Annotated in this window: 48 protein-coding genes (2 of these 48 cut by a window edge); 17 read left to right on the forward strand and 31 right to left on the reverse strand. The window is 64.3% G+C overall.

The features are described 5' to 3' along the window. The 13 genes from DBR47_RS20265 to DBR47_RS20325 form a co-directional block, all read right to left on the reverse strand. Window positions 1–545 carry the 5' portion of a hydroxymethylglutaryl-CoA lyase gene (locus DBR47_RS20265; protein WP_197047188.1) on the reverse strand. The gene continues 364 nt to the left of window position 1, outside the view, so the window shows 545 of its 909 coding nt (coding positions 1–545); the start codon lies at window positions 543–545; the stop codon falls past the left edge of the window. Between the two features lie 20 nt (window positions 546–565). Then, window positions 566–2,572: an acetyl/propionyl/methylcrotonyl-CoA carboxylase subunit alpha gene (locus DBR47_RS20270; protein WP_124453477.1), complete on the reverse strand. Its 2,007-nt coding sequence runs from the start codon at window positions 2,570–2,572 to the stop codon at window positions 566–568. A 121-nt stretch (window positions 2,573–2,693) separates the two neighbouring features. After that, entirely contained in the window at window positions 2,694–4,517 is a 1,824-nt protein-coding gene (locus tag DBR47_RS20275) for a hypothetical protein (protein WP_124453479.1), read from the reverse strand. Then, window positions 4,514–4,810, reverse strand: coding sequence for a YciI family protein (locus DBR47_RS20280; RefSeq protein ID WP_124453481.1), 297 nt, complete (start codon window positions 4,808–4,810; stop codon window positions 4,514–4,516). The genes DBR47_RS20275 and DBR47_RS20280 overlap by 4 nt, the downstream gene beginning before the upstream one ends. Before the next feature lie 49 nt (window positions 4,811–4,859). After that, the gene (locus DBR47_RS20285) at window positions 4,860–5,303 is read right to left on the reverse strand and encodes a GNAT family N-acetyltransferase (RefSeq protein WP_124453483.1); all 444 of its coding nucleotides are present in this window, start codon (window positions 5,301–5,303) and stop codon (window positions 4,860–4,862) included. A 13-nt stretch (window positions 5,304–5,316) separates the two neighbouring features. Further along, window positions 5,317–6,414 carry a biotin synthase BioB gene (gene bioB, locus DBR47_RS20290; RefSeq protein ID WP_124453486.1) on the reverse strand — a complete coding sequence of 366 codons (1,098 nt, stop codon included), beginning with the start codon at window positions 6,412–6,414 and terminating at the stop codon, window positions 5,317–5,319. Next, complete coding sequence (gene bioD / locus DBR47_RS20295; protein WP_124453488.1) at window positions 6,411–7,103, reverse strand: dethiobiotin synthase; 693 nt, start codon at window positions 7,101–7,103, stop codon at window positions 6,411–6,413. The genes bioB and bioD overlap by 4 nt, the downstream gene beginning before the upstream one ends. Further along, window positions 7,100–8,329 (reverse strand): 8-amino-7-oxononanoate synthase, encoded by a 1,230-nt coding sequence (locus DBR47_RS20300; protein WP_124453490.1) that lies wholly within the window; start codon window positions 8,327–8,329, stop codon window positions 7,100–7,102. The genes bioD and DBR47_RS20300 overlap by 4 nt, the downstream gene beginning before the upstream one ends. Continuing rightward, window positions 8,319–9,689, reverse strand: a complete 1,371-nt coding sequence (gene bioA / locus DBR47_RS20305; RefSeq protein ID WP_124453492.1) for an adenosylmethionine--8-amino-7-oxononanoate transaminase — start codon at window positions 9,687–9,689, stop codon at window positions 8,319–8,321. The genes DBR47_RS20300 and bioA overlap by 11 nt, the downstream gene beginning before the upstream one ends. Beyond that, window positions 9,686–10,351: a DUF4126 domain-containing protein gene (locus DBR47_RS20310; RefSeq protein WP_124453494.1), complete on the reverse strand. Its 666-nt coding sequence runs from the start codon at window positions 10,349–10,351 to the stop codon at window positions 9,686–9,688. Before DBR47_RS20310 ends, bioA begins: the two co-directional genes overlap by 4 nt. 26 nt (window positions 10,352–10,377) lie before the next feature. Continuing rightward, window positions 10,378–11,190, reverse strand: a complete 813-nt coding sequence (locus tag DBR47_RS20315) for an enoyl-CoA hydratase/isomerase family protein (RefSeq protein WP_124453495.1) — start codon at window positions 11,188–11,190, stop codon at window positions 10,378–10,380. 5 nt (window positions 11,191–11,195) lie between these two features. After that, window positions 11,196–12,506, reverse strand: a complete 1,311-nt coding sequence (locus DBR47_RS20320) for a S9 family peptidase (RefSeq protein ID WP_124453497.1) — start codon at window positions 12,504–12,506, stop codon at window positions 11,196–11,198. 30 nt (window positions 12,507–12,536) lie between these two features. Continuing rightward, entirely contained in the window at window positions 12,537–14,150 is a 1,614-nt protein-coding gene (locus tag DBR47_RS20325; protein WP_124453499.1) for a carboxyl transferase domain-containing protein, read from the reverse strand. Window positions 14,151–14,392: 242 nt separating this feature from the next. Here DBR47_RS20325 and DBR47_RS20330 point away from each other — a divergent pair, with 242 nt between their 5' ends. Next, window positions 14,393–15,109 carry a TetR/AcrR family transcriptional regulator gene (locus DBR47_RS20330; protein ID WP_124453600.1) on the forward strand — a complete coding sequence of 239 codons (717 nt, stop codon included), beginning with the start codon at window positions 14,393–14,395 and terminating at the stop codon, window positions 15,107–15,109. A gap of 61 nt (window positions 15,110–15,170) precedes the next feature. Here DBR47_RS20330 and DBR47_RS20335 read toward each other — a convergent pair whose 3' ends face one another. Together DBR47_RS20335 and DBR47_RS20340 are read right to left on the reverse strand one after the other, a co-directional pair. Beyond that, window positions 15,171–15,635 carry a ribonuclease E inhibitor RraB gene (locus tag DBR47_RS20335; protein ID WP_124453501.1) on the reverse strand — a complete coding sequence of 155 codons (465 nt, stop codon included), beginning with the start codon at window positions 15,633–15,635 and terminating at the stop codon, window positions 15,171–15,173. 83 nt (window positions 15,636–15,718) lie between these two features. Then, on the reverse strand, window positions 15,719–16,180 hold the full coding sequence (locus DBR47_RS20340; protein WP_124453503.1) for an Lrp/AsnC family transcriptional regulator: 462 nt from the start codon (window positions 16,178–16,180) through the stop codon (window positions 15,719–15,721). Between the two features lie 182 nt (window positions 16,181–16,362). Between DBR47_RS20340 and DBR47_RS20345 the strand changes: the two genes are divergently transcribed. After that, entirely contained in the window at window positions 16,363–17,322 is a 960-nt protein-coding gene (locus tag DBR47_RS20345) for a DMT family transporter (RefSeq protein WP_124453505.1), read from the forward strand. On the opposite strand, the gene DBR47_RS20350 is transcribed toward DBR47_RS20345, so the two are convergent. After that, complete coding sequence (locus DBR47_RS20350) at window positions 17,304–18,041, reverse strand: TetR/AcrR family transcriptional regulator (protein WP_197047189.1); 738 nt, start codon at window positions 18,039–18,041, stop codon at window positions 17,304–17,306. The genes DBR47_RS20345 and DBR47_RS20350 overlap by 19 nt on opposite strands. Further along, window positions 18,022–19,026 (reverse strand): LysR family transcriptional regulator, encoded by a 1,005-nt coding sequence (locus DBR47_RS20355; protein ID WP_231512417.1) that lies wholly within the window; start codon window positions 19,024–19,026, stop codon window positions 18,022–18,024. Before DBR47_RS20355 ends, DBR47_RS20350 begins: the two co-directional genes overlap by 20 nt. Before the next feature lie 94 nt (window positions 19,027–19,120). Between DBR47_RS20355 and DBR47_RS20360 the strand changes: the two genes are divergently transcribed. The 4 genes from DBR47_RS20360 (at window position 19,121) to DBR47_RS20375 (ending at window position 22,225) form a co-directional block, all read left to right on the forward strand. After that, window positions 19,121–19,780 carry a class I SAM-dependent methyltransferase gene (locus DBR47_RS20360; protein WP_124453509.1) on the forward strand — a complete coding sequence of 220 codons (660 nt, stop codon included), beginning with the start codon at window positions 19,121–19,123 and terminating at the stop codon, window positions 19,778–19,780. A gap of 125 nt (window positions 19,781–19,905) precedes the next feature. Next, window positions 19,906–20,715 (forward strand): alpha/beta fold hydrolase, encoded by an 810-nt coding sequence (locus tag DBR47_RS20365; protein ID WP_197047190.1) that lies wholly within the window; start codon window positions 19,906–19,908, stop codon window positions 20,713–20,715. Window positions 20,716–20,771: 56 nt separating this feature from the next. After that, window positions 20,772–21,527 (forward strand): hypothetical protein, encoded by a 756-nt coding sequence (locus DBR47_RS20370; RefSeq protein ID WP_124453511.1) that lies wholly within the window; start codon window positions 20,772–20,774, stop codon window positions 21,525–21,527. Next, entirely contained in the window at window positions 21,524–22,225 is a 702-nt protein-coding gene (locus DBR47_RS20375) for a DUF2306 domain-containing protein (protein ID WP_124453513.1), read from the forward strand. Before DBR47_RS20370 ends, DBR47_RS20375 begins: the two co-directional genes overlap by 4 nt. Here the strand turns inward: DBR47_RS20375 and DBR47_RS20380 are convergent. The 4 genes from DBR47_RS20380 to DBR47_RS20395 form a co-directional block, all read right to left on the reverse strand. Next, window positions 22,195–22,869: a bifunctional 2-polyprenyl-6-hydroxyphenol methylase/3-demethylubiquinol 3-O-methyltransferase UbiG gene (locus DBR47_RS20380; protein ID WP_124453516.1), complete on the reverse strand. Its 675-nt coding sequence runs from the start codon at window positions 22,867–22,869 to the stop codon at window positions 22,195–22,197. The genes DBR47_RS20375 and DBR47_RS20380 overlap by 31 nt on opposite strands. A gap of 28 nt (window positions 22,870–22,897) precedes the next feature. Next, a complete protein-coding gene (locus DBR47_RS20385; protein ID WP_124453518.1) occupies window positions 22,898–23,884 on the reverse strand; it encodes a glycosyltransferase family 2 protein in 987 nt (328 codons plus the stop codon). A gap of 122 nt (window positions 23,885–24,006) precedes the next feature. Next, a complete protein-coding gene (locus DBR47_RS20390) occupies window positions 24,007–26,409 on the reverse strand; it encodes a hypothetical protein (protein WP_124453520.1) in 2,403 nt (800 codons plus the stop codon). Further along, entirely contained in the window at window positions 26,396–27,673 is a 1,278-nt protein-coding gene (locus tag DBR47_RS20395; RefSeq protein WP_124453522.1) for a DUF3142 domain-containing protein, read from the reverse strand. The genes DBR47_RS20390 and DBR47_RS20395 overlap by 14 nt, the downstream gene beginning before the upstream one ends. 311 nt (window positions 27,674–27,984) lie before the next feature. On the opposite strand from DBR47_RS20395, the gene DBR47_RS20400 reads away from it, so the two are divergent. The 3 genes from DBR47_RS20400 to DBR47_RS20410 are packed head-to-tail and all read left to right on the forward strand — an operon-like array spanning window position 27,985 to window position 32,271. Next, complete coding sequence (locus DBR47_RS20400) at window positions 27,985–28,473, forward strand: (2Fe-2S)-binding protein (protein WP_124453524.1); 489 nt, start codon at window positions 27,985–27,987, stop codon at window positions 28,471–28,473. Between the two features lies 1 nt (window position 28,474). Continuing rightward, entirely contained in the window at window positions 28,475–30,700 is a 2,226-nt protein-coding gene (locus DBR47_RS20405; RefSeq protein ID WP_124453526.1) for a xanthine dehydrogenase family protein molybdopterin-binding subunit, read from the forward strand. A 5-nt stretch (window positions 30,701–30,705) separates the two neighbouring features. After that, complete coding sequence (locus DBR47_RS20410; RefSeq protein ID WP_124453528.1) at window positions 30,706–32,271, forward strand: glycoside hydrolase family 13 protein; 1,566 nt, start codon at window positions 30,706–30,708, stop codon at window positions 32,269–32,271. Between the two features lie 19 nt (window positions 32,272–32,290). Here the strand turns inward: DBR47_RS20410 and DBR47_RS20415 are convergent, their stop codons facing one another. Beyond that, a complete protein-coding gene (locus DBR47_RS20415) occupies window positions 32,291–32,503 on the reverse strand; it encodes a heavy-metal-associated domain-containing protein (RefSeq protein WP_124453530.1) in 213 nt (70 codons plus the stop codon). 307 nt (window positions 32,504–32,810) lie between these two features. After that, a complete protein-coding gene (locus tag DBR47_RS20420) occupies window positions 32,811–33,278 on the reverse strand; it encodes a hypothetical protein (protein ID WP_124453532.1) in 468 nt (155 codons plus the stop codon). Between the two features lie 428 nt (window positions 33,279–33,706). Here DBR47_RS20420 and DBR47_RS20425 point away from each other — a divergent pair, with 428 nt between their 5' ends. Both DBR47_RS20425 and cueR read left to right on the forward strand, forming a co-directional pair. Continuing rightward, the gene (locus tag DBR47_RS20425; protein ID WP_197047191.1) at window positions 33,707–36,142 is read left to right on the forward strand and encodes a heavy metal translocating P-type ATPase; all 2,436 of its coding nucleotides are present in this window, start codon (window positions 33,707–33,709) and stop codon (window positions 36,140–36,142) included. After that, window positions 36,139–36,546, forward strand: a complete 408-nt coding sequence (cueR, locus tag DBR47_RS20430) for a Cu(I)-responsive transcriptional regulator (RefSeq protein ID WP_197047192.1) — start codon at window positions 36,139–36,141, stop codon at window positions 36,544–36,546. Before DBR47_RS20425 ends, cueR begins: the two co-directional genes overlap by 4 nt. On the opposite strand, the gene DBR47_RS20435 is transcribed toward cueR, so the two are convergent. The 3 genes from DBR47_RS20435 to DBR47_RS20445 form a co-directional block, all read right to left on the reverse strand. Continuing rightward, window positions 36,543–37,007 carry a VOC family protein gene (locus DBR47_RS20435; protein WP_124453537.1) on the reverse strand — a complete coding sequence of 155 codons (465 nt, stop codon included), beginning with the start codon at window positions 37,005–37,007 and terminating at the stop codon, window positions 36,543–36,545. The genes cueR and DBR47_RS20435 overlap by 4 nt on opposite strands. A gap of 124 nt (window positions 37,008–37,131) precedes the next feature. Next, window positions 37,132–38,109 carry an SGNH/GDSL hydrolase family protein gene (locus DBR47_RS20440; RefSeq protein ID WP_197047193.1) on the reverse strand — a complete coding sequence of 326 codons (978 nt, stop codon included), beginning with the start codon at window positions 38,107–38,109 and terminating at the stop codon, window positions 37,132–37,134. Window positions 38,110–38,363: 254 nt separating this feature from the next. Beyond that, window positions 38,364–38,723: a metalloregulator ArsR/SmtB family transcription factor gene (locus DBR47_RS20445; RefSeq protein WP_124453538.1), complete on the reverse strand. Its 360-nt coding sequence runs from the start codon at window positions 38,721–38,723 to the stop codon at window positions 38,364–38,366. Between the two features lie 154 nt (window positions 38,724–38,877). Here DBR47_RS20445 and DBR47_RS20450 point away from each other — a divergent pair, with 154 nt between their 5' ends. From DBR47_RS20450 to DBR47_RS20460, 3 genes are all read left to right on the forward strand, one after another. Then, complete coding sequence (locus DBR47_RS20450; protein ID WP_124453540.1) at window positions 38,878–39,993, forward strand: efflux RND transporter periplasmic adaptor subunit; 1,116 nt, start codon at window positions 38,878–38,880, stop codon at window positions 39,991–39,993. After that, window positions 39,990–43,247, forward strand: a complete 3,258-nt coding sequence (locus DBR47_RS20455) for an efflux RND transporter permease subunit (protein WP_124453542.1) — start codon at window positions 39,990–39,992, stop codon at window positions 43,245–43,247. Before DBR47_RS20450 ends, DBR47_RS20455 begins: the two co-directional genes overlap by 4 nt. Before the next feature lie 169 nt (window positions 43,248–43,416). Beyond that, on the forward strand, window positions 43,417–43,626 hold the full coding sequence (locus DBR47_RS20460) for a DUF2892 domain-containing protein (protein ID WP_124453544.1): 210 nt from the start codon (window positions 43,417–43,419) through the stop codon (window positions 43,624–43,626). Here the strand turns inward: DBR47_RS20460 and DBR47_RS20465 are convergent, their stop codons facing one another. Then, on the reverse strand, window positions 43,627–44,502 hold the full coding sequence (locus tag DBR47_RS20465) for a pirin family protein (RefSeq protein WP_370454937.1): 876 nt from the start codon (window positions 44,500–44,502) through the stop codon (window positions 43,627–43,629). A 114-nt stretch (window positions 44,503–44,616) separates the two neighbouring features. Here DBR47_RS20465 and DBR47_RS20470 point away from each other — a divergent pair, with 114 nt between their 5' ends. The 3 genes from DBR47_RS20470 to DBR47_RS20480 all read left to right on the forward strand — a co-directional run bounded on the left by DBR47_RS20470 (window position 44,617) and on the right by DBR47_RS20480 (window position 49,987). Continuing rightward, window positions 44,617–45,543, forward strand: coding sequence for a LysR family transcriptional regulator (locus tag DBR47_RS20470; RefSeq protein ID WP_124453548.1), 927 nt, complete (start codon window positions 44,617–44,619; stop codon window positions 45,541–45,543). 155 nt (window positions 45,544–45,698) lie between these two features. After that, a complete protein-coding gene (locus DBR47_RS20475; protein WP_124453550.1) occupies window positions 45,699–47,528 on the forward strand; it encodes a PAS domain S-box protein in 1,830 nt (609 codons plus the stop codon). Next, complete coding sequence (locus DBR47_RS20480; protein WP_124453552.1) at window positions 47,525–49,987, forward strand: EAL domain-containing protein; 2,463 nt, start codon at window positions 47,525–47,527, stop codon at window positions 49,985–49,987. Before DBR47_RS20475 ends, DBR47_RS20480 begins: the two co-directional genes overlap by 4 nt. A 188-nt stretch (window positions 49,988–50,175) precedes the next feature. Here DBR47_RS20480 and DBR47_RS20490 read toward each other — a convergent pair whose 3' ends face one another. The 4 genes from DBR47_RS20490 to DBR47_RS20505 all read right to left on the reverse strand — a co-directional run. Further along, window positions 50,176–52,119 (reverse strand): sigma-54-dependent Fis family transcriptional regulator, encoded by a 1,944-nt coding sequence (locus tag DBR47_RS20490; protein WP_231512418.1) that lies wholly within the window; start codon window positions 52,117–52,119, stop codon window positions 50,176–50,178. Between the two features lie 230 nt (window positions 52,120–52,349). Then, entirely contained in the window at window positions 52,350–52,856 is a 507-nt protein-coding gene (locus DBR47_RS20495; protein WP_124453556.1) for an acetone carboxylase subunit gamma, read from the reverse strand. A 29-nt stretch (window positions 52,857–52,885) separates the two neighbouring features. Next, the gene (locus tag DBR47_RS20500; RefSeq protein ID WP_124453558.1) at window positions 52,886–55,210 is read right to left on the reverse strand and encodes a hydantoinase B/oxoprolinase family protein; all 2,325 of its coding nucleotides are present in this window, start codon (window positions 55,208–55,210) and stop codon (window positions 52,886–52,888) included. An 18-nt stretch (window positions 55,211–55,228) separates the two neighbouring features. Next, on the reverse strand, window positions 55,229–57,007 hold the 3' portion of the coding sequence (locus DBR47_RS20505; protein ID WP_124453560.1) for a hydantoinase/oxoprolinase family protein. It continues 375 nt past the right edge of the window; 1,779 of the gene's 2,154 nt are visible here — the last part of the coding sequence; its start codon lies beyond the right edge, outside the window; its stop codon occupies window positions 55,229–55,231.

A 57,007-nucleotide genomic window follows, 5' to 3' on the forward strand; every position in this document is an offset into this window, starting at 1 on the left:
ACGCCAATCGTGTCGGCCACGCCCAGATGATCGACGCCGATGGCGCGCATCAGGCCCGCCACGCGTTCTACCTGGTCGGGGCTGATCTCGCCCTCGTAAGGGCAGCCCACGGCGCAAGACAAGGCCCCACGCACCTTGATGCCCGCCGCATGCGCCGCCTCCACCACGGGCGCAAAACGGTCAATGCTCTCGGCAATGCTGCAGTTGATGTTCTTCTGGCTGAAGGCCTCGGAGGCGGCGGCGAAGACGACGATCTCGTCGGGCTTGGTCGGGAGGGCTGCCTCCAATCCCTTGGCATTGGGCGTTAGCACCGAGTACCTGACATCGGCACGCCGCTCAATCGCGGCCATCACCGCCACGTTGTCCGCCATCTGCGGCACCCATTTGGGCGAGACAAAGCTGGTGACCTCAATCTCCTTCAGGCCCGCCGCTTGCAGCATGGCAACCAACTGGGCTTTGTGCGCCGTGGAGACGGGTTCTTTTTCGTTCTGCAGGCCGTCGCGCGGGCCGACGTCGACGAGCGTGACTTTGCTGGGCAGCTTCATGGTCAATGTTTCCTTCTCAATCAGGCCTGCATCTTGAGCAACTCGGCGCCGTCGCCAACCTGGTCGCCCACGGCGAATAGCAGCTCAGCCACCACACCGTCCTTGGGCGCAAGAATCGTGTGCTCCATCTTCATCGCCTCCATCACCGCCAGGGCTTGACCCTTGCTGACCTTGTCCCCCACCTGAGCCAGGAAGGACACCAGCTTGCCGGGCATGGGCGCCGTCAAACGGCCGGTCTCAGCGGCACCGTCGCCCGCATGAGCAATCGGGTCGATCTCGGTCACCAGGGCCGAGCCCTGAGGCGCGAAGACGGCAATCGTCTCGCCCTGGGCATAGCTGTTCACCACCACGCGGCGCTGGGCCAAACCCTCACCAAGCAAAAGCTCGTGCGACTCCAGGCTGCGGGAGTTGACGGCGAAAGGCAAGACCTGACCCTCCACTTCAAGTTGCATACCGCCTTGATGATGGCGAGACAAGCTCACCTGCAACTTGCTTTCGCCCACGCGCAGATCAAAGCGGCGCACCGAGGCGCCATACATGCGCCAGCCATCGCGGCGGCTCCAAGGGTCGCTGTCCTGCGCTTGAGCTTCCAAGGCCAGCTTGTGGGCCACCACGGCCGCAGCCGTGATGTCCAGGGCCAAGCCGGCCTGGCCGAACAAGGCCTCTTTCTCGCGTTCGATCAAGGCCGTGTCCAGATCGGCCTGGGCGAATGAAGCCGTCGCGGCGCAGCGGCGCAAAAAGGCCACATTGGTTTGCAGGCCCACGATATGGGTGTCGCGCAGGGCGGCGTCCAGGCGCGCCAGGGCTTGCGCACGGTCTTCGCCCCAAACGATGAGCTTGGCCACCATGGAGTCGTAGAAGGGGCTGATCTCGTCGCCCTCGCCCACGCCGGCGTCGATGCGCACATCGCCACGCTCGAACTTCACATGCTCGGGCCAGCGCGCCACCGTCAGGGCGCCGGTGGCGGGCAAGAAACCGGCCTCGGGATTCTCTGCACAGACGCGAGCCTCGATGGCGTGGCCATGCATCTTCAATTCATGCTGCTTGAGCGGCAGGGGCTCGCCCGAGGCCACGCGCAGCTGCCACTCCACCAGGTCTTGGCCGGTGATGGCTTCCGTCACCGGATGCTCGACCTGCAGCCGCGTGTTCATCTCCATGAAATAGAAGCGACCGCTTTCAACGAAATCGTGCTCGCAGATGAACTCCACCGTGCCTGCGCCGCTATAGCCCACGGCTTTCGCCGCAGCCACCGCCGCCTCGCCCATGGCCTGACGGCGGGCTTCGCTCATGCCGGGGGCGGGTGCTTCTTCCAGCACCTTCTGGTGGCGGCGCTGCACCGAGCAATCGCGCTCGAAGAGATAGACGCAATCGCCAAAGTTGTCGCCGAAAACCTGGATCTCCACATGGCGCGGGCGCTGCACATAACGTTCGATCAAAACAGCATCGTCGCCAAAGCTGTTGATGGCTTCGCGCTTGCACGAGGCCAGGGCCGCGTCAAACTCGTCCGCAGAAAAGACCGCCCGCATGCCCTTGCCGCCACCGCCTGCGCTGGCCTTGATCAGCACCGGGAAGCCGATGCGCTCCGCCTCGCGTTTGAGCAAGGCCGGGTCCTGATCGGCGCCGTGGTAGCCGGGCACCAGAGGCACGCCGGCTTTTTCCATCAAACGCTTGGACTCCGCCTTCAGCCCCATGGCCAAGATCGCCGAGGCAGGCGGGCCGATGAAGACCAGGCCATTCGCCGCGCAAGCGTTGGCGAAGTCCTCGTTCTCGCTCAAGAAGCCATAGCCCGGATGAACCGCCTGCGCACCCGTGGCCTTGGCCGCATCGATGATGCGCTGCCATTGCAGATAGGAGTCCTTGGGCGCTGCGCCGCCGATCAAGACGGCCTCATCGCAGGCCTGCACATGCTTGGCTTTGGCATCAGCTTCCGAATAAACCGCGACGGTTTTGACACCCATGCGGCGGGCGGTGGCTGCGACGCGGCAGGCGATTTCGCCGCGGTTGGCGATCAAAATTTTATTAAACATAGGTCCTCGGCTCACTCGCGGCTCGCTGCGCGAGCCAGGCAATTTGTCGCTGACGCGACCGCGTCAGGGGCGCGAACGCCGCGGTTGGCGATCAGGATCTTCTTGAACATTTTTTGTCTCCTTATGAACTCAGTCCGAGGCGCTGCAGGGCTCCGGCTTGCAATCGCAACAAATGGCGTGGTGGCTCGGCGGGCATGGCTCGCGGGCATGGCAACGAACTGTCGCCCCCTTCTCGATAACCGACTGTCAAGTGGCGCCCGCTCTCACAAGCCTTTTTCATGGCACCCCAGGCGCTTACAGGATCAGCCAGCATTGGCACGTTCTCCAGCGTCTGCACGTCTTGCCCTCTTCGCAAGCTCGCGCACACGGGACCTTCTCGATCCACACTGAAAAAACCACCTGCGGCACTGTTGGAAGTAAAGCCAAAGGAACCACAGTCCGTTTCCATCAAGGCCATCATCATTCGCCCTGCAATCTTGGCGCGCGCTTGAAACCCGGACTCACTGACAGGCACAGCTTCGACGATCTGGAGAGTCTGCAGAGCTTGGCTCAAGCCGCTGGAAAAAGGCTGACCGGGATTGAATAGGAGACCGTGCATGGGTCCTTTGGCGCCGCCGTCCGCCCAGCTCGCAAAGCCATTCATATCCAGTAAACCAAGCTTTGGATGCAGGCCGGCCAACAAAGCCAAGGGAGTGCGCGAGTCAGTGGGGTCACGTCGTGCATGCGATTGCGCCTGCGCCATCAACATCAGGCTAAAACCACAGGCATACGGATCGTCCTGTTTGGAATACCTTGGCGCAAGGGTTGCAGCTGGCGACTCGCCACGAGCCAAAAGGCATCTATTGATTGCGCTTGCCGCCATGGCTTTCACCGTGTCCGCGCTCCAGTCCCCGTGGTGGCTTTGCATCAGCAGAACAAGCCAATCGGCATGACCTTCGTGCATCCAGGGTCTGTCGGAGTCGCTGTGACGCACACCCATATTCCACCAGTGGGCCGTCTCATGCATCACAAAGCTTTGCAGCCCCTGCCCTATTGGGTCTTGCTCCTTCTCGGCTGGCACAAGACGCAAACGCATCATGCGGCCTTCACTGACATCTCCATGAAAATTGCTCAGATCGGCGGTACTGGTGACTACGCCCACCGGGCCAACTGGATCTGCGCCATAGGCTTGACTCAAGTCAGCCATCGTGCGAACCAAGGTGCGACGAATCAGATCGACACGTTTGTCATCCATGGCGGGATCACGCACCAAGGTCCCGCCCGGAAACTCCATCAAATGCGCCTTGCCCAGGTAGGCATAGTGCCGTGCCCCGACTTGACTCCATGAACTGGGGTCGTCGCTTCCTGCGTTGACTGCCGCGCTCACCGTGGTGGAGTCAACTAACAAATCGGCCTGCCTCCTGTGTACCCGGCCGTCTTGCAAGACGTAGCCCCCCTCAGGGGCAAGCCATCGCCAATGAAGGTCAAAGCCTGCAAGAGTCACAGCGTAAAAGCCGCTATAGGCCAAGACACCCGTCCCCGAGATCGGCTGCGCAGCTTCGTAGCTGGCATTTCGCGCCAATAGCTTTGGGGTGACTCGCAAACGAGCGCTTCTGCAATGCGCGCCTTCACTCAAGCGAATGTGATCCTCGCCCAAGCTGGTGCAGGCATCCCGAGGCTGGACTTGCGTGGCCCAGAAGTCGCGCGCGATGGCACTTCGGTCCCATCGTGGCAATTCGCGCACGCCGGCCGGCGGGGTGTAGCTCACCAACAGAGCCCCGTCATCAGCCAAAGAAAACTCGATCAGCATCTCTGCAGCCAAGGCTTGACCGCACAGAACCCCACCGAACAAGGCCAACAAAATTCCTCTCAAAACGTTTGTTGCCTGATCTAGCAACTTGAAGCGCCAAGCTCCATGTCTGGATTTCCAGCCATGCCATCTGCGAGAGTTAAACGGCAAGCTCATATCAAAACCTTGCGACCCTCAAACGCCTTGGACCAATGCAGCACCTCCACCGAAGCCCGCAAACCATGAATCCAGAAAGGGTCTGTCTGGAGCAGATTCAGCACAGCCTCCTTGTCGGCCGCATCCACAATCCAAAGACCGCCTAGCGCAGGAGCATCCACTCGCTCACGCAATGAGCCAGCCTGCAACACCGTCTCTTGATGCTCATTCAACCACTGCAAATGCGCCGCCATCTGCGACTGACGAAGCGCCTGTTGCTGAGGGTGGTCTACAAATTGCACGATGAAGAGCATGGTCTGATTCGATGGCGAAAAGGACGAAGCTGGCGGCTATCGGCCCGCCCTAATTCAATTCCCGCTGATACGCCAAGAACACCTCATCCAACCGCCAGCCCATGCGCTCATAAAGCGCCTGCGCCTGATGGTTTGTGCGGGCCGTCGTCAAATCCATGCGTGCCTTGCCGCGCTGCCGAGCCAGATCTTCAGCGGCCTGCAGCAAGGCACTGGCAACACCACCCCGCCGCGCGGAAGGGCTAACGAAAAGGTCGTAGAGCACAAAGATGGGCTGAGCCAACACCGAGCAGAAGCTGGGGTAGAGCTGGCAAAAACCCAGCAGCTCATCCCCCGACTCCAGCACGATCAACTCAGACTCGCCCGCCGCCAGCCGGGCGCGCAGAAACTCACGCGCCAAGCCCAGGTCCGGGGCCTGCTCATAGAACTGGCGATAAGCGTCGAACAAGGGCGCGACGGCGTCCAGATCGGCGAGTGTGGCGAGGCGGGTCTTCATTGTTCTTCCTAGCTCAGTGCGAAGCGCAAGCCTTGTCCTGCGCACCGTCCTCTGCGTTGCGGCAGAGATTGACCTTGCCTTCAGCGGCCAGATCAGCCTCCGTCGCGCAGTGCATGCCCAGGCGCTTGAGCAGGGCGCGATCCTTTTCGGCTTGCGGGTTGCTGGTGGTCAGCAGCTTGTCGCCATAGAACATGGAGTTGGCCCCAGCCAAGAAGCACAGGGCCTGCATGCTCTCGGGCATCTCTTCGCGGCCGGCCGACAGGCGCACCATGGCGCGCGGCATGGTGATGCGAGCCACGGCGATAGAGCGGATGAACTCAAAGGGGTCCAGGGCCTCGGTGCCGCTCAGAGGCGTGCCTTCGACCTGCACCAGATTGTTGATGGGCACCGACTCGGGGTACGGGTCCAGATTGGCCAGTTGCACGATCAGGCCGGCGCGCTGGCGACGGGTCTCGCCCATGCCCACGATGCCGCCGGAGCAAACCTTGAGCCCCACATTGCGCACCCGGTCCAGGGTGTCCAGGCGGTCTTGATAAGTGCGGGTGGTGATGATCTGGCCGTAAAACTCGGGCGAGGTGTCGAGGTTGTGGTTGTAATAGTCCAGGCCGGCTTCGCGCAGCTGTTCGGCTTGGCCGTCGCCCAACATACCGGCGGTCAAGCAAGTCTCCAGGCCCATGGCTTTGACCTCTTTGACCATCTCGCCGATGGCTTCCAGATGGCGCTCCTTGGGTGCGCGCCAGGCCGCGCCCATGCAGAAGCGGGTGGCGCCGTTTTCCTTGGCGGCGCGGGCGGCTTCCAGCACCTCTTGCAGAGGGATCAGCTTCTCGGCCTTGAGGCCGGTGTCGAAGTGCGCCGACTGCGGGCAGTATTTGCAGTCCTCTTCGCAGCCGCCGGTCTTGATGGACAGCAGGGTGGAGAGCTGCACCGCATTGGCGTCGAAGTACTGGCGGTGCACGCTTTGGGCCTTGAACATCAGGTCGTTGAAGGGCAGGTCGTACAGGGCGGCCACCTCGTTCACCGTCCAGGGCTTGGCATTGCGGCGGTCTTCGTCGCGCGTGGGCGTCAAGGACTGAATTTGATTGGTGGTTTGGCTGTGGACAGGGTGGCTCATTGCGATGCTTCCAGGACGGGCGAAACTTGAGGATTCAGATGGGCGGCAAGCGCCGCCGCTGAGGGGTGATCGAGACGCGGCACATGGCCCCAGCAGGGGGCGGCCAAGGCGGCATTCAGTGCGGCGATATTGTCGGTGACATGGGGCATGGCGGCGTCCACGGTGTTCGCTACCCAGCCCGCCAGCGTCAGGCCGCGCGCGCGAATGGCCTCGGCCGTGAGCAAAGCATGGTTGATGCAACCCAGGCGCAGGCCCACAACCAAGAGCACGGGCAGGGCCAGTTCGGCCGCCAGATCGGCGGTGTCGAAGCCGGCGCACAAGGGCACGCGGAAGCCGCCCACGCCTTCCACCAGGGCAAAGTCGCCCAGGGCGGCGCTGGCGCGAACCGCGGCCAGCAGGGGGGCACGTTCAATCGTTCGCCCTTCCATCGCGGCGGCGATATGCGGTGCGCAAGCGGCGCGAAACTGCAGCGGGCCGACTTGATCGGGGCGCATGCCAATGCTCTGCGCGGCGTGCAGCTGCTGCACATCCTCATTAATCCACACGCCGTCCACCAGCTCTTGGCCGGCGGCCAGGGGCTTGATGGGCGTGACGCGCAAGCCCTGCTGCGAGAGCTTGTGCGTCAGACCGGCGGTGATGGTTGTCTTGCCGATCTCGGTGTCGGTGCCGGTGATGAACAGGCCTTTCATGCGGCGACCTTGTCCATATCTTGAGCGGCATCGGCCAAAGCCGAAACCAACTCGTCTACATCGGACGCCGTGTGCGTTGCGCACAGCGTGATGCGCAGCCGCGCCTCGCCCTTGGGCACCGTCGGCGGGCGGATGCCGGGCACGCGGATGCCGCCGGCCTCCAGGCGCGCGGCCAGGGCCATGACCTCGGCATTGCCGCCGATGATCAGGGGCTGAACAGGGGTGTCCGAGGGCGACAAGCGCCAGCCCAGAGCCGGGTGTTGCTGCAAGATCGACTCAATGCCTTGGCGCAGCCGCGCTTGTAGCAGGCGCAGATTGGCGCGCCGCGCCGCGCCCAGCTCGCCGCCGATCAAGGCGAAGCTGGTCAGTAGCGCATGCTCGACGGCCGGGGGCGAGGCGGTGGAAAAGATGTAGTTGCGCGCGGCTTGCAAGAGGTATTCGGTGATGGTGGTGTGGGCCACGACAAAAGCACCGGCCAGGCCCGCGGCCTTGCCCAGGGTGCCGACCAGGATCAGGCGCTCGCTCTTCAGATTGAAGTGCTCCAGCGACCCTCTGCCCTGCTCCCCCAGCACCCCAAAGCCATGGGCGTCATCCACGATCAGCCAGGCGTCGAACTCTTCGGCCAGCGCCAGCAAGGCTGGCAGCGGCGCCAGATCACCGTCCATGCTGAAGACGGCATCGGAGACGATGAGCTTGATCTTGGCCGTGCTGGCGGACAGCAGCTCGCGCAAAGCGGCGACATCGGCGTGGCCATAGCGCTTGACCTCAGCGCGCGCCAGGCGGGTGCCATCGATCAGCGAGGCGTGGTTCCAGGACTCGGAAAAAATCTCCGCGCCCTCGTCACCCAAGGCCGTCACCACCGCCAGATTGGCCATATAGCCGGTGCAAAAACCCAGGGCGCGGGCCTCGGGGATATGGTGCGAGAGCATGGCGGCCAAGGTCTCGGCCACCTGCTCGTGAGCGCGGCTGTGGCCGCTGATCAGGGGCGAGGCGCCGGAGCCGCCGCCGTAGAGGCGCGCACCTTCGATCAGGGCGGCCTGGATCTGCGGTTCGGCGGCCAGGCCCAGGTAATCGTTGGAGCAGAACATCAGCAGCTCGCGGGTGCGACCGTCGGCGCCGCGCACCTGCTGGCGCGGTGCCGTGGCGCTCTCGGCCTGGCGCAGAAAGCGGGTGAGGCTCTGGGCCTCGATGGCGCGCAACTTGGCGCTTAGGTGATCAAGCAACATGGGGCTGGTCCGACAAACCGGACTCGGGAGATTGGGACAGTACTTCGTCCAGGGTGAGCGTGATGGCGCGGGCCAAGAAGACGGCGGCTTCCGCGTCAATCACATAAGGGGGCATCAGGTAGACGGTGTTGCCGATGGGGCGGATCAAGAGCTCGTGGCTGCGCGCAGCCAAGTGGAATCGCTCAGCGAATCGGAGACCTGCCTCCTGCACATCAAAAGCCAGGATCAGGCCTTGTTGGCGCAGATGCTTGACCTGGGCGTGCGCGGCCAGCGGCGCGAAGGCAATGCGCAGCAACTCGGCTTGCTCCGCAATCGCCTGCAACTGCCCCGCCTCAAAACGGTCCAGCACCGCATTGGCCGCCGCGCAGGCCAGGGCATTGCCGGTGTAGGAATGCGAGTGCAGAAATCCCCGCGCCACATCTTCGCTCCAGAAGGCTTGGTAGACGGCCTCGGTGGTCAGCACCAAAGACAGGGGCATGGTGCCGCCGGTGATGCCTTTGGACAGCGTGATGAAGTCGGGCCACTGGTCTTTGGCTTGTGGCTGCGAATGTTCCCAAGCGAAGAACGTGCCGGTGCGGCCACAGCCCATGGCGATCTCGTCCACGATCAAATGCACCTCGAACTCGGTGCATAGGGCTCGCAGCTCGCGCAGATACTCGGGCCCGTACATCACCATGCCAGCAGCGCCTTGCACCAAGGGCTCGATGATGAGGGCGGCGATGTCTTGATGCCGCTGAGCCAACAAGTCACGCATGGCGGCCAAGGCCTGGGCCTCATTGCCCAGCCGAGCGTCGGGCGATTCAACAATATGCGCCCGCATCAAGAGCGGGTCATAAGCATCGCGGAAGACTTTCACATCGGTGACGGCCAGGGCGCCAATGGTCTCGCCGTGATAGCCGTTCTTCAGGCAGACGAACTCGCGCTTCTCGGCGCGGCCACGATTGCGCCAGCTGTGAAAACTTTGCTTGAGCGCGATCTCCACCGCGCTGGCGCCGTCGCTGCCGTAGAAGACATGGCCCAGGGCCCCACCGGTCAACGCGCTCAAACGCTCGGCCAGGCGCACGGCCGGCGCATGGGTGCAGCCGGCCAGCATCACATGGGGCAAGGTGTCCAGCTGCTGCTTGATGGCGGCATTGATGCCGGCATCGGCATGGCCGAAGAGATTGACCCACCAGGAACTATTGGCGTCGAAATAGCGCTTGCCATCGAAGTCATACAACCAGGGCCCGGCCCCGCGCGCGATGGCCAGGGGCGGCAGCACGGCCGCACGGGCCATCTGGGTGCAGGGGTGCCACACGGCGGCGAGGCTGCGTTGCTGCCAGTCGGCGCTGGCGCTCGAAGAAACAGAGGGACTGCTCATGGGGAGGGAGAAAGACTGCGGCGGCCACCAAAAAAACGCCGGAACACAGCGGACAGAAAGCGGAAGAGCACGACGATCAAAACAAGCATCAAGACCAGCAAGATCGCCAGCGCCCCGAAGAAGTAGAGCGGGCTGGCATAGGCCAACCACAACATGCTGGGCACCAGGGCATCACCGCCCAGGGACAGGGCGATATTGGAGAAGGGCTCGGGCGAGGTGTTGGCCGCCGCGCGCGTCGTGGCCTTGGCCGCATGGGCCGTGGCGGCCAGGGTGCCGCCCATCAGCGCGGCCATCAAGCCCCAGGTTTGCGAATCGGTGCCCAACATGCCAGCGGCCAGGGCCGCACCGGCGGGGATGCGGATGAAGGTGTGAATAGCGTCCCAGAGCGTGTCCAGGCCGGGGATTTTGTCGGCAAAAAACTCGATGAAGAGCATCAGGCCCGAGGCCCCCATCACCCAGGGCGAGGCCAGCAGCTGCAGGCCCGGTGGCAAGGGCAGCCATCCCATGAAGCCGGTGAAGCCCAGCGAAAACACCACCAGATACAAGCGCAAGCCACTCGCCCAACCCACGGCTGCGGCCAAGGCCAGCAGCTGAGCAGATGTCAGGCTGGACCAAGCATGTGGCAGGTTAGGCAGGTCGAAGGGCAAAGCAGGCAGGTTCATGGATTGAGCGCTGGGGCTCGTTGAAATCAGTCCTTAGAGGAAGGCAGCCAGTTCGGCGCGCGCTTGCCCAGAAAGCTCTGCACGCCCTCGCGCCCTTCGTCACTGGCGCGGATATCGGCGATGCGGCGGGCCGTGTCATCGCGCAATTCAGCGGTGATGGCCTGATGCGCCACGTCCTGTACCAGCCGCTTGCAGGCCCGCACGGCGGCCGGGCCATTGGCGCTGATGGCGCCGAGCAGCGTGGCTATTTTCTCATCGATGCTGTCGGCACTCGTCAGCTCATGCACCAGGCCCAGGCGATGCGCTTCTTGCGCGCTGAAGCGTTCGGCCGTGACGAAGTAGCGGCGCGAGGCCTGCTCGCCCAAGGCGCGCACCACGTAAGGCGCGATGGTGGCAGGCAAGAGGCCAAGCTTGGCCTCAGACAGGCAAAAGCCCGCCGTGTCCACCGCCACCACGATGTCGCACACCGCCAGCAGCCCCACGCCACCGGCGTAGGCGTCGCCCTGCACGCGGGCAATCACCGGCTGAGGGCAGCGGTAAATCGTCCACAGCATTTGAGCCAAGCGACCCGCATCGGCCTTGTTCTCTTCCCAGCTGTAGCTGGCCATGGACTTCATCCAATTCAGATCGGCACCGGCGCAAAAAGCCTTGCCCTCGGCCGCCAGCACGATGGCGCGCACGCTGTCATCGTCTCCCAGCTGGGCGAACACGGTCGTCAGCTCGGCGATCACTGCCTCGTTGAAGGCATTGCGCACCTCGGGACGTTTGAGGGTGACGCGGGCAATGCCGGCCTCGATGCTGAGTGCAATCGTCTCGAAGGTCGCTGCGGCGCTATTCATGGCTGTCATCGGGGAGCTTTCCAAACCACGTCGTCATTGACGGCATAAAAGAAACAAGAGTCGCCGGTACGGCGCTGGCAGTTGCTGAGCGCGCGTGAGAGGTAGTCGTCACCGGAGGAGTAGCCCCACTGCCCCTCGGCATTGAGCACAAAGGCGCGTGGCGGCTTGGACTGCAAGAACTTGCGATAGCCCTCGATCAAGGCCGGCGTCTTGGCGGGCAGGGCCTGCTCGTCCGTCAGGGCGGCGAAGCCGCTGGGGGCCGGGGGTTTTAGCACGCCGGGGCGGGTAAAGCCTTGTTTGATCAGGAACTCGTCCACCAGGGGCTGCCAGACCTCGTTGCCGGCGATGAAGAGGCGGTGGCCGTCGTCGCCAATGGCGGGCAGCAGGCGGTAGTCCACCTGGCCGCCGCTGGCGGCATAGGCCTCGGCCCAGGCGCGGGTGTACTGGGGCGCGAAGTACTGATCGTTCTCGGTATAGACCCACAAGGTGGGCGTCGGGCCCAGGGGGTTGAGGCCGCTGATCAAGGGCGAGCCAGGCTCGGCCGGGGCGCTGGCGAGGTCCAGGCCGGCGCCCGCGCCCGCATCGGGAATGGCCGACGCGCCACCCGCAGCCGGCTTTTTGGCATTCATCTCACCCAGTCGGGCGTAGAACTTGGTCAGCAAGCTGGCTTGGCAGGGCTCGCCCCGGTGCGCCGTGGGGCTGCCGCCGTGGCCGCCCGCAAAGTTAACGGCGGCCACCAGGCCCGGTGGCCGCAGGGCCGCTGCCGCGATGGTGGCAAAGCCGCCCACCGACTGGCCCATCAGCAAGAGCCGGGTCGGGTCCACCGCATGCTCGGCCGCCAGATACTTGGCCACCCGCAAGATTTGCTGGGCTGCCGCAGCGGCGGCGGCACCGTAGCGCGGCGAGCCACAAGAGACGCTGTCCTCCGGGTCACCCAAGGCCGCGGTTTCGCCATAGCCCAGGCGCAGAGGCACGGCCACCACAAAGCCCTTGCGCAGCAAGAAGCGCGCGGCCGATTCATAGCGCTGGCGGCCGTACTGGCTGCGGGTGTCGCTGCTGCGGCCATGGCTGATGATGGCCAAGGGGTGCGGGCCGGGACCCTCGGGGCGGAAGATGGTGACGGTCAGGTCGCCGCTGACCTCACGGCCAAAGGCGTCCTTGACGCTGGCCGGCACCTTGATGACTTCCTCGCGCACATCCTTCTGCAAAGGCGCGGTCTGGGCTTGCAGGCCGGCGCTCGCAGCCAGGCACAGGCCGGCGCTGCCGAGGGCGCGCAACCAGGCCGTTTTCTTGGCGGTCAAGAGCAGGTACTTCATGCGTGACAACAGGGCTCAGGCGCCGCGTGCTTACATGCGGAAGACGCCGAATTTCGTCTCCGCCACCGGCGCATTCAGCGCGGCGCTCAGACCCAGGGCCAGCACGCGGCGGGTATCGGCCGGGTCGATGACACCATCGTCCCACAGCCGAGCCGAGGCGTAATAGGGGTGGCCCTGATCCTCGTACTGCTGGCGGATGGGGGCTTTGAAGGCCTCTTCTTCCTCGGCGCTCCAGGCGCCGCCCTTGCCTTCGATGCCATCACGCTTGACGGTGGCCAGCACCGAGGCAGCTTGCTCGCCGCCCATCACCGAGATGCGGGCGTTCGGCCACATCCACAGAAAGCGCGGGCTGTAGGCGCGGCCGCACATGCCGTAATTGCCGGCTCCAAAGCTGCCGCCGATGATGATGGTGAATTTAGGCACCTGGGCGCAGGCCACGGCCGTCACCATCTTGGCGCCCGCGCGGGCAATGCCCTCGTTCTCGTACTTGCGACCGACCATAAAACCGGTGATGTTCTGCAAGAACACCAGGGGGATCTTGCGCTGGCAGCACAGCTCGATGAAGTGAGCGCCCTTGTTGGCGCTCTCGGCGAACAAAATGCCGTTGTTGGCGACGATGCCCACCGGCATGCCTTCGATATGCGCAAAGCCGCAGACCAGGGTGGCGCCGTAGCGGGCCTTGAATTCATCGAAGTCCGAGCCATCGACCACGCGGGCAATCACCTCGCGCACATCAAAAGGCTTGCGCGTGTCGGTCGGGATCACGCCATGCAGCTCGGCCGCGTCAAACAAGGGCGGGCGCGGCGTCTGGCGCAGCAACTGGTCCACGCCCAGCTTGCGCCAGTTCAGGCCGGCAATGCTCTGGCGAGCCAGGGCCAGGGCATGGGTGTCGTTATCGGCCAAGTGGTCGGCCACGCCGGACAGCCGGGTGTGCACATCGCCGCCACCCAAGTCCTCGGCCGTCACCACCTCGCCGGTGGCCGCCTTCACCAGCGGCGGGCCGCCCAGGAAGATGGTGCCTTGGTTCTTGACGATGATGGTCTCGTCGCTCATGGCCGGCACATAGGCGCCGCCTGCGGTGCAAGAGCCCATCACCACGGCGATCTGCGGCACGCCTTGGGCGGACAGATTGGCCTGGTTGTAGAAGATGCGGCCGAAGTGGTCGCGGTCCGGGAAGACCTCGTCCTGATTGGGCAGATTGGCGCCGCCCGAGTCCACCAAGTAAACGCAGGGCAGGCGGTTTTGCTGGGCGATCTCTTGCGCGCGCAAATGCTTTTTGACGGTGATGGGGTAGTAGGTGCCGCCCTTCACCGTCGCGTCATTGCACACAATCATGCAGTCCACGCCCGAGACCCGGCCGATGCCCGCGATGATGCCTCCGCCGGGGGCTGCGTTGTCATACATATTCAGGCCGGCCAGGGGCGCCAGTTCCAGAAAGGGCGTGCCGGGGTCCAAAAGCATCTCCACCCGGTCGCGGGGCAGCAGCTTGCCGCGTGCCGTATGCTTGGCCCGCGCCGCTTCACCGCCGCCCTGGGCAATCTTCTCCAGGCGCAGATTCAAATCATCCAGCAAGCCTTGCATGGCCTGTGCATTGGCCTTGAAGTCGGCGGAACGGGCGTTGAGCTTGGTCGTGAGAGCGGCCATGAGGTCTCCATCCAGAGCGTGGCACCCAGTTTTTGAGTGCTGCTCAATATTTAGTGATCTGCCTGCAGTCTATTTCTAGACAAAGCGAGTGGCGAAGGATATTCCAAGAGAGTTGGACGCACAAGCCACCACTTGAGCTTTACTCAATTATTGCGCAGAATGCAGCTGTGAACGCGCCCACCCTGATCGCAAGCAAGCCCAAATCCGCAAGCAATGCCGGCGGCAAAGCCGCCAAGCCACGGCTGGCGGCGGCCGCCCCGCAACGCCGCTCGCCGGCCAGCGCCAAGGCCGAGCAGCGGGTGCGCGATATTTTGCGCGTCGGCCGCGAGGTGTTTGCCGAACGCGGTTTCGAGCGCGCCACCACCATCGAGATCGCTCAGCGCCTGGGCATCTCGGAGGCCACCGTCTTCACCTATTTCCACAGCAAGCGCGATCTGTGCATACGGGTGATCGGCGACTGGTACGACGAGATCATCGACACGATTGAAACCGGCCTGCCCCGCGAGGCCAGCGTGCGTGAGCAACTGGAGTTTGTGGTGCAGACCCATCTGCGCCTCTTCCTGATCCAAGGCACGGGCTTGTGCGCCCTGGTTTTGTCCGAGGGCCGCACCAAGGGCCAAGGGCTGGGCCTGGAACTGGGCCAGACCCTGGTGGAACTGCAACGCCATTACACCGCCCCGCTGATGGACCTGCTGGTGCGCGGCCAGGCCAGCGGCGCCGTGCGCCAGGACATCCCACTGCGCCTGATGCGCTCCCTGGTGTTCGGCCCCATGGAACACATCTTGTGGGAAGTGATCGCCACCGGCCGGCAAATCGACATCCCCAGCAGCGCCCGCGATCTGGTCGCCCTGCTCTGGCCGGCCTTGCAGGCGCCCGAGCAAGAGCTGGGGGAGTTGCGGCAGATGAAGGCGGGCTTGCGGGCCTTGTTGGAAGGCGGGGCTCAAACGCCTAGAGGCTGAACCTTGGCCTAGCCTTGAATTGTCTTTTCATGACACAAAGGCGGATCGACGCAAAACTCGCTCAGGGAACCAAGACTCCCCAGGACTCGCACTTACCACCAAAGCGCGAGGTAAGTGCCGTCGCTTCTCGCTGAACCTGAAGCACCCACTCGTAGCTGAGTTTGCTCTTCAACTGAAAGACGATGTAGCCAAGCTCGCCAGATTCCGGCGGGCCAAGTTCGATCTCTCCGTACTTGGATTTGACCATCGCCACTACCTCTTTGGAAGGCGGCCAAGTTTCAAACTCGATATTGAAATCAACAAGATAGGTCTTGCTGAAATCAAAGCCGCTCTTTTGAAGTCGGCGAAAGATATCGCCATCAGCATCCTGGGGCCAGCTCACGACAGCCCCGGCAAGAGTCGTTTTACAAACAAAGCCGCCAGCCATCGTTGCAAGCGCTGAAAAAGCACGTCGCGAAATCATGCTTGGCATTGTGAGGCCAAATTCCTGCGCAAGACTTCCGGGAATTAATGGGGTCAGAGTCATTTANNTAAATGACTCTGACCCCATTTTCCACTGACCCCATTTTTCAAGCAAGCAAGGCCGAGGGGGCGGATGATTTGCTCCGCCTAGCCCCCCATCTTCAAAGGCAGCGGCGCCCCGCTCTTGACGCAGCGGATCGCGAAATTGCTGGTGATGTCTTGCACCATGGGCAGGACTTGCAGGCGGCGCACGATGTGCTCGTAGCTGCTCAGCTCGTTCACCACCACCTCCAGCAGATAGTCGTGCGCGCCTGAGACCACATGGCAGGCCACCACCTCGGCCATGGCTTGCATCGCCGCCTCGAACTGCAGCACCGCGTCTTCCCGGTGATGCATCAGGCGCACGTTCACAAACACCGTGGTGGCCAGTTGCACGGCCTTGCGATCCAGCACCGCGCGATAGCCGGCGATGAATCCGCCCTCCTCCAGGCGCTTGAGGCGGCGCGCGCAAGGGCTTTGGGACAAGGCCACTTTCTCGGCCAGCTCGGCAACGCTCAGGCGCCCGTCACGCTGTAGCAACTCCAGCAATTGAATGTCGATTCTGTCCATGCGCTTGTTTCCATCAATTTTTCGGATTCTATGAGTGATAAGCACTCAAATCCTTGAGTTAGACGGCCATGTACGCCCAATATCACCCGAGCTTGCGCTAGAAAATTCTGCCGATCGCCGCCCCCAAGCCAAGGGCCGCAGCATTCCTTTCCTCAGTCCCAGCGCCCCTTTCCTGCCTTCCCATGCCCAAGCCCCTTGTCTCGACGGTCTCCTCGTCTTCGGCCACCGCCTGCCCCTCGATCTCCACGAGGCCGCAGCTTAATAGGGCGGAGCTGGCCGGCTGGGCCGCACTGGCTTTGACGCTTTGCATCTGGGCCGCTTTCTTTATCTCTTTGCGCGCGGGCGCCCGCGCGGCCTTGCCACCTGCCGAGCTGGCCCTGCTGCGCTTCGGACCGGCGGGTCTCTTGCTCGCGCCCCTGCTGTGGCGGCGCCGGGCACGCTTGGCGTCGGTGCCGGGCAAGCTCTGGGTCTTGATCGTGGCCGGCGCCGGCCTGCCCTACTTTCTCATCGCCGGCTGGGGCATGCGCCACGCGCCAGTGGCCGATGGCGCGACCTTGATCCCCGGCACGCTGCCCTTGTTCACCGCCTTGCTGGCGGCCGCCCTGCATGACCGCGCGGCCCTGTCACGCTGGCCCGCCCTGCTGTGCATCGCCGCAGGCATCGCCACCTTGCTGGCAATGAAGGCCGGTCAGGCCGATCTGGCCCAGGGCTATGCCATGTTCTTGCTGGGCAGCCTGATGTGGTCGGCCTACACCCTTGCCTTGCGTGAAGCGAAACTGGCGCCGCTCGAAGCAGCGGCCTTGATCTCCAGCGTTTCGCTGGCACTGCTGCTGCCCCTGCTGCTGTGGCAGGTCGGGCAGGAGGGGCTCAGCAGCCTGACCTTGCCCCGCATCTCAAAAGAGCAGTTGCTGCTTCAGCTGGGTATTCAAAGTGTTGGCGTGGGCCTGGTTTCCACCCTGAGCTATAGCTTCGCCGTGGCCAAACTGGGCGCGCAACGCAGCGCCACGGCAGGGGCGCTGACGCCCGTGCTGGCCACCTTGCTGGCCGTCCCGCTGTTTGGTGAGCGCCCGGATCTGGCCACCGTCATCGGCATGTTGCTGATCGCGGCCGGCGTTTTGTGGAGTCAGCGCGCGCGAGGCTGAGATTGAGGCTGAGGCTCGGCCTCTCGCAACACGGCGTCGAAGCCAGCCACCAGATGCTTCAGCCCAAATTCAAAGTCGGCAAACTGAGGGCTGGCCTGCGTTTGCCCCGCAGCGACCTCGGCGCTCTTGTTCGAATAGGCGAACTTGATCATCTCGAAGATGAAGGGGTAATCGGCGGGAGCGATCACAGCCTGCAAGTTATCCACAGCCTTGGGCCGAGCTTTGCGCCTATTGCCTTCCTCGAGAATCGCAAAGCCGTAGACATAGCTGGTCAGCGCAATCATGGCGTGGAAGGCCAGCTCGATCGAGAAGCCCGCCGTCCTCAAAATGCCAATCATGCGATCGTTGTAACGCAGTCTTTGTGGGCCAATCGAGCTTCTTGATTCAATCAATTGGGCCGCCCAGGGATGCTGATTCAAGACGCGGCGCAAGGTTCTGGCGCGCTCCAACAGCGCTGCCTTCCACTCCGCGGCCGGGTCGGCCATGCCCATTTCCGCGACCACCGATTCAACCATCTCGTCCAGCAAGGCGTCCTTATTGGCCACATGCTTGTAAAGCGACATGGCCTCGACGCCCAAGCCCTGGGCGAGTTGGCGCATGGTCAGCGAATCCAGGCCCCCTTGATCCGCCAATTCCAGCGCGGTCTTGAGAATTCTTTCCTTGGAGAGCGGGATGCGGGTCGGCAGCGAGCCGTCCGGACTAGATTTCTTCTGAGTCATTTTTTGTGAGCAAGTCGCTAGCGCCTTCATGAGCCAGGCGAACAGCCCCTCCCTTGGCGTGAGCGCCATTCTCGACTGAATTCCCCTGCGTCTGCCCAGGATGACCAAGCACCTCGGCCAAGACATCAAACACCAGCCGTATGCGGCGTGAGGTGCGCAGCTCCCGGTGCGTCACCAGCCAGATGGGAAATTGAATCGGCGCCACCTCGTCCAGCACCCGCTGCAAATCGGGCATCTCGGCGGCGATCTCTTCCATCATCGCGCCTATCCCCAAGCCCGCCCGCATCAGGGCCAGGCTGGTGGAGGCGTCCGCGCTGTAGCAGCTGAAATTGGTCTCCTTCAGGTCCAGGCCGTGGCCGCGCAAATAGGCCAGATAACGACCATCGCGATCGGCCCCCACAAAGGCGCAGCGCCTGGCATCGGCCGCGCTGCGCGGGTGGCCATGGGCCTGCACCCAGCTGCGCGAGGCGTAAAAGCCGGCGCTGGCTTGCCGGACAAAGCGGCCGATCAAGTCTGGCTGCTCCGGCCGCATATGACGGATGGCAATATCGGCCTCGCGGCGCATCAGGTCGCTGATGGCGTCCGAGCTGATCACTTCGACCAGCAGCTTGGGCGCGATCTCAGCCAGGCGATGCAAGAGCGGCGGCAGCAAATAGGCCGCCACCGGGCCGGTGGCCGAGACCTGCACAACGCCCTCCACCGTCTGCGACTGGCCGCTGGCCGCCAAGCGCAGATCCTCCGCTGCCGCGCCCATGAGGCGAGCATGCTCCAGCAGGGCCTGGCCCGAGCTGGTGATCGCCATGGCCTTGCCCACCCGCTCAAACAGCGTCAGGCCCAGCTGGGCCTCGATGGCGGCGACCTGACGGCTCAGCGTGGCCTGGGCCAAGCCCAGCTTGCGCGCGGCCGCAGACAGCGAGCCCAACTCGGCCGTTTCCAAAAAGGCCTTGAGCTGGTTCCAGTCCAGGTCGTCAATGCAATTTCGCATGGAGCACATCCAAATATGGGTGAAGACGATTCGTGGGCGAATTATTAGCATCCCCCTGCCTCTTCGTGCAGCGTATCCAAACCCATCTCGCCCCATGCCCTCCAGCCCGCAATTGAGCGCCAGCGACAAAGCCCTGTTCTGGGACCGCGCCGCGCGCAAATACGCCGCCAGCCCCATCAGCGACTTGCCTGGCTATGAAAAAACCTTGGCCCGGGTGCAAGGCCTGTTGGCGCCCCACCTTCACGTACTCGAACTGGGCTGTGGAACCGGCAGCACGGCCCTGCGTTTGGCCTCAGGCACGGCCAGCTATCTGGCCACCGATGTCTCCGCAGAAATGATCGCCATCGCCCAAGCCAAATTGCTTGGGCTGCCTCCGGCGCCCCTGCGCTTCGCGCTGGCGGATGCCGAGACTCTGCCCGCCAAAGAACCGGGCTATGACATCGTCCTGGCCTTCAATCTGCTGCACCTCATGCACGATCTGGACAAGACCTTGCAATCCCTGCTGCGGCTCTTGAAGCCCGGTGGCCTGCTGATCAGCAAGACCGCTTGCCTGAACGAGATGAACCCGCTGATCCCCCATCTTGCCCTGCCGCTGATGCGCATGCTGGGCAAGGCCCCCCTGGTGCAATGCTTCGACGCCCAGCAACTCTGCCAGCGCATGGAGCAGCAAGGTTTTGCCATCGAAGCGCTGGAGCGGCATGGCAGCAAGCGCCGCGACTGGCGAGCCTTCATCGTCGCGCGGCGGCCGCTCTAAGCCCCCCATAAAAAGGCCACAAACCCCATCTCTTGACGAGCTTACGCCGTAAGCTTACATTGTAAGCTCAAACTTGACCGGAGCTTTCCAAAACCCCGGACTAGGTCTCCAGAGGAGTATTCCCAATGCCTGTTCGCATTCTTCATTCCATGCTTGTGTTGGCGCTGCTGGCCGCGCTTGCGGCTTGCACCGGCCTGCCGCAGGCGCAAACAAGTCAATTGGCGGAGCGCGAGATTGAACTCCTCGCGCAAATGGCGGAAGGCCCGGTGGTGGTATTTGAAAACGGCTTGGGCGGGCGCATGGAATGGTGGAACAAGGTTTTGCCCAGGATTGCCGAAGAAACCGCTGTCTTTGCCTATAACCGGCCCGGCTATGGCAAGAGCAGCCCGGTACAAACACCCCGCGACGGCCAACATATCGTCGATGAATTGCGCCAGCTGCTGAAAAGTCAAAGCCTGCCGCCGCCTTATATCTTGGTCGGGCATTCGCTGGGCGGCCTGTATATGCAACTCTTCGCCAGGAAATACCCGCAAGAAGTGGCCGCGCTGATTCTGGTGGATTCGACCCACCCCAAACAACTGGAGGGCGCAGGGGCGATTGAAAACCAATCCTTGTTTGTGCGCAGCGCACTCAAACTCTTGATCACCGGCACGGCCAAAGAAGAACTTGAGTTGCTGAGCAAAACCGGGGAGCAGGTGCTCACATTACCCACTTTGACCGGCATTCCAGTCTTCATCCTGAACGCCCAGGCCGACCCCAGCGACAAGTCGGAAGCGGCGCAGTTTGCCCGGCAAAAGCGGGTCGAGATGGCCACGCTCTATCCGGAAGCCCAGCAAATTTGGATCGAAAGCGGGCATGCCATTCCGATCGAGAAACCCGAGGCAGTCATTGCAGCCATCCAGGCTGCGCTGGCCATGGTTCGTGAGAAGCACTGAGCAAGCGCTCACAAGCTGAGGTCAAACCAATGGCCATGCCCCACCAAGGACAGGCAATGTTCAAGAAACTCAATACCAACCGGATGAGAAAACTCATGTCCGGCGCGGCCCCATGCGCCCTGCTATTCCTGAGCGGCCAAACCAACCCGGCCCAGGCGCAAACCTTTTGCAATCCCATGTATATGCCGCCGGGTGCCTGCGTCCCCTACGACCATATGTTGGAGCGACAAAAACAGGCCGAGCAACTCAGCTACGAGCAACGAACCCGTATTTGGTCGCCGGCGCAGTGGGACGATTTTGTTCAGGCAGGCAAGGAATCGGCCCGGCAGCGAGTGGCGGAACTGCAGCGCCAGCAATTGCAGGATCCCAATTACAAGAGATTAAAAACAGGGGGTTGGGAGTTTCATCAATCCAGCCCCGCCGCGCCCCTCAAATGGTGCCAAGCCGTTTTCATGAATTTGAATGGCGGCGCCCTGTTGATGAAGTTTGGCCGCGGGCCACAAGGTACGTATATCGGCTACTTTGGCCCCGGCATCGACAAACCGATAGCGCCGACAAAACTCAGCGTTTCATTGACGCAGTCGAACGAAACCCAAACCGTGCAGGCCATGCATGTGTTTTTGCCCTGGGACGGTCGATACGGCCTGATTCTGCTTGCCGTCCCTTCCCCGCAAGCACTGGTTGAATCCATCGAAGAAGAGCAAGACTTCAGCTTGGCGGCCCATCAGCAGCCCTTGATCAGCGGCAAATGGCATGAGGGAAACAAGGCCCGCGAATGGCTGGGCGAATGCATCAAGCAGCTAGAAAAATGAATCACGGGCTCAAAAAATCGGACTTTGGGGTGCCCATCGCCTTGCTGGTCTTGGCCGCCTTCCCAGTTTTGGTCGGCTGCTTGCGCCTGGCCCAGCTGGCCAGCGGCGCCGAAGTCACGCCGGCCAACGCGCGCTTCATGGCCTCCCCGCTACCCATCGTCTTGCACATCGTGGCCAGCAGCGTCTTCGCTGTTCTGGGCGCATTTCAGTTCAGTCCCTGGCTGCGCAGCCGGGCGCCCAGGCTGCATCGAATTGCCGGCCGCGTCGCGGTGGTGGGCGGCGGCATCAGCGCCGCTTCGGGCCTGTGGATGACGCTGTTCTATCCCCGTGTCGAACTGCCACCGGCCAGTTTCGACGGCCCCTGGCTTTTCACCCTTAGGCTGCTGGTGGGGTTCGTCATGCTGCTGGCCTTGGCCCGGGGGCTTTGGGCCATCAGGCAGCGAGACCTTCAAAACCATCGTGCCTGGGTGATGCGGGCCTATGCCCTGGGCATGGGCGCGGGCACCCAGGTCTTCACCCACATCCCCTGGTTTTTGTTTCCCAGTCTGCAAGGCGAGTGGGCGCGCACGATTTGCATGGGCGCCGGCTGGGCCATCAATCTGGCCATCGCCGAGTGCTTCATCCGGCAAGCCCGCAGAAACCCAGCGAGCCCCAGGCCAGCGCGGGCTCACACAGGCTTGGCCACCACCAGGTACTGAAAAGCCAAGAAGTTGCGCAGCCCCGGCCAGGCCAGCCAGCGGGCATGGCGGTTGATGGGATGGGGGCGCTCCAGCAGACGGTAGTTCACATCCCACTGCTGGATCTGCAAGCCCTCGCCCTGGAACAGGGCTTGCACATTCTTGCGGGTGAAGAAGCGCAGATGCGTGCGGTCATGGATGCCGCGATCCCGGTAAGGCCACTCGCCCCGGATGACGAGGTGGTAAATCGTGTCCAGATGACGAACATTCGGGATCGATGCGATCACCACGCCATTCGGTTCAAGCAGAGGCCGCACCCGCTTGAGCATCAACCACGGGTCGCGCAAATGCTCCAGCACATCCGCAAAAACAATCGCGTCAAAACGCTGGCCGGCCAGCGGCGCCAAGGCCGACTGAGCCTCAATATCACCGACCAGCACCTGGTCCAGTCGGGTGCGGGCCACCTCGCCCATCGCCGGCATCAGCTCCATGCCCACCACCTGGCATTGCGGCCAGCGCCGCTTGATGGACTCGCCCAAGGTGCCATCGCTGCAGCCCACGTCCAGCACCCGCTTAGGTGCACTTGGCATCAGCCGCAGGATGTCGGGCCTGGGCCCGACATAGGCTTGATTGAACTCGGGCTGCTTGGTCGAGGCTTGATCCATGCGTTTTCTCGTTTGACTCTTTGTCTAGCTAGCGACTCTCAACCGGCGGGCCCAACCATAGCGCGCCCCCCTGCTGGCATTGGCGGCGATGACTGGCCAGGCGAGGCAACTCGCTGGCCACTTTCAACAGGGCCGCGACCACGGCAAGCGCCTCAATCCAATCCAGATGCGCCAGCAAGGCACTGAGGCCGGCCAGGCCCTGCACGACCAAGGCCTGCCAGCAATTCTTGGCGAAGCCACCGGCCGGATGCTTGATCTGACGGATCAGAGAGGAGCGCAAGCGCGAGCGACGGCGATTGAATTGACCTCGCCTCGACTCCCGGCTGAGCTGCCCATGAAAGCCCCGGCAATGGAAAAAATGTGCCGCCGGCACCAGGGCGATGCCCCAGCCATGATGACGCGCCCGGTTGCAAAGATCGTCGTCCTCGCAATACATAAAGAACAAGGGATCGAAGCCGCCGACCTGCTCCAAAAAGCGCCTGGGCATCAACCAGGCCGCGGCCGGCATGGCGTCCACGCCATACCGCGCCTGCAGCGGCCGCGCCAGCAAGGCGTCATTGAGCAAGGCAGGGGCAAAAGGACCCAGGTAGTAGTGCAAGAAAGTGGGGTCGAGTGCCTGCCCCTGGGCGTCCAACTGCAGCGGGCACAGAATGCCCAGCCCCGGCTGGTCGGCTGCCTGCTCACAGAGCTTGGCGAGCGCCTCGGGCGCCACCTGCGCATCCTGATTGAGGATGAACACATACTCCGCCCCCAGCTGCAGGGCCCGCGCAATGCCAAGATTATTGGCCCGGCCAAAGCCCAGATTGCTGCCGGTCGCGATCAGCTCAACATCGCTGCAGGCTCGAACCAGGGATGCGGTCTGATCAGTCGACGCGTTATCCACCACGATCAGCTGCAAGAAAACGTCGCGGCTGTCCCGCAGCGATTGCAGGCACTGGGTGATCCAGGCCGCGCCGTTATAGCTGACGATGACACAAGCGATGCGGGGCACGGGAGAGGCGGCAGTCGCTGTCATGTCATGGGCTGGGCGCCGAGGGAAGTCCAGCCGCAACAAAAGGCCGCGGTGGCTCGGGTGAGCGCCAATCTACCCGAAACCGCCGCGAGCACCATAGGCATCTACACCCAGCAACTCCGCGCTTAGGTGGCACCGACCTTGGCCCGCATGGCCTTGCACTTGCTCACGCAGCCCCTGAGCAATGCCAGCGCCCCCAAGATCACAAAACCGCCCAGTGCGATCAGGCCCCAGGCCAGAGGCCGGTGCTCGCGCGCCCAGAGCCGGGCCTCTTGCAAAGACTGGCGGGCGACAAAGCGCTGGGCTTGCCAGAAGCTGGGCTCTTGCTGAATCTGCCCGAACAGAAAGTCCAATTGCTCGCCCTGGGGCGGAATATAGGCCCCCGTTTTGATGTAGCGCTGGTACAGGCTTTGGGTCAACTCATCGTCCAGATTGATCACCCAGGACGCCGCGTTGCTGAGCACATCGGCATAGGTTCGCGAACGCGCGGGCAGCAAATCGGCCGCTTGGCCGGCCAGCTTGACGGCCTCGTAGCGGTAGTGAAAACGCTTTTCGCCAAACTCGCCTCGCGTGGCCTGGAAGCGCTGACGCTCGGTGGGCGTGCGCGTCTTGTCCGACTCCGGCCCCATGCCGGCCAGATCGTAGTTGCCACCAATCATGGCGAAGTCGGGGTTGACCTCATAAGCCATGATTTCCATGCCATGCCAGCGGGCGATCTCGGCCGCCTCGTACAAAGACTCGGCACGGCCGACCTGGGTCCAGGCCTTGGCCGCGGCACGCAAGGCCTTGGCATAGGCCTTGGCGTACACACGCGCCTGCTCGGGTTTGGCCCCACCGTCCACCGCTTGCAGTTCACGATCCTGGAAGTAGTCCAACGCCTCGTCAAAGCGCTGCTCGCGCATCAGGCGGCGGGCCAGCAGGTCGCGCAGGGCGCCGGCATTGTTGAGATGGGCATAGCCCGTCTCCGCCGCAGGCACGGCCTTGGCTGCGCGCTGGTCCACAAAGGTCTTCAACTCGTCCAGCGTCAGCAAACGCTCGGCGACGTAGGCGGCGTCGATCCAGTACTCGGGGCCTTGGCCGTAGAGCAGGTCCAAGGCCTGGACGAATTCATCGCCGCCCAGCTTGAGCGCGGCAAATTGGGCAGACAGCAATTGCGCATCTTCAGCTGCCAGCTTTTTGTCCTCGGCCTTTTCGCCGCGATCGGCCGCCAAGGCCTTGGCGAAGGCGGTCGCGGCCGCCTTCTTGTCACCCGCCATCAAGGCCAGCTTGGCGCGCAGCCAATGCGCGGTCGGCGTTTGCAAATCACCCACATAACGGCGCGCCAGATCGTAGCGAGCGTTGGCATAGGCGGCAGCAGCCAGCTTGTCGGCGTCAGCGGGTTGCTGAATGCCGGCTGCGTCCAGGGCCTTGACCAGGCGGTTCAGCGGCGAGGCCGGCCGCAGCTTGGCTCCCTCGCCTCCCTCCACATGCGCTTCCTCATCGCCGTAGGACAGCACATAGCCCACCAGCAGGCGCTGCACCAGAGGCGACTTGATATGCGCTTGCAGGCCCGCCTCGTCCTTGAGCAGGCGCTGCGCCACGATCAGCAAGGACTCGCCCGACTTCCAGCTCTCATGCGAGGCCTGCTCGGCATACAGCTCGGTGGCGCGCCTGTAATCGCCCGCGTTCAGATGCATGCGGGCCTGGGCGCCAAAGCTGTCCAGTCCCAGGAACTCGGGGTCGGGCGCGCCGGCAGCGGCCAGCTTGCGGGTCAGCTCAAAATGGCCGTCAGCCTTGGCCAGATAGCCCTCGCCCCCTTCGGCGATCTCGACCAGGCCCAGGGAATAGGCCGCCCAGGTCGCCCGTATCGCGCGCTCCTTCTCCGGCAGCTTCAAGACCGCCTCGAAGCGCTGCCGGGCCTTGGCCAGCAAGGCCTTGCTTTCCGCCTCGCTCAAGCCCTGGGCGCGGACCACGGGCCGGGGGCAAGCCTCGTCCGAGCTCGCAGCTTGCGAGGCCGCCGAGGCGGATGCCTGCGCGGCCTCGGCCTCCAGCTCGCAAGTGCTTTCTTCGGGATCAGCGTCTTGCTCTGGCGAGTAAGGCACGACGCGACGATAGTCCACCGCTCCAGCGGTGTAGAGGCGCAGAGCCGCAGGCAGGGCCGCGCCGAGGGCAAAGGCTTGATCGCCTTGCTCGGCAGCGCGCATCTCGTAGACCAATTTGCGCTGGGCGGCATTCAAGCCCTGACCTTCGGGGTCGTGCTTGCCGTCTTGCAGATCGGCCGTGTTGTGCTCCAAACCATTGGGGAACTTCTTGGCCGGGGCCGGGTGCAGCTGCGCCGCATCGCGGAAGAAGTTGCCGGGAATGGCAGCCTTCAAGAAGGCGGCGCGTGAATTCAGGTAGACCTGAAAGTCCGGCCCGCAAGCCAGGGCCACGCCCAGCACGCTGCAGCCAGCCAAGGCCAGCCACAAAGGGCGGCGGGTGAAGCTTGATGCAGCGCGAATCAGCGGGGAGGCAGGTCCTTGCTTCTCTTTGTTCTTATCGGTTTTCATGAATCTCTATCACTGGAAGGCGCGAGCATCTTAGCCATGCCACCTCGCTGCTCGCCCCCGGTTTGAGCAAAAGACTGCCCGCGCGCTGCAAATGCCAGCCACCGTTCGCGCCGACGATGCTACGGTAGCCCAATCGGCCTTGCACGCTGCCGCAATCAGCAGGCAGATTCAGGCGGCTGGGCCACAAGGCGTCGCTGCGGCCGCTGTTGACGAGTTGCAAGCGATACAGGCCCGGCGTGCTCGCATCGGCCTGGGCTTGCACACGCAGCGCCGGCTGCAGGGGCGCGCCGCTCATCACCCGGCGCCAGGTGGCGGGATGCCAGGCCCGTTGATCGGCCAAGGTCGGCAGGCGGAACCAAACAAGACCCTGCAGATGGCTCAGGCGCGGCCGGGCACGCGGCAAGGCCTGGTGCACAAAATCTTGTAGCTGCTGCGGGTCCACCGCCCATTCGGCGCTGCCGACCGCGCCGCCCAGCAAGGGCGTCTCGCTCTCCACCGCCAGCAGATTGCCAAAGTCGTCAAAGCGCAGCTGAGCCGAGTAAGTGGGCAGGGCCAGCTGATAGCGCAAGGGGCTGGGGTTGGCCTCGGCGATGGCCTCGATCTGCTGCGCCCAGCGCAGGGCCAGCCTTGGGTCGAACAGGCCTTGGCCCGGGTTCTGCACCGCATGCAGCTGCAGCGTCAATTCATCTACCTGTTGCCACAGCGCCGGCAGCTCGCGCGAGCCCAGCCAAGCCGGCAAGGCGGTGATCAAGAGCGGCAGCCCAGCCAGCGCGGCCTCAGCCCGCAGGCTTTGTAGAAACTCGCGGTACTGGCGCAGGCGGGCGGTGGCGCAGTCGTGGTCGATCTCCAGCGCCTCCAGCCTCAAGCCTTGGGCTCGGGCGCGCGCCACCGTCGCCAGCACGGCCGCGCGCAAGCGGGCCGGGTCCAGGCGCTGCAACTGCCCCTCGATGCGCACAACAGCCACCACCCCCTTGCCCGTGGCCTGCAAGGCGGCGGCGTCCACGGCGGCGAAGCGCTGGCTACCGTCGGCGGCGATATGGCTCATCAGCACCCGCCAGCGACGCAGTGCTGCACCCTGCGACTCCTCGGAGGCTTCGCGCAGGGCGGCGCGCAAGGGCTCTTGCCACAGCATCTGCCAGATGTACGCCTCCTGGCTCAGGGCCAAGGCGGCCGGCGGGCGCAGCCAGGCCCACGCGGCACCCAGGGCCATGCCCAACAGTACAACCATCCACAGCCCTCGCCTCCTCCAGGTCATCTTGCTCATGCTTGCACTTGTCTCAACACCTGTCCCCGCTCCGCTGCAGACTTTTTCAGAAGGCGTTACGCTCAAGGGAAGCTCTGCACAAATCAGGCCGGTCCGGGCTAGCGGGCTCGGGCGGTCTGCGGCGTTGCAGTTCTCGCCAATAGCTAGGGCTATTGGCTTCAAACTGCGCCTTGCATCCCATCCCGATCCGCAAACCCGACCTCGCCCCGATTTATGCAGAGCTTCCCTAACCCGCCCTCCCTTCTGCGGTCATTGTCGAACAAGGCCTGCCGCAGCAGCGATCCCTCTTCCCCAATCACGGAGCCCCACCCATGATCAAACTGACTGTCAACGGCCGCGCCGTCGCGCTCGACGCCGACGCGAACGAGCCCCTGCTCTGGGCCTTGCGTGAAGACCTGCAACTCACCGGCACCAAATTCGGCTGCGGCATGGCTTTGTGCGGCGCCTGCACCGTGCATCTGGACGGCCAGCCGGTGCGCGCCTGCTCCACGCCCTTGTCGGCCGCCGCGGGCAAAAAGGTCACCACCATCGAAGGCGTGGGCGCCAGCAAAACCGGCAAGGCGGTGCAAGCCGCCTGGGTCAAGCTCGATGTACCGCAATGCGGCTATTGCCAGAGCGGCCAGATCATGAGCGCCTGCGCCCTGCTGGCAGCCAAGAAGTCGCCCAGCGACGCCGACATCGACAGCGCCATGAGCGGCAATATCTGCCGCTGCGGCACTTACAACCAGATCCGTGAGGCCATCCATGTGGCGGCCGACACACTGAAGTCCGGCAAAGCCATCAAGACCGTGGGAGCCTGAGATGAGCGACACCTTGAACACCCTGCTCGCAGCCTCCACGCGCTCTGAAACACCCTCCGAGGCGTCCCCGCTGCAAACCACCCGCCGCGGCTTCATGAAGTCGGGCGCCGGCTCGGCCCTGGTCGTCGGCTTCAGCCTGCCCCTGGCCGGCGGCCTGGCCTCCAAGGTGCAAGCCGCCACCGGTGAGGCGCCGCAAACCAATACCTTTGCGCCCAATGCCTGGCTGCGCATCACGCCGGACAACCGCATCACCGTGCTCTGCGGCTCGGCCGAGATGGGCCAGGGCGTGCTGACCGCCATCCCCATGCTGGTGGCCGAAGAACTGGACGCCGACTGGAAGCTGGTGGGCGTGGAGCAAGCCCCGGCCCACACCGCCTATAACAACCCCATGTTCGGCATGCAAGCCACCGGCGGCAGCACCACCATACGCGCGCACTGGACGCCGCTGCGCCAGGCCGGTGCGGCCGCGCGCGAGATGCTTTTGGCCTCCGCCGCCGAGCAGCTCAAGATCGACGTTAGCCACCTGAGAACCGAGCGCAGCCATGTGATCGCCCCCGGCGGCAAAAAGCTCAGCTACGGCTCGCTCGTGGAGGCCGCCAGCCGCCAGCCCGTACCCGACAAGCCCTTGCTGAAGAGCCGGGCCGATTTCAAGATTCTGGGCAAGCCCACCGCCCGCCTGGACACGCCCGCCAAGGTCAAGGGCACGGCCAAGTTCGGCATCGATGCCCGCATCGACGGCATGCTGGTCGCCGTGATGGCGCGCGCACCCTTTGCCGACGCCAAGGTCAAGTCCATGGACGAGGCGGCCGCCCGCGCCGTCAAGGGCGTGCAAAAGATCATCAGCATCCCGCATGGCGTGGCCGTGCTGGCCGATGGCTACTGGGCCGCCAAGCAAGGCCGCGACGCCTTGGCCCTGCAATGGGAGATGGGCGACAAAGCGCAGCTCAACTCCGCCAAGGTCAGCGAGATGCTGAACGACGCGGCCAGTAACGCCGGCGCCATTGCGGTGGACAAGGGCAATCTCAAGGACGCCTCTGCCACTTCGGCCCAGCGCCTGAGCGCCAGCTACGAAGTGCCCTATCTGGCCCACGCCTGCATGGAGCCGCTGAACTGCCTGGCCTGGGTCAAAGGGGATGAGGTGACGATCTGGGCCGGCACCCAAAGCCAGGGCCCCGCGCAAGGCATCCTGGGCCAGATCGCCCAGGTGACGCCGGCCAAGGTCAAGGTCAACACCTTGCTGCTGGGCGGTGGCTTTGGCCGCCGTTTTGCCCCCGACTTCACCATCGACGCGACCCTGCTGTCCAAACTCAGCGGCAGCCCGGTCAAGCTGATCTACACCCGCGAGGACGATATGGCGGCGGGCTATTACCGCCCGGCGTCTCTGGTCAAGTTCGAGGCGGCGCTGGACGAGAACGGCCGCGCCACCGCCTTGCGCGCCGATGTGGCCTCGCCCTCCATCATGGCCGGCTCCGGCTTTATGAAGCTGCCCGAAAGCGGCGTGGACGGCCAAGCCGTCGAAGGCCTGGCCGATCATCTCTACGACATCCCCAACCAACGCATCGCCTACGGCCGCGCCGAGCCCGGCCCGCAGGTCTGGTTCTGGCGCTCGGTGGGCCACTCGCAGAACGCTTTCTTCATCGAAAGCTTTATCGACGAACTGGCCGCCGCCGCCAAGGCCGACCCGCTGCAATACCGGCTGAAGATGCTGGACAAGCACCCACGCGCCAAGGCCGTGCTGGAAGCCGCAGCGGCCAAGGCCGGCTGGGGTCAGGTCTTGCCTGCGGGGGTGAAGCGGGGCATCGCCCTGGCCGAGAGCTTTGGCAGCTTTGTCGCCGAAGTGGCCGAGGTCTCGGTCGCCGCCGACGGCACGCCCAAGGTGCACCGCGTCGTCGCGGCGGTGGACTGCGGCCAGACCGTCAACCCGCAGACCATTGCCCGCCAGATCGAAGGCGCCATCGTCTACGGCCTCAGCGCGGCGCTCTACGGCCAGATCACGCTGAAAGACGGCCGCGTGGAGCAAAGCAATTTCCACGACTACCCGGTGCTGCGCATGAGCGAGATGCCCAAGGTAGAAGTGCACATCATCCCTAGCATGGCCGCCCCCGGCGGCGTGGGCGAGCCTGGCACCCCGCCGATTGCGCCTGCGGTGGCTAACGCCATCTTTGCGGCCACCGGTGTGCGCCTGCGCAAGCTGCCGTTTGAGACCGCCTTGTTGAAAAAGGCCTAAAGCCCATGAAGCGATTCACCCTCCCTGCCCTGCTCTTGAGCGCCGTCGGCGCCAGCTTCGCGGCCCCGCAGACGGGTTCGGTCTACGAGCAGCGGGAAAAGGACTGGCGCAACGGCGCCATCGTCTATCAGGTGCTGGTGGATCGCTTCGTGCCCTCGGCCCAGCTGGAGGCCAAGCGGGCGCTCTACCCGGCGCCCAAAAAGCTTCGGGATTGGGCCGAGCCGGCCAGGCCCGGCGTCTATCTGGAGGACGCCAAGCTCAATAGCCAGGAGCTGGACTTCTGGGGCGGTGATCTGCAAAGCCTGAGCACGCGGCTGGACTACATCCAGCAGCTGGGCGCCGATGTGCTCTACCTCAACCCCATCCACCTGGCCTACACCAACCACAAATACGACGCCTTCGACTTCAAGGCCATCTCACCCGAGTACGGCAGCCGGGCCGAGTTCAAGCAACTGGCCGCGAATGTCCACCAACGCGGCATGAAGCTGGTGCTGGACGGGGTGTTCAACCATATGGGGCGCAACTCACCCAAGTTCCAGCAAGCCTTCGCCAAGCCCGACAGCCCCTGGCGGGACTGGTTCGCCATCGGCCCACAATACCAAGGCGGCGCGCGGGTGTGGACGGGTTTTCAAAACCTGCCCGAGCTCAATTTGGAAAACCCGGCAGTGCGCGACTACCTCTACGGCGCACCCGACTCGGTGGTGCGCGGCTATTTGCGCGATGGCGCCGATGGTTGGCGCCTGGACACGGCCTTCGAGCTGGGTCTGCCCTTTCTGCGCGAGCTGACGGCGGCGGCGCATCAGCAAAAGCCCGGCTCCCTGGTGGTGGGTGAGATCGTCAACTACCCGTCTGACTGGCTGCACTCACTGGACGCGGTGATGAACTTCTCGCTGCGCCAGATCGTGCTGGGCCTGGCCCAGGGCGAGTTGTCACCGGCCATGAGCGCACGCATGAGCGAGCGCCTGATACGCGACGCAGGCATCGAGCCCATGCTCAAGTCCTGGATGGTGATCGACAACCACGACATCCCGCGCATCGCCCATCTCTTCCCGGCCAGCGATCAGCGCCGCATGGTGCAGACCCTGCAATTCACCCTGCCCGGCGCGCCAAATATCTACTACGGCGCCGAGCTGGGCATGAGCGGCGGAGGCGATCCCGAGAATCGCAGTCCCATGCGCTGGGACCTGCTCAAGGCCGACAACCCCGATCTGCTCTGGATGAAACAACTGGTCGCCCTGCGCAAGGAGCACCGCGCCTTGCGCGTGGGGGACTTCCGCCTGATCGAGGTCGAAAAGCTCTACGCCTTTGAGCGCTACACCGATCGCGCACTAGAGACCATGCTGGTGATCTGCAACCCCAGGGCTGAGCCGGTCAGCGAGCGCCTGATGGTGGCGAACGCCATGCTGATGGACGACACCCCGCTGGTCGATGCCCTGAACCCCAAAGCCGATAGCCCTCTGGTGCTGGGCGCGGGCTTTGTGACCGTCACCGTGCCGGCCCGCACGACCCTGGTGCTACAGCCCAAGGAACGCGAGCTGGGCGGCTACAGCCGCTACAAACGGGTCAACTGAGCCGCCCAGGCACTGCCGTTCAAGCGGCAGGCGGATAACCGGCTTCGGTCAGAGCTGTTGCCAGGTCTTCGCGCGACAAATCGCTCTGCACTTGCAACTCGCGCGTGTCGCGTTTGAAGTCCAGCTTGGCCTGATCGTCCACCTCGCCCAGGGCGCGGGTGATGGCAGCGACGCAATGGCCGCAGCTCATATCGGGCAGTTTGAAGTCATAGGTATGCAGGGTGGCGCTCATCTCTGGCTCTCCGATGTGATGGGAATGCAAGAAGCATAGACCTTGCCACGATGGCAAGGTCAAGCGGAAAGCAAAAAGCGAATCAAGTCATCGTTCACCACATGGGCCTTGAGGCGCTGATTTCCTGCGACTCGCGCCACCGTAGAGCGCCTCGTCGACGCTGGATGCTGCACCCCGCCCGAGCAACAGCAACGGCAGCGTTTCTCGGATGTCGCACCCCTGGCCGCTTTGAGTGCGCTCAGCTGGCTGAATCCGCCACCCGGAGCGGGCATTCGTCGTGACTGTCTCGCATCCCAGAAGCGGTCATTCAACGTGCGAGGTCAGCGGGCAGCGAAGCCATCCGCTGGAGCGAAAGGCTAGCTGGCAACTCCACTGCCCAATCGTCGGCCACGCATTCGAATGTCTCATCTTTGAAATAGAAGAGAAAGTGCGTGGCCTGACCGGAGCGCGGGGCATCGGCGTTGATGATCCAATCCTGTGGAGCCGAGAGCAAATCCGGGGCACCCGACACTGCGTAAAACTCACCCCAGGCCGGGGCCAAGCGACTGAATCGGCACTCTCCCATGAGCCAGCCCTCGTCGTTGGTTGGCCCATCGCGAAAGCGCTGGCAGTTTTTGAAGCGCAGCGTTGCTTTGGTTCCTTCGCTGAACTTAGGAAACTGGAAGGCGTTCACATAAAAGGTGACGAACGTGTCTGGACCCACTACGAGCACCGATGGCTCCGGAGCATTGGGGTCGGCATTCCAGCCGTTGTTGAGTTGCACGAACTTCGCCATTGCCAGCTACCGAGACAGGGGGCAAAAGGAGCTGCGCTCAAACATCGGCGCTGCCCGTACAACTAAGCGAAGCTTGACAGACGCAAGTCCTTGGATAGTCACTGCTTTCTCAATTCAAAGCCAGGTCGCAAGGGTACTAAAAGTTCCGACAAAGACGACACGGGATACAACTTACGCTGCACAGCAAGATTCTCGCCTCTTCGTCCTTGGCGCAGGGATTCACGGTGCAACTCGGGAATTCACGAACGCCCGCTCATGGCCAGGAACAACCCCAGGCGAGCGGCTGCTTTCAGCCACCTCCTCCCCGAGGTCCGCTCCAGCAGGAGTGCGGCAATGTGTCTGTCCACTCCGAGACCGCATAGCAAAAGACACTGCCGCAGCAGGGGCTTGACCTTGCCATCATGGCAAGCTTGATACTTGCCAGCATGATGATCAAAACACCTGCCAACACCCCCAGCCCCTGGACCTTGCCCATAGCGGGCATGACTTGCGCATCTTGCGCGAGCCGGGTGGAAAAAGCGCTCAAGGCCTTGCCCGGCGTGCGCTCGGCCCAGGTCAATCTGGCGACCGAGACGGCCAGTGTGGAAGGGGCACCGGAGCTGATCCTGGCCGCGCTACAGGCCAGCGTCAAAAAGGCCGGCTATAGCTTGCGCGAGAAAATCTGGCAGCTGCAGGTGGGCGGCATGACCTGCGCCTCCTGTGTAGGCCGGGTCGAGAAGGCACTTATGAAAGTGCCCGGTGTGCTGGAGGCCGAGGTCAATCTGGCGACCGAGACGGCCACGCTGCGTGCCCTGGCTTCGGTGGAGCTGGATCAGCTGCTGGGCGCCATCCTCAAGGCCGGCTACACGGCGCAGCGCCTGGACACTAACTCAGAACCTGAGCAGAGCGCCGCCGCCCTGCCCTGGTCACACAGCGCCTGGCCGGTGGGCTTGGCCGCGCTGCTGTCCGCGCCCCTGGTCATCCCCATGCTGGGCGATTTTTTTGGCCAGCACTGGATGCTCAACGGCTGGTGGCAGCTGCTGCTGGCCGCCCCCGTGCAGCTCATCCTCGGCGCTCGCTTTTACAAAGCCGGTTGGGCGGCGCTGCGGGCGGGCAGCGGCAATATGGACCTGCTGGTGGCCTTGGGCACCTCGGCGGCCTTCGGGCTCTCGGTCTACGAGCTTCTGATTCGCGGGCCCATGAGCATGAACCTCTACTTCGAGTCCGCCGCCGTGGTCATCACCTTGGTGCTGCTGGGCAAGTGGATGGAGGCGCGGGCCAAGCGCCAGACCACGGAGGCGATTCGGGCACTCAAGAAGCTGCGCCCCGAGACCGCTCGCGTGCGCCGCGATGGCGTCGAGTCCGAGCTGCCCCTGGCCGCCCTGCGCCTAGGCGACGAGGTGGTGGTGCGACCGGGCGAGCGCATCCCGGTGGACGGCGAGATCCTCAGCGGTGAGAGCCCGGTGGACGAATCCCTCATCACCGGGGAGAGCTTGCCTGTGGACAAACACCCTGGCGACGCGGTGGTGGGCGGCGCCGTCAATGGCGAGGGCCTGCTGATCCTGCGCACCACGGCGCTGGGGGCGGAGTCCACGCTCTCGCGCATCGTGCGCCTGGTGGAGTCGGCCCAGGCCAAGAAGGCGCCCATCCAACGCCAAGTCGACCGAGTCAGCGCCATCTTTGTGCCGGTGGTGCTGGGCATTGCCTTGCTGACGCTGCTGTCCTGGGGCCTGAGCACGGGCGACTGGGAGCACGCGATTCTCAATGCGGTGGCGGTGCTGGTGATCGCCTGCCCCTGCGCCCTGGGCCTGGCCACGCCTACGGCCATCATGGTGGGCACCGGGGTGGCGGCGCGCCAAGGCATTCTGGTCAAGGATGCCGAGGCCCTGGAGTTGGCCGCCGAGGTCAGCCTGGTGGCTTTTGACAAGACCGGCACGCTGACGGTGGGCCGCCCAAAGTTGGCGCATCTGCAAAGCATCGCGGGCCTGGATGAACAGGCCGCCCTGGCCCTGGCCGCGGCCCTGCAATCGGGCAGCGAACACCCTCTGGCCCAGGCCGTGCGTGAGCGGGCTCTGGAACTCAAGCTCACTGTGCCCGAAGCCGCGCAGCTGCGCGCCGTGCCGGGCCGCGGTGTCAGCGCCCAGGTGAACGGTCAGGCCTATCTGCTGGGCAGCAGCCGCTATTTGAAGGACTTAGGCGCAGACCTCTCTGCCCTGCAAGCCGCCGCCGATCTGGCCCAGGCCCAAGGTCACAGCATCTCCTGGCTGGCCGAGGCGCCTGCTGCCGAGGGGGCTGCTCCCCGCCTGCTGGCGGCCCTGGCCTTTGGCGATGCGATCAAGCCCACGGCCGCGCCGGCCATCCAGGCTCTGCATGCTCTGGAGGTACGCAGCCTGCTGGTCAGCGGCGATAACAATGCCGCCGCCCAGGCCGTGGGCCACCAGCTCGGCCTGGACGAGGTGCGGGCCGAGGTCTTGCCGGCCGACAAAGCCCGCATCGTGGCCGAGCTGAAGAAAGAGCTGAGCAGCCAAGGCAAACACCGGCGCGTGGCCATGGTGGGCGACGGCATCAACGACGCGCCGGCGCTGGCCGCGGCCGATGTGGGCTTTGCCATGGCCACCGGCACCGATGTGGCCATGGCCGCGGCTGGTGTGACCCTGATGCGCGGCGATGTGCGCTTGGTCGCCCAGGCCATAGACCTGAGCCGCAAGACCGTGGCCAAGATTCGCCAAAACCTGTTCTGGGCATTTGCCTACAACGTGGTGGGCATCCCGCTGGCGGCTTTAGGTTTCCTCAACCCCATGCTGGCGGGCGCGGCCATGGCGCTGTCCAGCGTCTCGGTCGTCAGCAATGCATTGCTGCTCAAACGTTGGAAGGCGAAGGCATGAAGTCTGCGATGGAACTCTTCAATATCGGCGAGGCGGCGGCGCGCTCCGGCGTCTCGGCCAAGATGCTGCGGCATTACGAATCCTTGGGCCTGTTGCCCAAGGTGGCGCGCACCGAATCGGGCTACCGGCTCTATTCCGAACGCGAGGTTCACACCCTGCGCTTTATTCGCCGGGCACGCGATCTGGGCTTCTCCATGGCCGAGATTGCCGACCTGCTCAAGCTCTGGCAGAACCGGCGCCGCAGCAGCGCCGATGTCAAACGCATTGCCCAGACGCATATCGCTGACTTGGAACGCCGTCTGGCCGAGATGACGGCGATGAAGAACAGCTTGCAGCAATTGGTGCACTGCTGCCACGGCGATGAACGGCCGGATTGCCCGATTCTGGAGGGACTGGCGGGCTAGGGCTTGTTAGCGCTATGGCAATGGGCCGCGTCCCAGTTTTGCATGCGCTCCCGCCGCTCCAGGCGGAAGTTGGTCACCTCCAGGCGCAGGCCATCCGGGTCATTGAAAAACGTGGCCCAGTAGTCGGGCGCATAGTCCGGGTAGAGGGCGGCCTCGCTGGCCGCGATGCCAACGGCTTGCAAAGCCTCCGCCACCTCGCGCACCTCGTCAATCGAATTCACCCGCAGGCAGAAATGATGCAGGCCCGGCGCATAGGGTTCATGCGTCTGCGCCACACGGGCCGGCCGCAGCACAAAGCCGAACTGGCGGTTGTAGTACTGCACATGCGGCTCGCCGTTCAGGGAAAAACAGTTCTTTCGAAAACCCAGGATGTTCTGCAGCACCCGGTCGTAAAAAGCCTCCGAACGCTGCGGCTCGCTGACGCTGATGTAGATGTGATCGATGCCAATGACTTCGGCCATGGGGCACTCCAGATGAGTTCTGCTCAGAGCAGCAAGACGGGCACCGAAATCATGGCATGAAAGACAAAGCCCCGTGCCGGCAGCGCGCCGGGGACGGGGCTTGGGTACGAGACGCGGAAGGGGCTCAGGTCTTGCTGAGGCCGCCGCTCAACTGCTTGCGACGCACCAGACCCAGGCCCAGCAGGCCCAGCGCCATCAGGCCGTAAGTCGAGGGCTCGGGCACCACCTGGGCAAAGACGGCGTCCGCCAGCAGCTGATGACCAACCGTGGTGGGGTGGATGGAGTCCCAGAACAGCGAGGTCGCCGGGTCGCAGATATTGTCGGTACGACCGCAGGCGTTGGTGACGTTGGTCAAACCAAGGCTGCTGGCCGAACTCACGGTGTGGGTCAGGAAGCCGTAGAAGTCAAAGGTTTGCACACCGGCTTCACCGTTCAGGCGGGCGGCCAGAGCGGCGTCCATCGTTGCCGAAGCAAACGATGCCGTCGCGGACGCCTGAGGCCCGCTGCTGAGTGCATCAGGGGCGAGGCCAAAATTGGGCGTATTCATGACCAAGATGTGCTGCGCACCCCTTGCTTGCAGGGCATCGACCATATTGCCGATGTCCAGCGCGTAAGCGGCGGCCGTGTCATTGATGATGCTGGCCGCATTGGCCGGATTGGCCTTGATGGCGTCCAGCGTGGCTCGCACATTGTTGCCGCCACCGGAAATGATGAACAGCTCGCTACCGCTCACCGTCTTGCCCGAGCCAAGAAACATATTCAGCTGGGACTTCAGGCTGAAGGGAAAGCCGCCAGGGCCATCCACGCCATCCACACCGGTCTGCGCGCCACCAAAGGCGTAGTTGTCACCGCCCAGCAAAGAGGCTTGCGCGGACAAACCCATCTTGCTGGCGAAGTACTCGGACCAAACCGGCCCGTTGCTATAGCGACCAGAAAAATAAGGCGTTTTGGAAAATTCTTGATCCGTGGTGGGCGCCAGGCCATTGCTACCCAGTAGCAATGCGTTATTGCCCGCATCCGACAGGCTGTCACCAAAGATGACCAGGTTGGAAAAGCTGCTGGCCTGGGCTGCCACCGAGAGGGACAGCAGCAAACCGGTCAAGGCAAATCGAAGGGATGAATGTGTCATAGCTGCTCACAAATAAGTTGAGTGTCGGGCCGCTTGCTGGCTGTGGACCCGTAGCACAAGAGAGTCAAAAGAAAATCCGACAAATAGACGCTTGACTCATGCGCGCGCAGCATCGCCCAGGGTGCAATGACTGTCAACGTAAGCACGCACCCCTATCAACTGGCTTGCTTTTTTTTGGGCAGCGGCTAGGCCCGCAGCAAACCAGCCCTCGGCCGTTTTTGTGAGCCTCAGCGCTTGGTGCTGGCGCTGGGTTTGAAGGGGAAAAAGGAGGCGCGCTCCTGCGCCACCCGATCGCTTTGCCGGGCAATATTCCCACAGACCAGATCGCAAATCTTGTAAACCGAGGGGTCGGCGATTTTGTAAAAGGCGCTGGTGCCGCGGCTCTCGCGCAACACCAGGCCATGCTGTTGAAGCACGGTCAGGTGACGCGACACATTGGCTGCGCTAAAACCGCACAGCTCGGCCAACTCGCCGACCTTGCGTTCTTGCTGGCGCAGCAGATTGAGGATGTGCAAGCGCGTGGGCTCCGACAGGGCCTGGAAGTAGGCGGCGATCTGAACCAGGGCGGCCGGAGGTAGATCTTTCATGGGCGGGTCTCAACCCGCCGCAGCGGGTCCTTTTTCATTGGAGAACAGGAGTTTAGATGAGTGCTTGCAATCCTGCTTGCTTGACTATTTGCATGATTGCGCAAATAATGATTCATCGAAATGCATTTGTCCAGTCGATTCTTCAAAGATTGCCATGAATAAAACACTTCCTCCCCACGCTCGCCGCTCGGCCTTGGCGCTGAGCCTGATGCTGGGCAGTGGCTTGCTCGCCTGGGCTTTCGCTCCGGCCCTGTCTGCCCAGGCTCAAGCTCAGGCCGCAGCGCCTCTGGCCAGCTATCAGCTGAAGGCCGGCGGGGCGCAAAGCAGTCGCAGCTTTGACGGGGTGGTGGAAGCCGTACGCCAGACCGTGGTGGCCGCCCAGGTGGCGGGCGCCATCGTGCAGATCGATGTCAAGGCGGGTGATCGCGTCAGCAAGGGTCAGGTCTTGCTACGGGTGGACGCTCGCGCCGCCCAGGACGCCGCCCAGGCCAGCGAGGCCCAGGCCCAGGCCGCGCGCGCGACCCTGCAGCTGGCCACCCGCGACTTCGAGCGCCAGCAGCAACTCTTCAAGCAGCGCTATATCAGCCAGGCAGCACTGGACCAGGCCGAGAGCCAGTTCAAGGCGACCCAGGCGCAGGTCAATGCCCAGCTGGCCCAGCTGGGCGGCGCACGCACCCAGACCAGCTTGCATGTGGTGCGCAGCCCTTACGACGGCATCGTCTCCGAGCTGCCGGTGGCCCTGGGCGATATGGCCCTGCCCGGCCGCGCCCTGATCACGGTTTACGACCCCAGCGCCTTGCGGGTCACGGCCAATCTGCCGCAAAGCGTGGTGGCCGGCCTGAGCGCCAAGCCCAGCTTTCAGCTGGAGTTGAATGGCAAGCGTGGTGTGCAGCCCAGCCAGGTGCAGATCCTGCCCATGGTGGATGCCGGCACCCACACGGTGCAAGTGCGCCTGGACCTGGCCAAGGCCAATAGCGCCGGCTCTTCCCCCAACTACACACCCGGCCTGTTCGCCCGAGTCTGGCTCAACGACGATGGCGCGCCCGCGGTCAGCCAGCAATTGCTGCTGCCGCGCAGCGCGGTCCTGCGCCGCGCCGAGCTGCATGCGGTTTATGTGTTGAACGAGCAGGGCCAGCCCTTGCTGCGGCAGGTCCGTCTGGGCGCAGCCCAGGGCGAGCTGGTGGAGGTCTTGTCCGGCCTGAGCGCCGGTGAGCGCGTCGCCACCGATCCGGCCGCCGCCGCCCGCGTCCTCAGCGGTGCCCAGCCATGAGCAGCCCTAAGCCCAATCCTCGGCTGGGGCCCAGCGGCCGCATCGCTGCCTTCTTCCTGAGCGCCCAGATCACGCCCTTGTTGGCCCTGGTCGCCTTGCTGCTGGGCATCTTCGCCGTGCTGGTGACGCCGCGCGAAGAAGAGCCGCAGATCAACGTCACCATGGCCAATGTGATGGTGCCCTTCCCCGGCGCCGGCGTGGCCGATGTGGAGCAGATGATTGCGACGCCGGCCGAACAGGTGCTCGCGCAGATGGCGGGGGTCGAGCATGTGATGTCGGTCTCGCGCCCCGGCCTGGCCGTGCTGACGGTGCAGTTCAAGGTCGGCGTTCCCCGCACCGAGGCCTTGGTGCGGCTCTACGACACGGTCAACTCCAATGCCGACTGGCTGCCGGCCAAGCTGGGTGCCCTGCCCCCCATCATCAAGCCCAAGGGCATTGATGACGTGCCCATCGTCAGCCTGACGCTGTTCAGCAAAAAGAATGGCGAAATCGGTGCGGCCGATCTGGAGCGCGTGGCCCACAGCATGGAGGCCGAGCTCAAGCGCGTGCCCGGCACCCGCGAGGTCTCGAGCATAGGCGGCCCCGGCCGCGGCGTGATCATCGAGATGGACGCCGGCCGCATGGCCAGCGTGGGTCTGAGCGTGGCCGATCTGCGCCGCGCCCTGCAGTCGGCCAATGCCGGCGCACCCCTGGGCGATTTGCTGCGCGCCAACCAAGCGATCGCGCTGGAGGCCGGTTCTTTCCTGGGCTCGGCCCGCGAGGTGGAAGAACTCGTCGTCGGTGTGCAGGCTGGCAAACCCATCTTCTTGCGCGATGTGGCCCAGGTGCGCGACGGCCCCCTGCTGCCCACGCGTTATGTCTGGCATGGCGAGGCTGGCCAAACCTACCCGGCCATCACTCTGGCCATCACCAAAAAAGCGGGGGAGAACGCCATCGACGTGGCCAATGCCCTGATGAGCCGGGTGGACGAGCTGCGCAACACCTTGATTCCGGCCGATGTCGAGGTCAGCGAAACGCGCAACTACGGCGCCAGCGCGGATGAAAAGGCCAAGAAGCTGATCCAGAAGCTGCTCTTCGCCACCGCCTCGGTGGTGGCCCTGGTCTTCATCGCCCTGGGCCGCCGTGAAGCCGCCATCGTGGGCACGGCGGTGATTCTGACGCTGACGGTCACTCTGTTCGCCTCCTGGGCCTGGGGCTTCACGCTCAACCGGGTCTCGCTGTTCGCGCTGATCTTCTCCATCGGCATCCTGGTGGACGACGCCATCGTGGTGGTGGAGAACATCCACCGCCACCAGCAGCTCTACCCCGGCCGCAGCCTGAAGGACATCATCCCCGGCGCCGTTGACGAGGTGGGCGGCCCCACCATTCTGGCCACGCTGACGGTGATCGCAGCCTTGCTGCCCATGGCTTTTGTGTCCGGCCTGATGGGCCCTTATATGAGCCCCATCCCCATCAACGCCAGCATGGGCATGCTGCTCTCGCTCGCCATCGCCTTTGTCGTGACGCCGTGGTTGGCCCGTCTCTGGATGAAGCATGTGCCCCCGGCAGGCCACACGGCAGCTAAGGCCCAGGAACTTCACGGCCTCGCTGCCCGGCTTGCGCCGCTGTTCGAGCGCATCTTCAAGCCCTTGCTGGATTCGCAGCGCGGCGGGCGCAATCGCGGCCTGCTGGGGCTGGGCATTGCGGGGCTGATCGTCGTCTCCCTGGCCCTGCCCGCCACCGGTCTGGTGCTGCTGAAGATGCTGCCCTTTGACAACAAGTCCGAGCTGCAGGTGGTGGTGGACATGCCGGCCGGTACGCCGCTGGAGAAAACCGCCGCCGCCATGCGCGAGCTGGGCGCCTACCTGGGCACGGTGCCCGAGGTGACGCATTACCAGGCTTACGCCGGCGCCGCCTCGCCCATCAACTTCAACGGCCTGGTGCGTCAGTACTATCTGCGCGCCGACCCGAACCAAGGTGACATCCAGGTCAATCTGGTGGACAAGCATGCGCGCAAGGAGCAGAGCCACGCCATCGCCATGCGCCTGCGCCCCGAGCTGCAAAAAATCGCCAAACGCTTCGAGGCCAATGTGAAGGTGGTGGAAGTGCCGCCCGGCCCCCCCGTGCTCTCGCCCATCGTGGCCGAGATCTACGGCCCCGAGGCCGCCGGCCGCGACGCCGTGGCGCGTCAGGTGCGGGCGGTTTTTGAGCGCCAAGCCGGCATCGTCGATGTGGACGACACCTTGATCGCCGCCGCCCCGCGCCAGCTGCTGCTGATCGACCGCCGCAAGGCGGCCATGCTGGGCGTGCCGCAGGAATTGATCGTCAGCACCCTGCGCGCCGGCCTGGCCGGTGAGGCCGTCACCTATCTGCATGACCAGAGCAAATACCCCGCGCCCGCCATGCTGCAGCTGCCGCCCGAGTCGCAAGGCAATCTGGACGCCTTGCTGGCCCTGGGTGTGCGCAGCAGCGCGGGCAGCAATGCCGGCGCCCTGATACCGCTGCGCGAGTTGCTGACGATTTCGGACACGCACCGCGAGCAGCCGATCTATCACAAGGACTTGCTGCCGGTGCAGTTTGTGATGGCCGATGTGGCCGATGCCAAAACCCATCTGGACAGCCCGCTCTATGGCCTCTTCGCCATGCGCGCCGAGATCAAGAAGATCCAAACGCCCGGTGGCGGCACGCTGCAGGAGTACTTCATCCGCCAGCCCTCCGACGGCTTGCGCGACTACAGCCTCAAATGGGATGGCGAGTGGCAAATCACTTACGAGACCTTCCGCGATATGGGCCTGGCCTATGGCGTGGGCCTGATCCTGATCTATCTGCTGGTGGTGGCCCAGTTCGGCTCTTATCTGACGCCGCTGATCATCATGGCGCCCATCCCGCTGACCATCATCGGCGTGATGCCCGGCCATGCCCTACTGGGCGCGCAGTACACGGCCACCAGCATGATTGGCATGATCGCCCTGGCGGGCATCATCGTGCGCAACTCCATCCTGCTGGTGGACTTCATCAATCTGCAGCTGCGTGAAGGCATGGCGATAGAGAAGGCCATCGTCAGCGCCGCCGTCACCCGGGCTCAGCCCATCATCCTGACCGGCCTGGCGGCCATGATGGGCGCCTTCTTCATCCTCGACGACCCCATCTTCAACGGTCTGGCCATCTCCCTGATCTTCGGCATCGCCATCTCAACGCTGCTGACCCTGGTGGTGATCCCGCTGCTGTACTACGTGGCGTACAGAAACCGGGTGGAGGCGATCACGGCGAACTAGACGAAACCCTACTCACCGATGCAGCCCGACCGCACTGGGTGCCGGGCAAGCGGTGAAGCGAAGTAAAGAAGGAGGGCCGGAACGGCCCGGGTGACATGAGCGGAACCGCTTGCCCGGTGCCCAGTGCTCGCCCAATACAAACCCTAGGCAAAAGCACAAGGAGAACCTCATGAACACCTGGCAAATCGTCCGCATCATCGCGGGCAGCTTCATCCTGCTGTCGCTCGCACTGGGCGTGCCCGGCAGCCCGGTCTTTCATTCCAGCTGGTGGCTGGCTTTCACCGCCTTTGTGGGCCTCAATCTGCTGCAAAGCGGCCTCACCCGCTGGTGTTTGATGGAGTCCATCTTGGCCAAGCTGGGTGTACGCCGCGGCAACTGATCAGGCGATCAGCCGCCCTTCCTGAAAGTCCCGCACTGCTTGCATCAGTTCGGCCTGCGTGTTCATCACAAAGGGGCCGTACTGAGCGATGGGCTCGCCCAGGGGTCGGCCCGCGATCAGCAGGGCGCGAGCGCCTTGCTCACCGGCCGCAAAACGCACGCCGTCTGAGCCCGCCTGATTGGCCAGAATCGCCATGCGCTGGGCCGGCACGGTGCAAGCCTGGGGCTCAAACACCAGGCTGCCTCGGTACACATAGACGAAGGCGTTATGCCCCTCGGGCACGGCTTGCTCAAAGCTGGCACCGGGCTGCAGATGCACGTCCAGATACAGCGGCTCGGTCACATCGCGCTGCATGGCGCCTTGCACGCCGCCGCTGCTGCCGGCGATCACCCGCACCAAGCCACCTGCCTGCTCGTATTGCGGAATCTGCTCGGCCGGGATGTCGCGGTACCAGGGCGGGCACATCTTGTCCTTGCCGGCCAGATTCAGCCAGAGCTGAAAACCTTCCATGCGGCCGGCCGTTTGCTCGGGCAGCTCCGAGTGAATCACGCCACGCCCGGCCGTCATCCACTGCACGCCGCCGTCGCCCAGCAGACCTTCATGCCCGGCCGAGTCGCGGTGGCGCATACGACCTTCCAGCATATAAGTGATGGTCTCAAAGCCCCGGTGCGGATGCTCGGGAAAGCCGCCGATGTAGTCCTCGGCCTTGTCGGAGCCAAAAGCGTCCAGCATCAGATACGGGTCCAGCCGACGCTGCAATTGCTGGGTGAGCACACGGGTCAGCTTGACGCCGGCCCCGTCGCTGGTGGCCTGGCCCACCACCAGACGCTCAACGGCGCGGGCTTGTTGGATTCGGGTCGCGGTGTTCATGGTCATTCCTTTGCTTTGGACAGGCTTTGCAAGCCAGGACCTCACTGTATTCATCAACAATGAACTGCAGAAGCCCGTTGGATGGATAAGATTGTTCCACCAAAGGAACAATCAAACCCAATGTCTCTCGATGCCGATGACCTCCTGCTGTTCGCCCGGGTGATGGAGCAAGGCAGTTTCAGCCGCGCGGCCGAACGCCTGCAATGGCCCAAGTCCAGCGTGTCGCGCCGCATCGCCGCGCTGGAAGCCCGCCTGGGCGAAAAGCTGCTGCAACGCAGCACCCGCCGTTTGACGCTGACCGAATTCGGCGCCGGTGTGCTGGAGCATGCCCGCGCCCTCTCCGCCGAGGTCGATGCCGCCCTGGCCCTGGCCCTGCACCGCCAGCAAAAGCCCAGCGGGCGGCTGCGCGTGTCCATGCCGGCCGATTTCGCCAATCAAGGTCTGGCGCCCATGCTGGCGGCCTTTGTGCGCGACTACCCCGCGGTGCAGCTGGAGCTGGACCTCTCACCCCGCCGGGTCGACCTGATCGCCGAGGGCTTTGATCTGGCCCTGCGGGTGGGTGAGCTGAGCCAGGACAACAACAGCCTGGGCGCCCGCCGCCTGGCCACCTTGTCCACCGGGCTCTATGCCTCGCCCGCCTATCTGGCCCAACAGGGCGAGCCCTTGCTGCCCGAGGGCCTGAGCCAGCTGCACGCGCTGATGATTCTGGACCGCAAGGGCGAGGCCCTGCCCTGGACCCTGTTGCACGCCCAGGACCCCAGCCGAAGCTGGACCGGCGCACCCGCCCAGCGCAGCCTGGCCAATGCGCCCGAGCTGCTGCTGCGCCTGGCCTGCGCGGGGGTGGGCATCACGGCCGTGGCCGAGCTTTTTGCCAAGGCACCGGTGGCGCGCGGTGAATTATTACGGGTGCTGCCCGACTGGTGCTTGCCGCCCACCGACTGCTGGGCGGTCTTCCCGGAGCGGCGGCTGATGCCGCTGCGCACCCGGGTATTCCTGGGGGCTTTAAGCCAAGCCCTGGCCGAATGTGCGCCCCCTGCCAAGCCCTAGCAGCAAGCCCAGACGGGCGCAAGCTGCGCCCCTGTTCATAGCAACAGCAAGAACTGACATCGGCGGGCGAAGGGCGGTATGCTCCGCTGAATTACTCTGTTAGTCGAAGGGATGCAAGGCGGCGCAAAGCGCTTTTGCATGGACCGGGAGAACGGATGGGCGCGACGAGAATCTTCCCCACCCTGCTCAGCCAGGGTCTGGATCTGCTGTTCAGCACCGAGCTGCCTGTGGGCCTGGCCCTGCTGGACCACGAGTTCCGCTACGTCCGCATCAACAAAACGCTGGCGGACTTCAACGGCGTGCCAGCGCAGGAAGCCCTGGGCCAGACCGTGCAAGCCGTGCTGCCCGAGGCCTACGCCACGCTAGGCCCCTTGCTGCAGCAGGTGCTGAGCAGCGGCGAGGCCCTGCAGGGCTTCCGGGTGCAGGCCGAGGTGCCTAGCTTTCCTGGCGAACTGTCGGAGTGGGAGGCCAGCTATCTGCCGGTCAAGAACGAGTACGGCTACACCTGCGGCATCCTGGTACAGGCCATCAATATCACCGTCCAGCAGCTGGCCCAGCGCCGCGAGCGCCAAAGCGAAGAACGGGTGCGCCGGGTGCTGGACAGCCTCTTTGTGCTGGTGGGCGTGCTGACCCCTGATGGCGTCTTGCAAGAGGCCAACCGCGCCCCGCTGGAGGCTGCCGGCATCAGCCTAGAAGAGGTGCAAGGGCAGTATGTCTGGGACACCTATTGGTGGAGCCACGACACCGAGCAGCAGGAGTGGCTCAAGAGTGCGGTCAAGGAAGTGGCAGCGGGGGGGCTGGTGCGCAGAGAGGTCAAGGTCTGCATGGCCGGCGGCCAGCTGGTCACCATCGACTTCATGCTGGCGCCACTGCGCGACGAGGCCGGCCGCATCACCCATCTGATCCCCTCGGCCATCGACATCTCCGACCGCGTGGCCAGCGACCGCGCCCTGCGCGCCAGCGAGGCGCGCTTTCGCAGCGCCTTCGAGGCCGCACCCGATGGCATGACCTTGGTCGATGCCGAGCGCCACATCCTGCTGGCCAACAAGAGCATGAACCGCTTGTTCGGCTACGCGCCGGGCGAGCTGACCGGGCGTTGCATCGACGAGCTGCTGCCGGCCGCCATGCGTCAGGCCCATGTCGGCCATGTGGGCCGCTTCTTCGCCACGCCCCAGGTGCGGCCCATGGCGGCGCGCAAGCCTCTGCACGGGCAAAGGCTGGACGGCACGCTCTTTCCCCTGGAGGTCGGCCTGAGCCCGATTCCCGGCAGCGACCCGCCCGAGGTGCTGGCCACCGTCTCCGACGTCAGCGAGCGCGTCGCCGCGCAAACTGAAATCCAGAAGGCATTGGAGGAGAAGACCGCGCTGCTGAACGAAGTTCATCACCGGGTCAAAAACAATCTGCAAATCATCTCCAGCCTGCTGCGCCTGCAGTCCGCCAGCGCCCCCGAGGCGGCCCGGCCCGCCTTGCAAGACAGCCAGGCCCGGGTGCGCGCCATGGCCTTGACCCACCAGCTGCTGTACGAACGCAAGGACTTCTCCGGCATGGAGCTGGGGCCTTATCTGCACAAGCTGACCGCCCTTCTGTGCGAGTCCTATCTGGGCCAGCAGTCAAGGGTGAGGGTGGAGGTGCAAGCGCCCGAGCGTGGCCTGCACATCGATTTGCAAACCGCCGTGCCCTGCGGCCTGGTGGTGAATGAGCTGGTGGTCAACGCGCTCAAGCATGCCTTTCCCGGCGCTCGCTCCGGCCTGATCCGCGTCAGCGCGGGTGACGACCCGGCAGCGCCGGGCAAATCCTTGTTCATCGAGGTGAGCGACGACGGCATCGGCCTGCCCGAGGGCATGGCGATGGAAGGCGCCAACTCCCTGGGCTTCCAGCTGGTCCCCCTGCTGGCCGACCAGATGGAGGCCAGCCTGGCCTTGCTGCCCGGCCCCGGCACCCGAGTGCGCCTGCAAATCCCCCGCCGTGAGGGCCTCCCACTATGAACGCGGTGATCGAAGTCAAGAGCCAGAACAAGACGGTGAGGGTGCAGATCGTCGAGGACGAACGCATCGTGGCACTCGATCTCAAGTTCAATCTGCAACAGCTGGGTTTTGTCGTCACCGGCATGGCCAATAGCGAGGGCGAGGCCCTGGCCCAGGTGCGGCGCGAGCGACCCGATGTGGTGCTGATGGACATCAATCTGGGTCGCGGCGGCGACGGCATCCAAGCCGCCCAACAGCTCAAGGACGAGTTCGGCGTGCCGGTGATCTTCCTCACCGCCTACGCCGAGCCGGAGACCTTGGAGCGCGCCGGCCTGAGCGCGCCCTACGGCTATCTGCTCAAGCCTTTTGAGCTGCGCGAACTCAACGCCACCATCCGCATGGCCTTGGCCCGGCGCGAGGTGGAGCAAAGGACCGAGCGACTGGAGCAACGCTTCCGCCTGGCCCTGGACGCCGCCCGCCTGGGCGTGGTGGAGTTCCATCGCAATACCGATGCCGTCGAGCTGGACGGCCATATCGCCCACCTGATGCGCAGCAGCCCGCTGGGCTTCAAGTTCTCGCGCGACGAGTTCCTGGCCCGTCTGGTCGAGCCTGCAGTGCGCGAGCGCCTCAGCTCCCTGCTACTGCCCGGCGGCGTGGTCCACACCCTGGCCCTGTGGCAGCGCGATGACGAGGAGCTGATCTGGCTGGAGATCCATGCCTGCCATTTCGTCGATGAAGACAAGGTCATCGGCGTGTTCCGTGACGTCACCACCCAGGTCAATAACGAGGAACGCCTGCAGCAGGCGGCCGTCGTTTTTGAGTCCGCCACCGAGGCCATCGTGATCCTGGACGGCGGCTATCTGGTGCGGGCCGCCAACCCCGCCTTCACCGCCCTCACCGGCTGGGCTCACCACGAGGTGCTGGGTCGGCATCCGGACGACTTCTTGCACGCCAAGCGCTCCAGCGACCGCATGAGTGCGCGCGAGAGCCTGGCCGCCGGCGCGGCCGCCACGCCCTGGCATGGCGATGTCTATTGCCTGCGGCGCGACGGCAGCCTGTTCCCGGCCTGGGAGCATGTGGCCCCGGTGATGGGCAAGGAGCAGGAGGTCTCGCACTATGTGCTGAGCTTCAGCGACACCTCGGCCCTGCGCGATGCTGAGATGAAGATTCACCACCTCGCCTTTCACGACGCGCTGACGGGCCTGGGCAATCGCCATCACCTCAACCACTGCCTGCGCGAATGCATGAACCGCCGCCCCAGTGAGGGCCAGCCCGAGAAGTTCGCCCTGATCTTCATCGATCTGGACGGCTTCAAGACCATCAACGACACCTTGGGCCATGCGGTGGGCGATCTGCTGCTGATCGAGATCGCCGCCCGCCTGAGCAATCATCTGCGCAGCACCGACGTGCCCATACGCCTGGGCGGTGACGAGTTCGTGCTGATTCTGCAATCCATCCAGCGGCCCGAAGACCTGATCAGCGTGGCCGACAAACTGCTCGTCGCCATCCGCCAACCGGTCGACCTGGGCCTGGGCGAGCCGGTGCAGGTCTCGGCCAGCATAGGCATCGCCCTCTTCCCCGATCATGCCGGCAGCGTGGACGATTTGATCAAGGCCGCCGACAGCGCCATGTACGCCGCCAAGGCCTCGGGTCGAGACCGCTATGCCTTCTACAGCGCCGCACTCTCGGCCCGCGCGGTGGAACGCATGCAGATCGAGCAAGGCCTGCGCCGCGCCTTGGGCGCTCAAGAGCTGCGGGTGCTCTGGCAGCCGGTGGTCTCGCTGCGCGATGGTGGCCTGCTCGGCGCCGAGGCCTTGCTGCGCTGGACCCATCCCGAGCATGGCCCCATCGGCCCCGAGCGTTTTATCCCGGTGGCCGAGGAGACCGGGTTGATCGACGCCATCGGCGACTGGGTCTTGCGCGAAGCCTGTGGCCAGGCCGCGCGCTGGCTCAAGGCCGGCTTTGCCTTTGAGCGCGTGGCCGTCAACGTCTCACCACGTCAGCTGCAACACGAGGGTTTCGCCCAAAGAGTGGAGGCCGCCCTGCAGCAGGCCCAGCTGGCCCCGGAAAAGCTGGAGCTGGAACTGACCGAATCCTCTTTGCAAAGCGGCGACTCCGTGCTGCGCGCCCTGCACGCCCTGCGCGCCCTCGGCGTCAAGCTCGCCCTGGACGATTTCGGCACCGGTTTTTCATCGCTGTCCATGCTCAAGATGCTGCCCATAGACCGGCTCAAGATCGACCGGGGTTTTGTACGCGACCTGGCCCGTGACCCCAACGACCTGGCCATCGCCCGCGCCATCGCCGCCCTGGCCAGCACCATGGATCTGGCCGTCACGGCCGAAGGCGTGGAAACCGCCGAGCAGCGCGACATCCTGCTAGGCATGAGCGTGCTTGAAGCGCAGGGCTGGCTTTACAGCCCGGCGGTGGAGGCGAAGGAGCTGGAGCTTTGGTTCGAGCCCGTGGCTAAGAAGCCGAGCTGAGCTTCGCGTAGATCCAAAATTTCCCGGGCCGGCCACGCACTTGGCGATAGCTTCGCAACAAGCCCTCGCCTTGGAAGCCGCAACGATCCAAGACACGTGCTGAGCGCGAGTTGGACTCAGTGCATGAGGTGTTTGAATCGCTTCTTTGGATTCTCAGAGCCGATGCAAGCCAGCCAATGCCCCGCCGCTCAGCCCCTCAAACCATAACGCTGCATTTTTGCGTACAAGGTGCTCTTGGCGATATTGAGCTGCTTGGCGCTGCGGGTCAGATTGCCCTCGCAGGCGGCAATGGCGCGCACGATCAATTGCTCCTCGTTTTCGGCCATGCTGGGCAGCGCCAAGGGGCGCTCAGCGGGCTGGTCCAGGCCGGCAAAAATGCTGGGATCCAGCTGCAGCTGCTCGGCCGTCAGGGGGCGATCTGGGCTGGTCAGCACCGCGCCTTCGATGATGTTGCGCAGCTCGCGCACATTGCCGGGCCAGGGATAGGCGGTCAAACGCGCCAGCACGGCGGCGTCGAGCTGCTCGGCACTTTGGCCCTGCTCGCGCCGAAAGCGCTCCAGGAACTTTTGCGCCAGCAAGGCGATGTCGGCGGGCCGCTCGCGCAGCGGCGGAATGCGCAGGCCGGTGACGGCCACGCGGTAGTACAGGTCCATGCGGAAGCGGCCGGCGGCCACCTCCTGGCGTAGGTCGCGATGGGTGGCGGCCACCAGGCGGAAGTCCACTTTGCGGGGCTCGTTATCGCCCAGGCGGTAGATCACGCCTTGCTCCAAAACCCGCAGCAGCTGAGGCTGCATGTCCAGCGGCAACTCCCCCAGCTCGTCCAAGAACAGGGTGCCGCCGTGAGCCGCTTCGATCTTGCCCACCATGCCGCCTTTGCGCGCACCGGTGAAGGCACCTTCGGCATAACCGAAAAGCTCGCTGGCCAGCAATTCACGCGAGAGGCCACCGCAGTTGAGCGCCACGAAACTGCCGCCGCGGCCCCCATGAATGCCGCGCGCAAACTCCTCCTTCCCGGCCCCCGTCTCGCCTTGCAAAAGCACCGGCACCTTGGAGCGCGCCAGCTGCTGGGCTCGTTGGATCAACTCCTGCATCGAAGGGTCGGCGGTCAAGACATGCTCAAAGCCGGTCGCCTCGGGAAATACACGATCGGCGGCCGGTGGCGGCGCGGCCCAGCGCGCCCGACCCTGGCTCGCGGGCAGGATCAGCATCGCGCCCAAATGCTCGCCCTTGACAACCAGGGGCTCCAACCACTCTGGCCGCATCCACTCGGGCAAATGCGCTTTCTGCACGCCCCGGCTGAGTCGCCCTGCGACCAGCTCTGGCACGCTGCGCGCCACCGCCAGGTCCAGGCTGCCTCCAGCATCGCGAATCGCCAGCTGCGCATGCTCGCTGGCCTTGATGGGGCAGCCACGCCGGTCAAACAAGACCACGGCATCGCGCCCCGCAGAAGACCAACGCCCCATGGCCAAATCCAGCAACCGGTAGCGGCGCTCCATCTCGGCCATGGCCAAACGGCTCTCGATGCGACTGGCGGTCGTCACCACCAGGGCCAGGCTCTGGCGATTGAAGGTGGATGAAAGGCCGGACACATCGATGACACCGACGATCTCCCCGTCCGCCGGGTGGTGAACGACCGTGGCGGAACAGGTCCAACGCTTGATGCCGGCGCAAAAGTGCTCGGCCGAATGAATCTGCACCGGCTGGCCGAGCGCGAGCGCCGTGCCGATGGCATTGGTGCCACACAGGTTCTCGCTCCAATTGGCCCCCGGAACCAAGCGTATGTTTTCGGCCGAGCGCAGCGTCGGCCCGTCGCCTTCGGTGCTGAGAATGGCGCTGTGCGAATCGGCCAGGGCCATCAGGGCGCCGGTTTCGGCCAGGTAATCTCGCGCGCAAGCCATCACCGGGGCACTGGCTTCCAGCAGATCGCGGCGGCGCTCACGCAGCAGATAAAGGTCTTGCTCGGACACCGGCGTGGGGCCACTGCGTCGGTTTGGGTCCACCTTGGCATCGGCACAGCGCTGCCAGGACACATCGACCAAGGAGCGCAACACGCCTTGCGGCCGGGCTTGCCCGTTCAGAAAAGATTCCCAGGCCTTGCTCACAGCCAATTCATCGCCGGGGTTCGAAAACATTTGTTCCGCCGAAAAGGCCATTTGTTTGTCTCCACCAAGCCGCAGCCTGAGCGCGTTGCCGATCGTCGCGGCCATGATAGGCAGCAAGCCTGACAAGCGGCATCCCGCAAAACCCCGCTATACGCGCCGATCCCCCTATTCATGGGACTCAAGCCCCGAAAGAACAGACGGCAAGCGTCCCGCGGGCCCTAGGACCCGCGGGACTGAACGCTCAAGCCAGAAGAGCAGACTCAGTTGCTGCGCTCGGGCAGGGGCAGCTTGACCCACTCTTTGTAGAAGGCATCGATGTCCGGCTCGAAGTCATGGATCACCGGGTACCAGGGCGTGGGCGCCTCCACATCGTGCAAGGTGCCGCAGGCCGGGCAGCTGTATTCGCGGTAAACCTGCCAGGCCGTATCGGGTGCCATCAGCTTGGGATAAACCTCGGTCATGGCCTCTTCGCTCTCACGAACATAGAGGTTGGCATGCATTTTCCAGTTGCCCTTCCAATCACAGAAAACGTGACCGCAATCGCATTGGGTCAGCCACTGCTTGGTTCCGGCTTGCTGCACGATGTGCAGATGCGGGCCCAGGGGCAGCACGATGCGATCGTTCCAGCCCAGCTTCTGCTGCAGGGCCGCGATATAGAGCTCAAAGCGCTCGGGATCTTTGGGCATGGACAACATGCGCAAGGTGGTGTCCCAGTCGAGCTTGCCGTCGACCAGATTTTTGACTTGTTCAGCGGTGTATTTGGACATGATCTGTCTCCAACAATGGTTTGACTTTCTTATTCCTCGACCAGGGTGACGGTTTTCACGTCCGGCATGGCCGAGAGGTCCATGCGGAACTTGGAACCGTAAGAGGGCACGCCCAGGTCCTCTTCCTTGCAGGTCCAGGAGTCCGGCAGATTCCAGAAAGTGCGGAACTGCTTCTCGAACTTTTCCGACAGGCCGAAGCTGGTGGCGAACATATGCTGGACTTGCACCGAGGCCTGCTTGGCCAGGATGCGCTCGCGCTCGGTCTTCATCCATTCCTGGGTCGGCTTGGAGCGCTTGATGCGCTGCTGGCGCACTTCCAGGCGCTGCAAGGCGGTGGCCTTTTCGTCGATGCTCCAGACGCCCTTGCCGTCCTTGGTCGCCACCACGCCGTGCACCTTCTGGGCGTACTCGGGCAGCAGGAAGCCGTTGTTCAGGTCTTCGGCGATGGCGGGCAACTCACGATCAAGCGGGTCGCCAAAGCCCGGGCCGCCACGGATGTAGTTGAGGTAGAGGTCGTGGTTGTCGTAGCAGTCCTCGGTGGTCATGCACTGGTGGTCGCGCTTGACGCGGGCATTCGGGCCGAGGTGGTTTTCGTAGTCCGGCAGGTCGGGGTTGACATCGCCGCCCAGCGGCAGGCTTTCACCCTTGGCGATGCGCTCCTTGATGCCCGTGTTGTGGGCTTCAAAACGGTAGCCGGTGGCCGAGGGGTAGCCGCCCATCATGCCCCAGTCGCTGTTCATATAGCCGTTGCCCATGAAGAACATGGTCCAGTCCTGCGCGTTCCAAACCATGCGCAGGGTCTCGAATCCATGGCCACCCCGGTACTTGCCGTAGCCACCGGAGTTGGCCTTGACGTTGCGGCCCAGGTAGAGCAAGGGCTCGGCCATTTCCCAGATTTCGATATCGCCCATATCGCCTTCGGGGTTCCAGATCGCGGCGGCGTGGTTCAGGCCGTCCTTGATGGCGCAGGCACCGGTGCCGCAGGAGCTGGCCTCGAAGCTGTTGACGGCGTGGATCTCGCCGTCCTGGTTGATACCCCCGCCTTGCAGCCAGTTGCTGGTGTTGGCATTGCCGGCATTGACTTCTTCCAGATAGCCCCGGCTGAAGTAGGCCTGGCCCAGGCCGCGCCACATGGTCGTCCAGGCCGAGACCAGGAAGTGCCAGGCGTAGGCATGGCCGGTGCGTCGGTCATCGGGGTTATTCCAGCCGCCCTTGGGCATATGGAACTCGGTGCCGAAATAGGCGCCATCGTTGATGCGCTGGGTGGGCACCAGGGTCTGGGTCATCATCACCCAGATGCCGCTGGTGAAGGCCACCTGGTGGGCGTTGTAGCTGTGCCAACCCCAGCGGCTGGCGCCTTCAAAATCCAAACGCCAAGACGCATCGGCGCGGATTTCCATCTCCACCGGGGCGTGCATGATGGAGTCCAGCTTGGCGAAGGCGTTGGAGGTCTGCACGTCTTCATGCTTGTAGGGCACGTCGACGAAAGCCACCTTGCGGTACTTGCCGGGCAGGGTCATGGCCTTGATGCGGGTCTGCAGGCCGCGGCGGCCTTCCTCGATCACCTCGGTGGCAAAGGCCTCGTAGGTCTCCAGGCCTTCTTCGGCAATGGTCTCCTCGACCAGGGCGCGAATCATGTGGCAGCCGGCGATGCGGGTCTTCTCGTCCAGGATCCAGTACTTGGGCGTGCGCACCGAGCGCTGGCTCTCATGCAGCCAGTCGCGCAGCGGGCTGTCGTTCACCCCGGTCTTGCGGCAGGTGATCATGTAGCCGTCGCCAAAGCGCTGGGTCTGGCCGGTGGACATGGAGCCGGGCGTCACCGCGCCGGTGTCGATCACGTGGGTCACGCCGCCGACCCAGCCGATCAGCTTGCCCTGCACAAAGATGGGCACGATGGTGGCGATGTCGCAGGGGTGGACGTTACCAATCGAGCAATCGTTGTTGGTGAACATATCACCGGGGTTGATGCCGGGGTTGGCCTCCCAGTTGTTCTCGATCATGTACTTGATCGCCGCGCCCATGGTGCCGACGTGGATGATGATGCCCGTCGAGGTGAGCACGCAGTCACCGGCCGCGTTGTAGAGGGTGAAGCACAACTCGCCCTCTTGCTCCACGATGGGGCTGGCGGCGATCTTCTTGGCGGTTTCACGTGCATGCACCAGGCCGCCACGCAGCTTGGAGAACAGCTTCTCGTAGCCGATGGGGTCTTTTTCGCGCAGGGCCAGGCGGGCCAGGCCGTTGTAATGGCCGGTCTTGGCGGTGCGTTCCAGAATGCCGTCGCGGTATTCCTTCAGCGTCTGGCCGTTGCCCAGCAGATTTTGAAAGCCGAGTTCTTTTTGACTCATCATATTCATGGTCTGTCTCCTAATGGATTACTTCTTGGCATTGAGTTCGCGCAGATGGAACAAGCGATGCTTGTCCAGCGTGGTGGCGAAACCCTCGGGCACGACAAAGGTGGTGGCATCGGATTCGATGATGGCCGGGCCGGCGATTTGGTTGCCGGCTTGCAGGGATTCCATCTTCCAGATCACCGCGTCGAACCACTTTTTGTGGCGGTACAGCTTGCGCGTGCCCAGGCGGGCGGCGGCGGGTGGGGTGGGGCCCATCTCCGGGTCTTCCGGCAGCACCGGCTTTTGGGTGATGACCATGCCGCGCATGATGGCGCCGGTGGCCGAGAAGCCCAGCTCGGGCGAGCGTGCCGAGCTGGCGTAGACGCGGCCGTAGGTGTTCTCGAAGGCCTCGGCGATCAAGTCCCAGTCCTTGGCGGTGGCGGCGCTGGTGACGGGCGAGTCGATTTCCAGATCGTTCAGCTGGCCCATGTACTGCATGCGGTAGCCGGGGCGCAGGATCACGTCCTTGGGCTCGAAGCCGTTGATGCGGAACTCCTCGATCACCTTGGCGGCCAGCTCGCTCCAGGCCTGCTGGATGGTGCTGGCGGCGGCGATCTTTTGCTCGTCCGTGGCGTACTGCGGCACGGCCAGGTCCACGCTCTTGTCGTAGCGGTACTCGAAGTCGGCGCAGGCGCAGCCAAAGGCCGAGAAGCCCGCCGCCCAGGCCGGCACCACCACGTCCTTGAAGCCCAAGCCTTCGGTATAACCGTAGGTATGCACGGGGCCGGCACCGCCGTAGCTGAAGCAGACGAAGTCGGTCGGGCTGTAGCCCTTGGCGCTGACGTTGGAGCGCAGGTACTCGCGCAGCTGCAGGTCCAGCAGCTCGATCACACCGGCGGCAGCGTCTTCCACCGACAGGCCCAGCGGGTCGGCGATCTGCGCCTTGATGTGATCACGCGCACGCTGCACATCCAGCTTGATGGCGCCGCCCAGGAAGTTGTCGGGGTTCAGATAGCCCAGCACGACGTGGCAGTCCGAGACCGAGACCGTGTCCAGGCCGCTCTCGGGCCAGCAGGTGCCGACGCGGTAGCCGGCCGAATCGGGGCCCAGCTTGATGGAGCCGCTATAGGGGTCCAGGCGCACAAAGCTGCCGGCGCCCGCGCCCACCGAGTCCATGGTGACCAGGGGCAGGGACAGCACCAGGCGGGCCATGTCAGGGTCGGAGGCGATGGCAAAGCTGCCCTTGGTGATCAGCGCCATATCAAAGCTGGTGCCGCCGATGTCGGAGCAGGCGATGTTCTCGTCACCCAGGGCCTCGCCCAGCAGCTTGGAGCCGATCACGCCGCCGATGGGGCCGGAGACGATGGTGCGGGCCAGCTCCTTGGCCTTCCAGCTGATGGTGCCGCCGTGGGTGGCCATCACCCGCAGGTCAAATTTGGCGCCATGCTTTTTAAAACGGTCGCTGACCTTTTTGAGCGTCTGACGCGAAGGTTCGGCGGCATAGGCCTCCAGGATTGTGGTGTTCATCCGGTGGCTTTCCTTGCGCTGCGGGTAGTAGTCCACCGAGGCAAACACGGGGATCTCGCTGCCCAGCTTCTTCAGCTCGTCCAGGCAGACGTCGCGGGCGCGCTGCTCGCTCGTGCCATTCTTGTGCGACTGCAGGAAGCAGATCACGATGGCCTTGGCTTCCTGCGCCACCAGTTCGCGGGTGGCTTGGCGCACCTCGTCCTCGCGCAGCGGGATCACCACCTTGCCCTGCACATCGGTGCGCTCGGTCACGCCTCGGGTGCGCTTGAGCGGCACCAGGGGCTCGTCGTAGCG

Origin of the sequence: Paucibacter sp. KBW04 (assembly GCF_003852425.1) — a bacterium.
Classification (GTDB): Bacteria; Pseudomonadota; Gammaproteobacteria; order Burkholderiales; family Burkholderiaceae_C; genus Paucibacter_A.

Coding starts and splice junctions, on each gene's coding strand:
- DBR47_RS20380 (WP_124453516.1), bottom strand. CDS start 22,869: ATGGATCAAGCCTCGACCAAGCAGCCCGAGTTCAATCAAGCCTATGTC.
- DBR47_RS20300 (WP_124453490.1), bottom strand. CDS start 8,329: ATGTTGCTTGATCACCTAAGCGCCAAGTTGCGCGCCATCGAGGCCCAG.
- DBR47_RS20345 (WP_124453505.1), top strand. CDS start 16,363: ATGCCCAAGCCCCTTGTCTCGACGGTCTCCTCGTCTTCGGCCACCGCC.
- DBR47_RS20355 (WP_231512417.1), bottom strand. CDS start 19,026: ATGCGAAATTGCATTGACGACCTGGACTGGAACCAGCTCAAGGCCTTT.
- DBR47_RS20490 (WP_231512418.1), bottom strand. CDS start 52,119: ATGTTTTCGAACCCCGGCGATGAATTGGCTGTGAGCAAGGCCTGGGAA.
- DBR47_RS20390 (WP_124453520.1), bottom strand. CDS start 26,409: ATGAAAACCGATAAGAACAAAGAGAAGCAAGGACCTGCCTCCCCGCTG.
- DBR47_RS20280 (WP_124453481.1), bottom strand. CDS start 4,810: ATGCTCTTCATCGTGCAATTTGTAGACCACCCTCAGCAACAGGCGCTT.
- DBR47_RS20370 (WP_124453511.1), top strand. CDS start 20,772: ATGTTCAAGAAACTCAATACCAACCGGATGAGAAAACTCATGTCCGGC.
- DBR47_RS20275 (WP_124453479.1), bottom strand. CDS start 4,517: ATGAGCTTGCCGTTTAACTCTCGCAGATGGCATGGCTGGAAATCCAGA.
- DBR47_RS20465 (WP_370454937.1), bottom strand. CDS start 44,502: ATGACCATGAACACCGCGACCCGAATCCAACAAGCCCGCGCCGTTGAG.
- DBR47_RS20405 (WP_124453526.1), top strand. CDS start 28,475: ATGAGCGACACCTTGAACACCCTGCTCGCAGCCTCCACGCGCTCTGAA.
- bioD (WP_124453488.1), bottom strand. CDS start 7,103: ATGAAAGGCCTGTTCATCACCGGCACCGACACCGAGATCGGCAAGACA.
- DBR47_RS20360 (WP_124453509.1), top strand. CDS start 19,121: ATGCCCTCCAGCCCGCAATTGAGCGCCAGCGACAAAGCCCTGTTCTGG.
- DBR47_RS20435 (WP_124453537.1), bottom strand. CDS start 37,007: ATGGCCGAAGTCATTGGCATCGATCACATCTACATCAGCGTCAGCGAG.
- cueR (WP_197047192.1), top strand. CDS start 36,139: ATGAAGTCTGCGATGGAACTCTTCAATATCGGCGAGGCGGCGGCGCGC.
- DBR47_RS20445 (WP_124453538.1), bottom strand. CDS start 38,723: ATGAAAGATCTACCTCCGGCCGCCCTGGTTCAGATCGCCGCCTACTTC.
- DBR47_RS20385 (WP_124453518.1), bottom strand. CDS start 23,884: ATGACAGCGACTGCCGCCTCTCCCGTGCCCCGCATCGCTTGTGTCATC.
- DBR47_RS20270 (WP_124453477.1), bottom strand. CDS start 2,572: ATGTTTAATAAAATTTTGATCGCCAACCGCGGCGAAATCGCCTGCCGC.
- DBR47_RS20470 (WP_124453548.1), top strand. CDS start 44,617: ATGTCTCTCGATGCCGATGACCTCCTGCTGTTCGCCCGGGTGATGGAG.
- DBR47_RS20340 (WP_124453503.1), bottom strand. CDS start 16,180: ATGGACAGAATCGACATTCAATTGCTGGAGTTGCTACAGCGTGACGGG.
- DBR47_RS20310 (WP_124453494.1), bottom strand. CDS start 10,351: ATGAACCTGCCTGCTTTGCCCTTCGACCTGCCTAACCTGCCACATGCT.
- DBR47_RS20400 (WP_124453524.1), top strand. CDS start 27,985: ATGATCAAACTGACTGTCAACGGCCGCGCCGTCGCGCTCGACGCCGAC.
- DBR47_RS20415 (WP_124453530.1), bottom strand. CDS start 32,503: ATGAGCGCCACCCTGCATACCTATGACTTCAAACTGCCCGATATGAGC.
- DBR47_RS20350 (WP_197047189.1), bottom strand. CDS start 18,041: ATGACTCAGAAGAAATCTAGTCCGGACGGCTCGCTGCCGACCCGCATC.
- DBR47_RS20365 (WP_197047190.1), top strand. CDS start 19,906: ATGCCTGTTCGCATTCTTCATTCCATGCTTGTGTTGGCGCTGCTGGCC.
- DBR47_RS20495 (WP_124453556.1), bottom strand. CDS start 52,856: ATGTCCAAATACACCGCTGAACAAGTCAAAAATCTGGTCGACGGCAAG.
- DBR47_RS20320 (WP_124453497.1), bottom strand. CDS start 12,506: ATGAAGTACCTGCTCTTGACCGCCAAGAAAACGGCCTGGTTGCGCGCC.
- DBR47_RS20375 (WP_124453513.1), top strand. CDS start 21,524: ATGAATCACGGGCTCAAAAAATCGGACTTTGGGGTGCCCATCGCCTTG.
- DBR47_RS20455 (WP_124453542.1), top strand. CDS start 39,990: ATGAGCAGCCCTAAGCCCAATCCTCGGCTGGGGCCCAGCGGCCGCATC.
- DBR47_RS20480 (WP_124453552.1), top strand. CDS start 47,525: ATGAACGCGGTGATCGAAGTCAAGAGCCAGAACAAGACGGTGAGGGTG.
- DBR47_RS20420 (WP_124453532.1), bottom strand. CDS start 33,278: ATGGCGAAGTTCGTGCAACTCAACAACGGCTGGAATGCCGACCCCAAT.
- DBR47_RS20475 (WP_124453550.1), top strand. CDS start 45,699: ATGGGCGCGACGAGAATCTTCCCCACCCTGCTCAGCCAGGGTCTGGAT.
- DBR47_RS20460 (WP_124453544.1), top strand. CDS start 43,417: ATGAACACCTGGCAAATCGTCCGCATCATCGCGGGCAGCTTCATCCTG.
- DBR47_RS20425 (WP_197047191.1), top strand. CDS start 33,707: ATGATCAAAACACCTGCCAACACCCCCAGCCCCTGGACCTTGCCCATA.
- bioB (WP_124453486.1), bottom strand. CDS start 6,414: ATGAGCCACCCTGTCCACAGCCAAACCACCAATCAAATTCAGTCCTTG.
- DBR47_RS20410 (WP_124453528.1), top strand. CDS start 30,706: ATGAAGCGATTCACCCTCCCTGCCCTGCTCTTGAGCGCCGTCGGCGCC.
- DBR47_RS20335 (WP_124453501.1), bottom strand. CDS start 15,635: ATGACTCTGACCCCATTAATTCCCGGAAGTCTTGCGCAGGAATTTGGC.
- DBR47_RS20450 (WP_124453540.1), top strand. CDS start 38,878: ATGAATAAAACACTTCCTCCCCACGCTCGCCGCTCGGCCTTGGCGCTG.
- DBR47_RS20285 (WP_124453483.1), bottom strand. CDS start 5,303: ATGAAGACCCGCCTCGCCACACTCGCCGATCTGGACGCCGTCGCGCCC.
- bioA (WP_124453492.1), bottom strand. CDS start 9,689: ATGAGCAGTCCCTCTGTTTCTTCGAGCGCCAGCGCCGACTGGCAGCAA.
- DBR47_RS20500 (WP_124453558.1), bottom strand. CDS start 55,210: ATGAATATGATGAGTCAAAAAGAACTCGGCTTTCAAAATCTGCTGGGC.
- DBR47_RS20325 (WP_124453499.1), bottom strand. CDS start 14,150: ATGGCCGCTCTCACGACCAAGCTCAACGCCCGTTCCGCCGACTTCAAG.
- DBR47_RS20395 (WP_124453522.1), bottom strand. CDS start 27,673: ATGAGCAAGATGACCTGGAGGAGGCGAGGGCTGTGGATGGTTGTACTG.
- DBR47_RS20315 (WP_124453495.1), bottom strand. CDS start 11,190: ATGAATAGCGCCGCAGCGACCTTCGAGACGATTGCACTCAGCATCGAG.